62 protein-coding genes and 1 riboswitch (1 of these 63 cut by a window edge) are annotated in these 55,357 nt (G+C 58.9%); of the genes, 13 read left to right on the top strand and 49 right to left on the bottom strand.

The window, feature by feature from the left end:
• From N645_RS0116040 to N645_RS0116020, 5 genes are all read left to right on the top strand, one after another.
• Window positions 1–510: the 3' portion of a TolC family protein gene (locus N645_RS0116040; RefSeq protein WP_024462532.1), read on the top strand. Its footprint begins 699 nt before the window's first position; 510 of the gene's 1,209 nt are visible here — the last part of the coding sequence; its start codon lies beyond the left edge, outside the window; the stop codon is at window positions 508–510.
• On the top strand, window positions 507–815 hold the full coding sequence (locus N645_RS0116035) for a hypothetical protein (protein WP_024462531.1): 309 nt from the start codon (window positions 507–509) through the stop codon (window positions 813–815). Before N645_RS0116040 ends, N645_RS0116035 begins: the two co-directional genes overlap by 4 nt.
• Window positions 805–2,361, top strand: coding sequence for an efflux RND transporter periplasmic adaptor subunit (locus tag N645_RS0116030; protein ID WP_024462530.1), 1,557 nt, complete (start codon window positions 805–807; stop codon window positions 2,359–2,361). The genes N645_RS0116035 and N645_RS0116030 overlap by 11 nt, the downstream gene beginning before the upstream one ends.
• Before the next feature lie 15 nt (window positions 2,362–2,376).
• The gene (locus N645_RS0116025) at window positions 2,377–5,460 is read left to right on the top strand and encodes an efflux RND transporter permease subunit (RefSeq protein WP_024462529.1); all 3,084 of its coding nucleotides are present in this window, start codon (window positions 2,377–2,379) and stop codon (window positions 5,458–5,460) included.
• Between the two features lie 84 nt (window positions 5,461–5,544).
• Complete coding sequence (locus N645_RS0116020; RefSeq protein ID WP_024462528.1) at window positions 5,545–5,829, top strand: YebG family protein; 285 nt, start codon at window positions 5,545–5,547, stop codon at window positions 5,827–5,829.
• A gap of 43 nt (window positions 5,830–5,872) precedes the next feature.
• On the opposite strand, the gene N645_RS18130 is transcribed toward N645_RS0116020, so the two are convergent.
• Window positions 5,873–6,187: a hypothetical protein gene (locus tag N645_RS18130; protein WP_152521742.1), complete on the bottom strand. Its 315-nt coding sequence runs from the start codon at window positions 6,185–6,187 to the stop codon at window positions 5,873–5,875.
• Window positions 6,188–6,572: 385 nt separating this feature from the next.
• Between N645_RS18130 and N645_RS0116010 the strand changes: the two genes are divergently transcribed.
• Together N645_RS0116010 and N645_RS0116005 are read left to right on the top strand one after the other, a co-directional pair.
• Window positions 6,573–7,385, top strand: a complete 813-nt coding sequence (locus N645_RS0116010; RefSeq protein ID WP_024462527.1) for a formate/nitrite transporter family protein — start codon at window positions 6,573–6,575, stop codon at window positions 7,383–7,385.
• A gap of 45 nt (window positions 7,386–7,430) precedes the next feature.
• Entirely contained in the window at window positions 7,431–9,152 is a 1,722-nt protein-coding gene (locus N645_RS0116005; protein WP_024462526.1) for a bifunctional protein-serine/threonine kinase/phosphatase, read from the top strand.
• 78 nt (window positions 9,153–9,230) lie between these two features.
• Here N645_RS0116005 and N645_RS0116000 read toward each other — a convergent pair whose 3' ends face one another.
• From N645_RS0116000 to N645_RS0115955, 10 genes are all read right to left on the bottom strand, one after another.
• Window positions 9,231–9,695 (bottom strand): ion channel, encoded by a 465-nt coding sequence (locus tag N645_RS0116000; RefSeq protein WP_024462525.1) that lies wholly within the window; start codon window positions 9,693–9,695, stop codon window positions 9,231–9,233.
• A gap of 64 nt (window positions 9,696–9,759) precedes the next feature.
• On the bottom strand, window positions 9,760–11,763 hold the full coding sequence (locus N645_RS0115995) for a PhoX family phosphatase (protein ID WP_238559291.1): 2,004 nt from the start codon (window positions 11,761–11,763) through the stop codon (window positions 9,760–9,762).
• Window positions 11,764–11,898: 135 nt separating this feature from the next.
• Window positions 11,899–12,669, bottom strand: coding sequence for a phosphotransferase (locus N645_RS0115990; RefSeq protein ID WP_024462523.1), 771 nt, complete (start codon window positions 12,667–12,669; stop codon window positions 11,899–11,901).
• On the bottom strand, window positions 12,662–13,297 hold the full coding sequence (gene pnuC / locus N645_RS0115985; RefSeq protein ID WP_024462522.1) for a nicotinamide riboside transporter PnuC: 636 nt from the start codon (window positions 13,295–13,297) through the stop codon (window positions 12,662–12,664). Before pnuC ends, N645_RS0115990 begins: the two co-directional genes overlap by 8 nt.
• Window positions 13,298–13,313: 16 nt before the next feature.
• Window positions 13,314–13,565, bottom strand: a complete 252-nt coding sequence (locus tag N645_RS0115980) for a YkoF family thiamine/hydroxymethylpyrimidine-binding protein (protein ID WP_024462521.1) — start codon at window positions 13,563–13,565, stop codon at window positions 13,314–13,316.
• 173 nt (window positions 13,566–13,738) lie between these two features.
• Complete coding sequence (locus tag N645_RS0115975) at window positions 13,739–15,856, bottom strand: TonB-dependent receptor (RefSeq protein WP_024462520.1); 2,118 nt, start codon at window positions 15,854–15,856, stop codon at window positions 13,739–13,741.
• Between the two features lie 123 nt (window positions 15,857–15,979).
• A riboswitch (TPP riboswitch) is annotated at window positions 15,980–16,086 on the bottom strand.
• A 37-nt stretch (window positions 16,087–16,123) separates the two neighbouring features.
• The gene (locus N645_RS0115970; protein WP_024462519.1) at window positions 16,124–16,465 is read right to left on the bottom strand and encodes a DUF5056 domain-containing protein; all 342 of its coding nucleotides are present in this window, start codon (window positions 16,463–16,465) and stop codon (window positions 16,124–16,126) included.
• Window positions 16,462–17,040, bottom strand: a complete 579-nt coding sequence (locus N645_RS0115965; protein WP_036162089.1) for an RNA polymerase sigma factor — start codon at window positions 17,038–17,040, stop codon at window positions 16,462–16,464. Before N645_RS0115965 ends, N645_RS0115970 begins: the two co-directional genes overlap by 4 nt.
• Window positions 17,040–17,549, bottom strand: a complete 510-nt coding sequence (locus tag N645_RS0115960) for a DUF6249 domain-containing protein (RefSeq protein WP_024462517.1) — start codon at window positions 17,547–17,549, stop codon at window positions 17,040–17,042. Before N645_RS0115960 ends, N645_RS0115965 begins: the two co-directional genes overlap by 1 nt.
• Before the next feature lie 148 nt (window positions 17,550–17,697).
• Entirely contained in the window at window positions 17,698–19,323 is a 1,626-nt protein-coding gene (locus N645_RS0115955) for a methyl-accepting chemotaxis protein (RefSeq protein ID WP_024462516.1), read from the bottom strand.
• 291 nt (window positions 19,324–19,614) lie between these two features.
• Here N645_RS0115955 and N645_RS0115950 point away from each other — a divergent pair, with 291 nt between their 5' ends.
• The gene (locus tag N645_RS0115950) at window positions 19,615–20,607 is read left to right on the top strand and encodes a Gfo/Idh/MocA family protein (protein WP_024462515.1); all 993 of its coding nucleotides are present in this window, start codon (window positions 19,615–19,617) and stop codon (window positions 20,605–20,607) included.
• Window positions 20,608–20,620: 13 nt separating this feature from the next.
• Complete coding sequence (locus N645_RS0115945; RefSeq protein WP_024462514.1) at window positions 20,621–21,913, top strand: NAD(P)/FAD-dependent oxidoreductase; 1,293 nt, start codon at window positions 20,621–20,623, stop codon at window positions 21,911–21,913.
• 251 nt (window positions 21,914–22,164) lie between these two features.
• Here the strand turns inward: N645_RS0115945 and arsJ are convergent, their stop codons facing one another.
• The 7 genes from arsJ to N645_RS0115910 all read right to left on the bottom strand — a co-directional run bounded on the left by arsJ (window position 22,165) and on the right by N645_RS0115910 (window position 31,435).
• Window positions 22,165–23,385, bottom strand: coding sequence for an organoarsenical effux MFS transporter ArsJ (gene arsJ / locus N645_RS0115940; protein ID WP_024462513.1), 1,221 nt, complete (start codon window positions 23,383–23,385; stop codon window positions 22,165–22,167).
• 3 nt (window positions 23,386–23,388) lie between these two features.
• The gene (locus tag N645_RS0115935; RefSeq protein ID WP_024462512.1) at window positions 23,389–24,402 is read right to left on the bottom strand and encodes an ArsJ-associated glyceraldehyde-3-phosphate dehydrogenase; all 1,014 of its coding nucleotides are present in this window, start codon (window positions 24,400–24,402) and stop codon (window positions 23,389–23,391) included.
• 15 nt (window positions 24,403–24,417) lie between these two features.
• Window positions 24,418–25,437: an ACR3 family arsenite efflux transporter gene (arsB, locus tag N645_RS0115930; RefSeq protein ID WP_024462511.1), complete on the bottom strand. Its 1,020-nt coding sequence runs from the start codon at window positions 25,435–25,437 to the stop codon at window positions 24,418–24,420.
• 70 nt (window positions 25,438–25,507) lie between these two features.
• Window positions 25,508–25,852 carry a helix-turn-helix transcriptional regulator gene (locus tag N645_RS0115925; RefSeq protein WP_238559289.1) on the bottom strand — a complete coding sequence of 115 codons (345 nt, stop codon included), beginning with the start codon at window positions 25,850–25,852 and terminating at the stop codon, window positions 25,508–25,510.
• 112 nt (window positions 25,853–25,964) lie between these two features.
• Window positions 25,965–26,681: an energy transducer TonB gene (locus N645_RS0115920; RefSeq protein WP_051174503.1), complete on the bottom strand. Its 717-nt coding sequence runs from the start codon at window positions 26,679–26,681 to the stop codon at window positions 25,965–25,967.
• 204 nt (window positions 26,682–26,885) lie between these two features.
• Complete coding sequence (locus N645_RS0115915; RefSeq protein WP_024462508.1) at window positions 26,886–29,654, bottom strand: TonB-dependent receptor domain-containing protein; 2,769 nt, start codon at window positions 29,652–29,654, stop codon at window positions 26,886–26,888.
• Between the two features lie 107 nt (window positions 29,655–29,761).
• A complete protein-coding gene (locus N645_RS0115910) occupies window positions 29,762–31,435 on the bottom strand; it encodes a hypothetical protein (RefSeq protein ID WP_024462507.1) in 1,674 nt (557 codons plus the stop codon).
• 293 nt (window positions 31,436–31,728) lie between these two features.
• Here N645_RS0115910 and N645_RS0115905 point away from each other — a divergent pair, with 293 nt between their 5' ends.
• The 3 genes from N645_RS0115905 (at window position 31,729) to fabB (ending at window position 34,668) form a co-directional block, all read left to right on the top strand.
• Window positions 31,729–32,691, top strand: coding sequence for a polyprenyl synthetase family protein (locus tag N645_RS0115905; protein ID WP_024462506.1), 963 nt, complete (start codon window positions 31,729–31,731; stop codon window positions 32,689–32,691).
• A 100-nt stretch (window positions 32,692–32,791) separates the two neighbouring features.
• On the top strand, window positions 32,792–33,316 hold the full coding sequence (fabA, locus tag N645_RS0115900; protein WP_024462505.1) for a 3-hydroxyacyl-[acyl-carrier-protein] dehydratase FabA: 525 nt from the start codon (window positions 32,792–32,794) through the stop codon (window positions 33,314–33,316).
• 134 nt (window positions 33,317–33,450) lie between these two features.
• Window positions 33,451–34,668 (top strand): beta-ketoacyl-ACP synthase I, encoded by a 1,218-nt coding sequence (gene fabB, locus N645_RS0115895; protein WP_024462504.1) that lies wholly within the window; start codon window positions 33,451–33,453, stop codon window positions 34,666–34,668.
• A gap of 92 nt (window positions 34,669–34,760) precedes the next feature.
• Here fabB and N645_RS0115890 read toward each other — a convergent pair whose 3' ends face one another.
• From N645_RS0115890 to N645_RS0115880, 3 genes are all read right to left on the bottom strand, one after another.
• Entirely contained in the window at window positions 34,761–35,627 is an 867-nt protein-coding gene (locus N645_RS0115890) for a sugar nucleotide-binding protein (RefSeq protein ID WP_024462503.1), read from the bottom strand.
• A gap of 26 nt (window positions 35,628–35,653) precedes the next feature.
• The gene (gene ssb / locus N645_RS0115885; RefSeq protein WP_024462502.1) at window positions 35,654–36,202 is read right to left on the bottom strand and encodes a single-stranded DNA-binding protein; all 549 of its coding nucleotides are present in this window, start codon (window positions 36,200–36,202) and stop codon (window positions 35,654–35,656) included.
• 80 nt (window positions 36,203–36,282) lie between these two features.
• Window positions 36,283–37,653, bottom strand: coding sequence for an MFS transporter (locus N645_RS0115880; RefSeq protein ID WP_024462501.1), 1,371 nt, complete (start codon window positions 37,651–37,653; stop codon window positions 36,283–36,285).
• Window positions 37,654–38,256: 603 nt separating this feature from the next.
• Between N645_RS0115880 and uvrA the strand changes: the two genes are divergently transcribed.
• Window positions 38,257–41,124 carry an excinuclease ABC subunit UvrA gene (gene uvrA, locus N645_RS0115875; protein ID WP_024462500.1) on the top strand — a complete coding sequence of 956 codons (2,868 nt, stop codon included), beginning with the start codon at window positions 38,257–38,259 and terminating at the stop codon, window positions 41,122–41,124.
• 104 nt (window positions 41,125–41,228) lie between these two features.
• Here the strand turns inward: uvrA and rplQ are convergent, their stop codons facing one another.
• From rplQ to rpsJ, 28 genes are all read right to left on the bottom strand, one after another.
• Window positions 41,229–41,639, bottom strand: coding sequence for a 50S ribosomal protein L17 (rplQ, locus tag N645_RS0115870; protein WP_024462499.1), 411 nt, complete (start codon window positions 41,637–41,639; stop codon window positions 41,229–41,231).
• 83 nt (window positions 41,640–41,722) lie between these two features.
• Entirely contained in the window at window positions 41,723–42,712 is a 990-nt protein-coding gene (gene rpoA / locus N645_RS0115865; RefSeq protein WP_024462498.1) for a DNA-directed RNA polymerase subunit alpha, read from the bottom strand.
• 26 nt (window positions 42,713–42,738) lie between these two features.
• A complete protein-coding gene (gene rpsD, locus N645_RS0115860) occupies window positions 42,739–43,359 on the bottom strand; it encodes a 30S ribosomal protein S4 (protein ID WP_024462497.1) in 621 nt (206 codons plus the stop codon).
• Window positions 43,360–43,372: 13 nt separating this feature from the next.
• Window positions 43,373–43,768, bottom strand: coding sequence for a 30S ribosomal protein S11 (gene rpsK, locus N645_RS0115855; RefSeq protein ID WP_024462496.1), 396 nt, complete (start codon window positions 43,766–43,768; stop codon window positions 43,373–43,375).
• 54 nt (window positions 43,769–43,822) lie between these two features.
• Entirely contained in the window at window positions 43,823–44,179 is a 357-nt protein-coding gene (gene rpsM / locus N645_RS0115850; RefSeq protein WP_024462495.1) for a 30S ribosomal protein S13, read from the bottom strand.
• Window positions 44,180–44,366: 187 nt separating this feature from the next.
• Window positions 44,367–44,483, bottom strand: coding sequence for a 50S ribosomal protein L36 (rpmJ, locus tag N645_RS17905; protein WP_081666256.1), 117 nt, complete (start codon window positions 44,481–44,483; stop codon window positions 44,367–44,369).
• A gap of 22 nt (window positions 44,484–44,505) precedes the next feature.
• Window positions 44,506–45,843 (bottom strand): preprotein translocase subunit SecY, encoded by a 1,338-nt coding sequence (gene secY, locus N645_RS0115845; protein WP_024462494.1) that lies wholly within the window; start codon window positions 45,841–45,843, stop codon window positions 44,506–44,508.
• An 11-nt stretch (window positions 45,844–45,854) separates the two neighbouring features.
• Complete coding sequence (rplO, locus tag N645_RS0115840) at window positions 45,855–46,289, bottom strand: 50S ribosomal protein L15 (RefSeq protein WP_024462493.1); 435 nt, start codon at window positions 46,287–46,289, stop codon at window positions 45,855–45,857.
• Between the two features lies 1 nt (window position 46,290).
• A complete protein-coding gene (gene rpmD / locus N645_RS0115835) occupies window positions 46,291–46,476 on the bottom strand; it encodes a 50S ribosomal protein L30 (protein ID WP_024462492.1) in 186 nt (61 codons plus the stop codon).
• 36 nt (window positions 46,477–46,512) lie between these two features.
• On the bottom strand, window positions 46,513–47,022 hold the full coding sequence (gene rpsE, locus N645_RS0115830) for a 30S ribosomal protein S5 (protein ID WP_024462491.1): 510 nt from the start codon (window positions 47,020–47,022) through the stop codon (window positions 46,513–46,515).
• 10 nt (window positions 47,023–47,032) lie between these two features.
• The gene (gene rplR, locus N645_RS0115825) at window positions 47,033–47,383 is read right to left on the bottom strand and encodes a 50S ribosomal protein L18 (RefSeq protein WP_024462490.1); all 351 of its coding nucleotides are present in this window, start codon (window positions 47,381–47,383) and stop codon (window positions 47,033–47,035) included.
• Window positions 47,384–47,392: 9 nt separating this feature from the next.
• On the bottom strand, window positions 47,393–47,926 hold the full coding sequence (rplF, locus tag N645_RS0115820; RefSeq protein WP_024462489.1) for a 50S ribosomal protein L6: 534 nt from the start codon (window positions 47,924–47,926) through the stop codon (window positions 47,393–47,395).
• A 12-nt stretch (window positions 47,927–47,938) separates the two neighbouring features.
• A complete protein-coding gene (gene rpsH / locus N645_RS0115815) occupies window positions 47,939–48,331 on the bottom strand; it encodes a 30S ribosomal protein S8 (protein WP_024462488.1) in 393 nt (130 codons plus the stop codon).
• A gap of 31 nt (window positions 48,332–48,362) precedes the next feature.
• Complete coding sequence (rpsN, locus tag N645_RS0115810; RefSeq protein ID WP_024462487.1) at window positions 48,363–48,668, bottom strand: 30S ribosomal protein S14; 306 nt, start codon at window positions 48,666–48,668, stop codon at window positions 48,363–48,365.
• Between the two features lie 10 nt (window positions 48,669–48,678).
• Complete coding sequence (gene rplE, locus N645_RS0115805) at window positions 48,679–49,218, bottom strand: 50S ribosomal protein L5 (protein WP_024462486.1); 540 nt, start codon at window positions 49,216–49,218, stop codon at window positions 48,679–48,681.
• A 6-nt stretch (window positions 49,219–49,224) separates the two neighbouring features.
• Entirely contained in the window at window positions 49,225–49,542 is a 318-nt protein-coding gene (gene rplX, locus N645_RS0115800) for a 50S ribosomal protein L24 (RefSeq protein ID WP_024462485.1), read from the bottom strand.
• Window positions 49,543–49,577: 35 nt separating this feature from the next.
• A complete protein-coding gene (gene rplN / locus N645_RS0115795; RefSeq protein ID WP_024462484.1) occupies window positions 49,578–49,946 on the bottom strand; it encodes a 50S ribosomal protein L14 in 369 nt (122 codons plus the stop codon).
• Between the two features lie 36 nt (window positions 49,947–49,982).
• Entirely contained in the window at window positions 49,983–50,249 is a 267-nt protein-coding gene (gene rpsQ / locus N645_RS0115790) for a 30S ribosomal protein S17 (RefSeq protein WP_024462483.1), read from the bottom strand.
• A gap of 2 nt (window positions 50,250–50,251) precedes the next feature.
• Entirely contained in the window at window positions 50,252–50,443 is a 192-nt protein-coding gene (rpmC, locus tag N645_RS0115785) for a 50S ribosomal protein L29 (protein ID WP_024462482.1), read from the bottom strand.
• Entirely contained in the window at window positions 50,443–50,856 is a 414-nt protein-coding gene (rplP, locus tag N645_RS0115780) for a 50S ribosomal protein L16 (RefSeq protein ID WP_024462481.1), read from the bottom strand. The genes rpmC and rplP overlap by 1 nt, the downstream gene beginning before the upstream one ends.
• A gap of 12 nt (window positions 50,857–50,868) precedes the next feature.
• Window positions 50,869–51,549 (bottom strand): 30S ribosomal protein S3, encoded by a 681-nt coding sequence (rpsC, locus tag N645_RS0115775; protein ID WP_024462480.1) that lies wholly within the window; start codon window positions 51,547–51,549, stop codon window positions 50,869–50,871.
• A 13-nt stretch (window positions 51,550–51,562) separates the two neighbouring features.
• Complete coding sequence (gene rplV / locus N645_RS0115770) at window positions 51,563–51,895, bottom strand: 50S ribosomal protein L22 (RefSeq protein WP_024462479.1); 333 nt, start codon at window positions 51,893–51,895, stop codon at window positions 51,563–51,565.
• A gap of 28 nt (window positions 51,896–51,923) precedes the next feature.
• The gene (rpsS, locus tag N645_RS0115765; RefSeq protein ID WP_024462478.1) at window positions 51,924–52,202 is read right to left on the bottom strand and encodes a 30S ribosomal protein S19; all 279 of its coding nucleotides are present in this window, start codon (window positions 52,200–52,202) and stop codon (window positions 51,924–51,926) included.
• 33 nt (window positions 52,203–52,235) lie between these two features.
• On the bottom strand, window positions 52,236–53,063 hold the full coding sequence (gene rplB / locus N645_RS0115760; protein ID WP_024462477.1) for a 50S ribosomal protein L2: 828 nt from the start codon (window positions 53,061–53,063) through the stop codon (window positions 52,236–52,238).
• A gap of 13 nt (window positions 53,064–53,076) precedes the next feature.
• Window positions 53,077–53,373 (bottom strand): 50S ribosomal protein L23, encoded by a 297-nt coding sequence (gene rplW / locus N645_RS0115755; RefSeq protein WP_024462476.1) that lies wholly within the window; start codon window positions 53,371–53,373, stop codon window positions 53,077–53,079.
• On the bottom strand, window positions 53,370–53,984 hold the full coding sequence (gene rplD, locus N645_RS0115750; RefSeq protein ID WP_024462475.1) for a 50S ribosomal protein L4: 615 nt from the start codon (window positions 53,982–53,984) through the stop codon (window positions 53,370–53,372). The genes rplW and rplD overlap by 4 nt, the downstream gene beginning before the upstream one ends.
• A gap of 20 nt (window positions 53,985–54,004) precedes the next feature.
• Complete coding sequence (rplC, locus tag N645_RS0115745) at window positions 54,005–54,649, bottom strand: 50S ribosomal protein L3 (protein WP_024462474.1); 645 nt, start codon at window positions 54,647–54,649, stop codon at window positions 54,005–54,007.
• Window positions 54,650–54,750: 101 nt separating this feature from the next.
• Window positions 54,751–55,062: a 30S ribosomal protein S10 gene (rpsJ, locus tag N645_RS0115740; RefSeq protein WP_024462473.1), complete on the bottom strand. Its 312-nt coding sequence runs from the start codon at window positions 55,060–55,062 to the stop codon at window positions 54,751–54,753.
• Window positions 55,063–55,357: the final 295 nt, after the last annotated feature.

Raw genomic sequence — 55,357 nt, 5'->3', positions numbered from 1 at the left:
CGAGCGCTGTCGGCGGAAACCGAAAGCGCCGAAGTCCGCGCCGAGGCCGCCCAGCGCCAGCGCTGGCCGGAGCTGACCCTGGGAGTCGGTCGCAAGGAGGTGGTTGAGCCCGGCTTTCAGGCGGAAGGCAACGTCATCTCCATCGGTATTGAGATCCCCCTGTTCGACCGACGCTCTGGCCAGGCCCGAACCCAGCGAGGCCGCGCCCAACAACAACGGGCGGAGCTCGCGTTTGCCCGCACCGAGCTCCGCACCCGCTTGCGCGCTCTGCAGCGCGATTTGGCCGCTGAACAGGCGTCCGCCCTGGCGTTACGGGAAAGCATCAATGCGCCGACGGAGTCACTGTCTGACATCGCCGAGAGCAGCTACGCGGCCGGCGAGCTCAGCATTGCCGAGTTGATTGACGCCCATCGCTCGGAACTGAATACCCGCCGGGCGCTTATCCAGCGCGAGCTGGAAGCGCGCACCACCTTTATCCAACTGACACTACTGACTGGAGAGACACCATGAAGTCATTGAAGCCCCTGATCACTCTCAGCGCACTGGTTCTGGCCCTCACCGCCTGCAGCGATGCCGAGCACGCACACGACGGTGACACTGGGCATGGCGATGACCACGCCCATGAGCAGAACGATAGCCACCCGCACGACGATGGTCATTCCCACGAGGACGGCCACGACCACGGCGATCACGACCACACGGACACGGAAGCCTATTACGGCGACGATGCTGAGCAACCGGAGGCGAAGGCCACCGACACCCAGCCCCACCATGACGACCATGACCACGGCGAAGGCCACGACCATGCCCATTGATTCACGCCCCTGGGTCCTAGCCCTGGCGCTGCTGATCACCGCCTGCTCCGACACCCCCTCCGGCGGACACGGTCATGACCACGGCCCCGACGGAGACCACGCGGACCACGAGACGCATGATGCGCCAGTGCTGGTGTACACCGATTTCAGTGAACACACCGAGCTGTTTGTGGAGTTTCCCGCCCTGGTGGCTGGACAAAGCTCACGCTTTGCGGCCCACGTCACCCGATTGAGTGATTTTATGCCACTGACGGAGGGGCGACTGGATGTATTGCTGCAGCGCGACGGGCGTACCGTCGCCCGCTTCCGGGTGAACGAAACCACCAGTCGCGGCATCTTCCGGCCCAGCGTCACGCCCCGCGATAGCGGTGACTTCGACCTTGTGATTGAGGTCGCTGACGGGGATATGACCGCCCGGCACTCTCTGGGCGAGATCAGAGTGTTTGCGGACAATGAGGCGATTCAGGGTCTGCCCGATCATCCCGAAGGCGATATCGCGTATCTGAAAGAACAGCAGTGGGACAACCCGTTTGCGACGGTATCCGTTCAACCCCGACCATTGCGGCGCTCGGTTCCGGGCTTTGGCACCGTCACCGCTCCGGCGGATGGAGACGCCACCGTGCGGGCACCGGCCGACGGTTATATTGCCAGCACCCCATTGATTCAGCCGGGTCAGCGCGTTGCACAAGGGACCACACTGGGCGTGCTGATTCCCCGTCTGGGTGACCAGTCCGATATCGGCAGCCTGATGGTCGCGCTGGAACAGGCCCGCTCCCGGCGGGCGCTGGCGGAGAGGGACGTTGAACGACTGACCGGCCTATTGGCCCAGGGAGCCATTCCCGAACGGCGGCTGCTGGACGCCCGGGAGGCTCTTGATGTTGCGCGCGCCGAATTCCGCGCCGCCCGTGCCCGGGTGGAGCAGTATGAGTCCGGCAACGCCGAGGCGGGGCTCGCCCTGCGCGCGCCGGTGGCCGGAGCGGTGGTCACCACCAATGTCAGCCCCGGTGCCTTTATCAAAGCCGGTGATCCGCTGTTCCGGATTGCCGCGCCGGAGCGTCGTTGGCTCGCCATCCGGGTTCCGGAGCGCTTTGCCGAGGAGCTTGCCCACAGCAGCGGCGCTTGGCTTGATCGACCCGACGGCCCGCTGGTGTTGGATGCGCAGCAGGGCGCCCGCGTTGTGCGGCACGACAGCGCAGTGGACCCGCGCACCCGCACCGCAGGCGTTACCGTGGAGTACCCCACCGAGGTCGGCCCCGCGCTGCTCGGTGCCCGAGTAGCGGCCCATGTATTCACCGAATCTGCCGTGGAGCGGTTGGCGATTCCCCGCAGTGCGGTGATCGACGATGACGGCCGCTCCGTGGTCTACGTGCAAGTCAATGGTGAAAGCTTTGAGCGTCAACCGGTGGAATTGGGCCTGCGCGACAGTGCCTGGGTGGAAGTTCGCCAGGGCCTGAGCGCTGACGACCGGGTGGTCAGCGAAGGGGCCTACCTGGTGAAGCTGGCGTCGGCTGGCGGTACCGAAATCGGTCACGGCCACGCCCACTAACCCCCGGAGTTTTCCATGATTGATCGCATTATACGCGTGTCCCTGAACAACCGGTTGCTGGTTCTGGTCGCCGCGGGCCTACTGATGGTCTGGGGCGGCTGGTCGGCCCTGAAGGCTCCGGTGGATGTCTTTCCCGACCTGACCGCCCCTTCGGTCACCATCGTGACGGAAGCCCACGGCATGCCCCCCGAGGATGTTGAGCGGCTGGTGACCTTTCCCATCGAGACCGCCATGAACGGTGCCGGCGGCGTCCGCCGGGTCCGCTCCAGCACCGGGGTCGGCATCAGTGTGGTGACGGTGGAATTTGAGTGGGGCACGGATATTTATCGCGCCCGCCAACGCGTCGCCGAGCGGTTGCAGAATGTCTCGGCGGCCCTGCCCCAGAACCTGCCGCCACCGGTACTGGCACCGGTCACCTCCATCATGGGGGAGATTCTGTTTATCGCGCTCACCTCGGAGCAACACGATGAAATGGCCCTGAAAACCGCCGCCGACTGGCAGGTCCGGCGCCGGCTGCTGGCCGTACCGGGAGTGGCCGAAGTCATCCCCACCGGGGGTGAAACCCGCCAGTTTCAGGTCGTCGCCTCTCCGGAGCGTTTGTCCGCCTATGGGGTAACGCTGGACCAACTGCGCCAGGCGGTGGCCAACGCCACCCGCAACGCCTCCGCCGGTTTTCTGACCGAAAACCGGCAGGAATTCCTGATCCAGGGCATCGGCCGGGCCCGCACCATTGAGGATCTTGAGCAGGCGGTGGTCACCACCCGGGATGATGTGCCCGTGCTGGTGCGGGATCTGGCCATTGTTCAGACTGGCCCGGCACCGCGGCGCGGTACCGGCAGCTACAAAGGCGATGCGGGTGTGGTGCTGGGCATCCAGAAACAGCCGGGGGCAAACACCCTCGAACTGACCCGCCGACTGGATGGCGTCATTGATGAGCTGCAGGAGTCACTGCCCGAGGGCATGCGGATCGAAACCGACGCTTTCCGCCAGGCGGACTTCATTACCGTCTCCATCGACAACCTAAGCACTGCGCTGCGGGACGGCGCCATCCTGGTGGTGGCCATCATGTTCCTGTTTCTTTACAGCGTGCGGGCCACCGCTATCGCCCTGGTAGCCATTCCTCTGTCGTTGTTGGTGGCCGTACTGTCCATTCGCTGGTTCGGCGGCACGCTCAATACCATGACCCTCGGGGGCATGACCATTGCGCTCGGCGCGTTGGTGGACGACGCCATCATCGTGGTGGAAAACATTGTCCGCAGGCTCAGGGAAAATGCCGATCGTCCCGAGGCGCAACAGCGGTCGGCGCTGAGCGTTGTCTCGAACGCGACCCGGGAAATCGAGGGCTCCATCGTTTTCGCCACCCTGATCATCATTCTGGTGTTTCTCCCATTATTTTTCCTCAGTGGCGTCGAGGGTCGACTACTCGAACCCTTAGGGCTGGCCTACGTCGTTTCCCTGGCGGCCTCGCTGCTGGTGGCGATCACCGTCACTCCGGTGCTCTGTCTACTCGGGCTGCCGGGCAGCCGCACGGTAACCCAGGATCACGATACCCGCCTGATCGCCGCCCTGAAATCGGGGTACCGCCCCCTGCTGGCATGGTCTCTGAGCCGCTGGCGTATTTTGATCGGCGGCGCCCTGGCATTGCTGCTGGCGTCACTGCTGGGACTGTCACTCGCGGGCCGGGGGTTTTTGCCAGAATTCAACGAAGGCAGCCTGACCCTGAGCGTGGTGACTCTGCCCGGCACCTCCCTGGAAACCTCCGATGACATCGGCCAACGAGTAGAGAAGATTCTGTTGGAGCAGCCAGAAGTGGTCGCCACCGCCCGGCGCACCGGCCGGGCGGAGCTGGACCCTCACGCCCAACAGGTATTTGCTTCGGAAATCGATGTCTCGCTCGACATGCGGGAGCGGGACAAGGCGGAGCTGCTGGCGGCCCTCCGTCAGGAATTCGCCCTGCTGCCCGGGACCAACGTCATTATTGGTCAGCCCATTTCCCACCGCATTGACCATATGCTCTCGGGCACTCGAGCCAATATCGCCATCAAGCTCTTTGGCGATGACCTCTCGGAGCTACGCCGCCTGGGTGGGCAGATCGAGTCCATTGTGGGTGGCATTCCCGGGGCGGTGGATGTGGCCATGGACGAGCAGAGCCAGATCCCGTTTGTCACCGTCCGCTTTGACCGGGCGGCCCTGGCCAACTATGGCCTCAGTATGACCGACGCCGCCGAGGCTCTGGAAACCGCCTTCAATGGCACCACCGTCGGACGATTACTGGAGGGAGAAGCGAGTTTTGATCTGGTCGTACGCCTGCCGCAAAGCGCCAAAGAAAACCTGGACACCTTGCGGGAAACCCAACTCACACTCGCCTCCGGCGCCCAGGTGCCCTTCTCGGCGCTGGCCGACATCCGGCGCGAGCGGGGGCCCAACACCATCAGCCGGGAGAACGTCCAGCGCCACCTGGTGGTCATGGCCAACGTCGCCGAACGGGACCTCATCAGTGTGGTGGAAGACATTGAGGCTGCCATCGCCCGCAACGTCACGCTGCCCACCGGCTACCGGGTGGAGTATGGCGGCCAGTTCCAGAGCGCGGAGGCGGCGAGCACCCGCTTACTGCTGCTCGGCGCTTTGGTGATCGCGGGTATTTTCCTGCTGCTGGTCGCGGCGTTTGGCCGAACCCGGGATGCGGTGCTGGTGATGCTCAACCTGCCACTGGCTCTGATCGGCGGCGTGGCCGGCGTCTGGTTTGCCGGAGGGGTCATCACCGTCGCGGTGCTGATCGGGTTCATCACCCTGTTCGGCATTGCCACTCGCAACGGTGTGATTCTGGTCGACCACATCGGCCGCCTGATCCGCGACGGAGGCCTCACACCGGAACAGGCGGTACGCCAGGGGGCCGAAGAGCGCCTGGTGCCCATTCTGATGACCGCCCTGGCCACGGCCCTCGCGCTGGTGCCCCTGGCCCTCGCGGGCGGCGAACCCGGCAGTGAAATCCAGGCGCCCATGGCCATTGTGATTCTCTGGGGGCTGCTCAGCTCCACCGCACTGAATATGCTGGTGGTTCCGGCGATGTACTTGCGCTTTGGCGCCACCCGCACCTGATCCGCAATGAGCGAGATAAAAGTTGACAACAAGCCGCCCGACCAATACTGTATAAAAAAACAGTAATGACCCAGGAGGTAAACCATGGCTGTAGTCGCCGTTTGGAAATGTGATCGGGATGGCAAGATGTTTGACGATAAGAAAGCCGCGGAAGCGCACGACAAAATGCTGGAGCTGGCTGCCAATATCACCCAGTTGATCGAAAACTCGGTGGACGGCATCAGCGAGGCACACAGTGAGGCCATTGGCCTGTTGCTCGCCGAGCGCAGCGACCTGCTGGCCAAGGCCTGCAAGGGCAAGCCGGAAGTACTGTTGGAAGGAACGGAAGACCAGAGCGCGAATGTCACGCCTCTGGCCTCCAATCAATAACGCCCCTTGCGTCTCACTCGCTCAGGGACTGAGCGGTCACCCCTCAAAGTTCCAGGTAGATTCTCAGGCTGGAGCGCTCCTGATGATGATCGTGATGATCATGACTTCTTGAGCGATAACGATACGCGTCGTCCCGATAGTTTTCGTGGCGATGGTGATACGCGTCATGTCTGCGCTCCCGGCGCCACTTCCTCATTTCACGCTCTCTCTCCCGCTCCCATTTACGGGCTTCTCGCGCGCGCTCTTTATGGTGTTTTTTGTGCTCCCAAGCCGCCGCATGAGGCGGTGGAGCGGCATGTAGTGCCACCGGAGCCATCAATACCAGACCAGCCAGCGTAGCAGACAATAGGGTTTTCATACTCAACACCTCCAGATCGGTCATTCGAAACAGTGGGTTCAGTATGCCTTCGGGAGTCTGAACTCAGTCTGAACGGCGCGCACCCGACTCAACCGGCCCTGAGCCGCGTTCCGCATTGGTGCTTTTTGGCCCATCAACGCACAGCTTCCGTGCACATCACACTCTTTCTGATGAACCAGATCTGAGCACAGGATCACCAAAAACGCCCCCTCCTGGAGCAATCACCCCCAGAGAAGCCGAAATTCGGCCTTCATTGACCAAAATCCACCCCAGGGTCGGATGTTTTTCTCCTGTGGCACGACGGTTGCAATTCACCGGTTACTGACCAGCGAAGCACGTCTTTGCACCGCAAGCATCACCGCCTCAATTCAGGAGAAACAACTTCATGGCCTATATCGAACCGAGTGAATTCGTCACCAAGATGGTGGATTCCGGCGAACAGAAAGTCTTTATGTCCACCAAGGACACCTTGATCCGCGCCTTTATGGCGGGCGCGATTCTGGCGCTGGCCGCCATGTTTTCCATCACCGTCATGGTCAATACCGGCTCGCCTCTACTGGGCGCGGTACTTTTCCCGGTGGGCTTTATCATGCTCTATCTGATGAAGTTCGATCTGTTGACCGGTGTGTTTACTCTGGTGCCCCTAGCCTACCTGGATAGGCGCCCCGGTGTGACCCTCAATCAGGTGCTGCGCAACTGGGGCCTGGTCTTTCTCGGCAACTTTGCCGGTGCGCTGACCGTGGCCGTGGGCATGTCGTTCATTCTGACCTACGGTTACAGCATCGATGGTGGCGAGATTGCCGCCAAAGCCGCCCAGATTGGTGAGTCGCGCACCGTTGGTTACAAAGAACACGGCCTGTCCGGTTGGATGACTATTTTTATTCGCGGCATCCTGTGTAACTGGATGGTCTCCATGGGCGTGGTTGGCGCCATGATTTCCACCTCCGCTGGCAGCAAAATGGCCGCCATGTGGATGCCCATCATGTTGTTCTTCTACATGGGTTTTGAGCACTCCATCGTGAACATGTTTCTGTTCCCGTTTGGCCTGATCATGGGCGGTGATTTCTCCGTGGCCGACTACTTTCTCTGGAATGAACTGCCCACCGTTCTGGGCAACCTGATCGGCGGCTTTCTACTGGTGGGCCTGCCCCTGTATTACACGCACGTGCGCACCAGTCCCGCCCGTCGGCTGGCTTAAGCGCAGAGATTCGGGCCGTCGTTTCACCACGACGGCCCAACCTTTATGACTCAACCGCTACACATTCGCATCGGTCAGTACACCCACTCCGGCCTTAAATCCGTGAACCAGGATTTTGTCGGCGCCCGGTTACCGACCGGCGCCACGCTGGGACATAAAGGGGCGGTGCTGGCCATTGCCGATGGCATCAGCAGCAGCGACGTCAGCCAGATCGCCAGTGAAACCGCGGTCAGTGGTTTTATTGAAGATTATTACTGCACGCCGGAAGCCTGGTCGGTCAAGCAGTCGGCGGAGCGGGTGCTGCAGGCACTCAACGCCTGGTTGTTCGCGCAGACGCGCAACAGCCCATACCGGTTTGAACGGGACAGAGGTTACATCTGCACCTTCAGCACGCTGATTTTCAAAGCCCGTCACGCCCACCTGTTGCACGTGGGGGACACGCGCATTTACCGACTGGCGAATCAACAGCTGGAACCGTTGACGGAAGATCATCGCCACTGTGTGGATGCCGACACCCACTACCTGACCTCGGCGTTGGGAGTTCATCCTCATCTGCGTTTCGACTATCACCAACTCGACCTTGAGCCGGGAGATACCTTTATTCTTGCCAGCGATGGGGCCTACGAGTTTTTTGACGCCTCGGACATCAAGCAGGTAATCGACGCCCAGCGGGATGACCTAAACGGCGCAGCCAGAACCCTGGTGGAGCAGGCACTGGCCCGCGGCAGCCGGGATAACCTGAGCGTTCAGATTGCCCGGGTGGAAGCGCTGCCGGAGCTCACCGTGGGGGAGCTTTCCCGCCAGGCCTCGCTCCTGACGTTGCCCCCCGCTCTGGATGCGGGTACGGATTTTGACGGGTATCGGATTCTTCGCTCGCTCTATATCAGCAGCCGCAGTCATGTCTATCTCGCCCGGGACACCCTCAATAATGGCCCCGTGGTCATCAAAGTTCCGGCCATGGAAGGCAGAGACAACCCGCACTATCTCGAACGCTTTTTGATGGAGGACTGGATCGCGCGGCGGTTTAACCACACCCACCTGCTTAAAGCCGCTCGGCGGGACCAGGAACGCGGCTTTCTGTACGTTGCGTTGGAATATATTGACGGCCAGACCTTGAGTCAGTGGCTGAAAGATAATCCGAGTCCTGATTTGGCCAAGGTCCGGGATATCGTGCAGCAGGTGGCGAGCGGACTGCAGGCGTTGCATCGCCAGGCCATGGTGCACCGCGATCTTCGCCCGGACAACCTTATGATCGATGCTCAGGGAACGGTCAAAATTATTGATTTCGGCTCCGCCAGCGTCGCGGGCCTCAGTGAAGGACGAAGCCGCGACGGGGTGATCTACGGCGCGGCCCTGTACGCCGCCCCGGAATATTTTCTCGGCGAACCGGGAGACCCGCGCAGCGATCTCTATTCCCTGGCCGTGCTTGCCTATCAGATGCTGACCGGCAAGCACCCCTATGGTCCCAAGGTGGCCCGGACCCGGACCCGAGCGGAACAGCACAAACTCCGTTATCGCAGTGCTCAGGAACACCGGCCTTCGGTTCCCGACTGGGTGGATGAATGCTTGCGCAAGGCCACGCAGATCAGTCCGCACAAGCGCTACACCGAGCTATCCGAGTTTATTTATGATCTACACAACCCCAACCCCGCGTTCGTTCGAAAATCGCGACCGCCATTGATTGAGCGCAACCCGGTATTGTTTTGGCAGGGGGTGTCGTTGATTCTGTTGGTCGTGGCGGTCGCGCAGTTTGCGTATTTTAGGTGACGGCGGATGGGGTCTGGTTGGGTGACGGCGGATGCGCTACGATGTCGCATATCCGCCCTACGCGACCCAGCGTGTCCCCTAATCACTACCCCAGGCCCGATTCATTACCAGGTAACTGAACGACGCGGACCAGGTGATCATCATAAAACCCACCAGTGCCTCGGTACCGGCGAGAAACCGTATATCTCCGGCGGCCGACAAGTCGCCCCACCCCACTGTGGTGTAATTCGCGGCCGAAAAGTAAACGCAATCGAGCAGCGTCAACTCACTGTAGCCCTGAATCACGCCGTAGCCCTCCATGGACAACAGCAACCAGAACACAAAACCGAACATCCAGATTTCAACCACATGGGCGAACAGCAGAACAAACATGGTGAGCAGCACGACCGGGCGGGTCCGGTGGTTGCGACCATAGCGCCGGTGTCGGTCGATATGCCAGCGGTTGAGCCACTGGATCACTTCGTAATGAAACACCACCCCCAGGGCCACCACGACTGCCGTGGCCACTACGGTGATAACTGAAGAACTTGCGCCAAGGTTCATCAACAGTCTCTCTACTGACGGATCGCTGATCGTTTACGCCACATGACCTGCCAGCCTTGAACGGTCAAGTGCCGATCACGCCACCGTCGTTTTTGGTGATCAGTACCGTGGTGGAACGGGGCCGGGTTTTGCCATCGCTGGCCGGGTAGCTGATGCCCGGGTGCTGAACATTGATCCACATCGCGGTGCCATCCGGCGTCGCGGTAATACCGGTGATTTCGCAGCCGGACGGGCCGGTCAAAAAACGACGCACTTTCCGGGTGACCGGGTCGGCGCAGAGCATCTGGTTGGTGCCCATGGCGTCGTATACAGACTTACCGTCGCTGAAGTCGGTCTGGATCCAGAGGCGCCCCTCAGGATCAAACCATAGGCCATCGGGACTGGCAAAAATATCGCCGTCGATGGTGCCGTACTGGTGATCGGTTTTCCAGCTCTCACCGGCCGGGGGCTGTTCTCCAGCGAGCAGAAACAACTCCCAGCGAAAGGCGGTAGCCGCCGGGTGACGGTTTTCTTCCCGCCAGCGCAAAATCTGGCCGTGGTGATTCTCGGGACGCGGGTTGGCGGCATCCACCGGCTGATCTGGATCCACGCCCCGATCGGTATTGTTGGTCAGGGTCACATAACCATCGCGGGTGAAGGGGTTGACCGCGACCCACTCGGGTCGGTCCATCGGGGTCGCCCCCACCGCGTCGGCGGCACTGCGCAGGTTGATCAATACATCGGCCTGGTCCCGAAAGCCGTCCGCAGCCGTAAGCCCCGGCTCGCCCCAGACCAGCGGGCGCCATTCACCCGTGCCGTCGTCGTGATAGACCGCGACATACACCCTGCCCTTGTCCAACAGATCCCGATTGGCTTTGGGGTTCCGAGGATCGAAGCGGCCTTCCGGAACAAACTTGTAAACGTATTCGCCCCGGGTATCGTCACCGGAGTAAAACGCCAGGGTGCCATCCGAGTGCTGAACACAGGTGCAGCCTTCGCGCACGATACGGCCGAAGGCGGTACGCTTGACCGGTTTGGCGTCGGGGTCAAACGGATCCACTTCCACCACCCAGCCAAACCGATTGGGCTCATTCACGTAACCCCCATGCGGCTGATCGGCGCGCGGCGTGGCATCGAAGCGCGGATCGGCGGACTCCCAATAGTTGTAGTGGCTGTTGGCGCCAGCGGCAATGCCGTAGCGATGGTGTTCGCGCCGCTCGGCGTGGTCCGTGGTGTCGCGATTGACGAAATAGTTTTTCCAGTTTTCCTCGGCAATCAGGTAGGTGCCCCAGGGGGTCACCCCCATGGAGCAGTTGTTCAGAGTCCCCAACACGTCCCGCCCTTGCGGATCGTCGACGGTTTTCATCGCTTCCGCACCCGCGCAGGGGCCACTGAGGGTCATGGGCGTGTACGCGGTCAGGCGACGGTTATAGCGCGAGGGGTAAACGCGCTGCCAGTCGCCCCGGGGATCTTTGCGCAGCTCGATAATGCTCAGCCCATGGCCCGCCTGTTCTTTGCGGACTTCATCGAGCGGCCTTACCCGCCGGCCTTGTTCATCGTCGGTGACGGTGGGGCCATCGGGGTGAATCGTCGCGTTGATGTACTCGTGGTTGATCACCAGCAGGCCGCGCTCATTGGGCGCATCCGGAAAAGGGAAAAAATGCATACCGTCGTGGTTCTGACCGGACTGCAGGGCCTGCTCGGTCCAGGTGTTCTGCGCATCGGGACGCCATTCGGGCGCCCCGCTTTCCACTGGGTCCCCCCAGCTGAAAAAGGGCCGGGCCGTGTAGCCCTCGGGCACATCCACCCGGTCGTAACCCGGATCACTCGCCACCGGCACCGGCTTGAACCCGATGGCCGGGCGCGGACTGTCCCGAAAAGCGGCGGGCGCGCCTTCCCGGCTGGCACAGGCGCTGAGCAGGGTGGACGCCGCAAAGGGGCCGGCCAACAGGCCCAGGCCACCTTTCAGAACCCGGCGCCGGGCGTGGCTGACCTGATTGAGGTTTCGGTTATCGCTGGAGTTTACCGGCGTATCATCAACATCGCGGGCCTGGTCGGCGCGCTGGATCAGGATGGATTGGTTCGTCACTCTCATTCCCCTTACTCTCATTCACCTTTACTCTCATCCACCATTACGTGGACATAGGGCCGCAATCACCCGGCTACTCCGGGTATGCTGCACGCTTTCGCCCAAAAGTGCCAGATAAGCCCCGGAAGAATCGCGTCAGGTGACCGTCCGGTGCTCGGCAGCCAGGGTAACAATCCGCTCCCACAGCGCGTTGGTCCACCGGGCCAACTCGTGAATGAACGGCTCCCGCACCAGTGCGGGGTCGATACACCAGCGATCAATATCCGGATGCCCCACGGCGGCATACTCCCAATCGATCAGGTACAGACGATCGCCGGCCTCCAGGACATTCTCGGGAATCAGATCATGATGGGTCAGGACTGCTGGCCAATCCGACCGGTCGAACGCCACCAGGGTTTCCCGAAAGAGCCACCAGCTCGACGCCAGTGCTGCGTCAATCGCACCCGCGTTTTCCAATTGCTGCCAATAGTGGTCCAGGTAAGCGGTATAGGAACGACGGGGCGTACCCGGGGCCAGCACCTGCGCCGCTCCCAGGCACTCCATCAAGCGGCGCCGCTGTCGGGAGTCCTGAAAATCGGCGTCGCTCCAAGTGCGCCCGTCAATATGCGGAAAAACCGTAAAGTCTCGCTGCAGTGACCAATAACAGGCGCCCCGGGTCAATCCCGCCTCGGCGACGGTCTCAAGAATCGCCGCCTCCTGCGCCCGGTCAATCCCAAGGCGCGGGCCTCGGGGGTTGTTCAGGCGGAGCAGCAAGTCATCGCCGAGCCCCGGCGCTCGCAGGCGAAAGCTGCGATTGGTGCGCCCGCCCTCAATGGGACCGAGCACGCGGGGCGCATCGGTGAGCGGCAGCGGCCACTCCTGCCAGGTGGCGAGAGCGGCTTCGAGACGGGTAAACGCGTCAGGCACAGGCCGCTTCCTCGGCGCGGTCGTTGCTCTGGCCGCGATAATCCCGAATCCAGCTTAGCCAGCCAAAGACCGAGATGATCAGATACAGTGCCATCAACAGCGCGGTCAGGTACAAGCTGCGCTCCCAGAGGATGATCATTTGCAGGCTGTTGATCACCATCCAGTAAAGCCAGTTTTCCAGAACCTTTCGGGCCACCATATAGGTGGTCACCACGGCGGCCCAGGTGGTGAAGGAGTCCAGATAGGGCCAGGCGGCCTGGGTGAACATCGTCAGCCAGGTACCGGAGGCCAGGCTGACCAGCACAATGCCCCCGATCACCAGCAGGTGGGTTCGCCAGCGCCAGGTCTGCACCGGCAGCTCGGTATCTCCCCGACCACCGTGACGCCACTGCCACCAACCGTAAACGGCCATGGCCATGTAGTAAACGTTGAGCCCGGACTCCATCAGCAGGCTGACGTTCCAGTAGAGCGCGGTGTAGATGGCGGTGCTCAGAAAGCCCGCGTACCAGCACAGGGCGTTCTGACGCACGGCTAATACCAGGTAGGCCAGCGCAAGCGTTACCGCGACCAGCTCCCAGCCGAGCCACTGGGACCAGGTGTCGGCCAATTGTTGGGTGATGTCGTTCATCAACTCAGTGTTTCCATCAGTTCAGGGCTTCATAGTTGGGCAGAAATTTGGTGACGAATACGGCTTTGCCATACTGGTCATAGCTGTATTTGATGCCGTCGCGTAGGATGTCCATGACGCGGTCGTAGTCGCCGGTGATGATGGTGCAAGTGGGCACGGTCTGAATCAGAATGCCTTCCTGCTGGTTGAGCCAGTCGATAAACCCTTTGATGGGCGGAATGTAGTCGCCATTAAACGGGTACATACTGATTTCTACGGAGAGTTTCATGGTCTTGCCTCGTTCAGAGTGTCTTAGGAGGGTTGGGGTGACGGCGGATGCGGGCTTCGCCCTTATCCGCCCTACGCCACCCGTGGCAGGAGCCGCCGGCCCAAACCGGACGACCAACGACAACACGCGTAGGGCGGATAAGCGCAGCGCATCCGCCGTTACCCCAGCTTCAGTTAAAACCGCAAGGTCAAATCAACCCCCACAACGCGCGGTTCGCCAAACTGATAATAGGGCTTGGTTTCGTAACCATCCCGCGGGTCATTACCGAAGGCGCCGAAGCCCCGGGTTTTGACGTCCTCATCGGTCAGGTTTCGGCCCCAGAGCGCCACCTCCCAACCATCCGCACGATAACCGATCCGGCCATTCAACAACTCATACGCATCGGACTGCGCCTCGTGGCGGCTGGAGAAATAAAACTCATCTTTGCCCTCCAACTCCACGCGAGCATACCAGTGCTCCGTCAGGTTAAACAGCGCACCCACCGCGAACTGATAGCTCGGGGCATGAGGCAGATCGTGGCCGCTCAGATCCTCCGGCTCGCCGGTTTCTTCGTTTGCCCCGACGTGTGCGAAGCTCTGGAAGTCGTCAAACTCGCTGTCGAGCAGGCCCACGCTGGCAAACACCTCGGTCATACGGTTAAGCCGGGCATTGGCTTCAAACTCAAGGCCTCGGGCACTGCCTGCTGCGGCGTTGGTGGTGTAGTCGATAAAGCTGCAGGGACAGTTATCGCCCTCGTCCGGGACCACCCGGGACTGTTTGGTCTGCACATCGTCCCGGTCCTGATAAAACACCGCCACACGGGTCTGCAGGGCACCGTCGAGTGCTTCGCCTTTCCAGCCCGCTTCGTAATTCCACAGGGTTTCGGTGTCAAACTCCCGCTCATTCGCCGCCAAGGTCTGACTGCTGTTGAAGCCGCCGGCCTTGAAGCCGCGCGAGGCCAGGGCGTACCACAGGTTGTCCGATTCGTCGCGATACTCCAGGGCCAGCTTGCCGCCCCACATATCTTCCGAGGGGCTGAACACGGCGCCGTCGCTGTCAGCGTAGTCGGCATCGCGGGTTTCGTGGCGCAGGCCGGTTTTCAGGGTCAGGCGCTCGGCCAGGGGAATATCCAACTGACCGTAGAGCGCGGTGTTCTCGGTACTGAAGGCACTTCGGAAATCCTCTTCCAGGTAGGTGTACTCCCGGCGTAAGTCCTCACTCTGGTCCCGGTAGTAAGTACCGACCACCCAGCCCAGTTCATCCTCTGCATTGCGCGATACCAGGCGCAGGTCGACGCTGGTATTGTCGTTGTCCCGCAGGTAGTTATCAAAGGAGTTGTAGCCGTCGAAAACACACTCGAAGTCGACACAGATATCTTCGTAGGCCCAGTCTTCGTCGTAGCCATATTCGAGATCGGACTGGGCGTGACTGACCAGCGCCTCCACATCAAACGCCTCGGTAGCCTGCCACTGCAGGCGCACCGAACCGGCGGTGCTCTCCTGGCGGTCGTGGCCCGGCTGGTCCGACAGAGTGGTCCGGGTGTTGTCCAGGGAGAAGCCGTCGTAACCGTTGTCGACATCGACATAGAAGGCAGTCAGGTCGACCGTGAGGTCGGCGCGGGGCTGCCAACGCAGTTTGCCCCGCAGGGTCTGCTCATCGATATCGGCATTGTCGTCGGTGCCGAGATAGGCATTTTCCTGATAGCCATCACTGAGGGTGGTGCCCGCCGCCAGGCGATAGCTGAGCGTGTCCGATACCGGGCCGCTGATGACGCCGCTGGCAGTGTGGGTGTTGTACTCGGCCACCCCGAGGCTGGCCGTGCCTTCGAATGATTCAGTGGGCGTGCCCGAGACCATATTGATCAGGCCCGCCATGGCGTTGGCGCCGTAGAGCGTGCCCTGAGGCCCCCTCAGCACTTCGACCTGCTGGATATCCAGGGTGGTGGCGCCGGCGCCAATGCCGGTCATATCAATACCGTCGATGATCAGGCCAACCGACGGGTTGACCGGCTCGACGAACTGGCTGCGCTCACCGATACCGCGAATCTGGAAGAAACGCGCCCGGGAAGTGCCGGCGGAAAAATTGACGTTGGGCGCGGTGTTCAGCACCTGGGAGAGGTGGTCGGCGCCGCGTTGGCGGATGGTTTCGGCATCAATGACCGAGGCGCTGGCGGCCAGGTCAAGAAGGCCGGACTGGCGAAAATCGGCGGTGACCAGAATTTCTTCATCGATCTGGGCCACATCCTGTGCCTGAGTGCTGACCGTCAAAAGCGCGGCCGTCAAAGCGGAAAGCGAAAAGCGTGTCGGGTTCATGGGCAGAGTCTCCAAAACAACGTTTAAGTGGAGACCCGGTATGCGAGCGGGAGTGTGCTGGAACGCTATTTATTGTGGCGGGCCAAGGGGCTGGCCTGCGGCACCCTACGACTATTTCGAGGGCGCTGGTTCCTCTTCCTATCCCTACGCCGGCATTAACCGGATCAGGTTCAACGGGTCCGCTCTGTGGTCAGAGCGTCTCAGGTACATGACCTCCCCGAGGAGTGGCGCCAATTCTAACGCGAATGAGGGGCTATCGCCAAACGATCAATCCTCCTGCCAGACCCAGTAGCTGGCGCCGGCCACCAACACCGCCATTGCCAGTAGCCCTACCTGGATCAGGGCCGTCAACGGCGTTGCCAGCAGCGCCCCCGCCAGGGCATAGGCCCAGGTGGGGGCGGGAATCAGTACCAGCGCCAGCAGACCGGCCAGTCCCGCCATCAACAGCACCCACAGGACTCTGGACAAACGCCCCGCGCGGCGCACTGGCAGGCGGTGCATCACCGCATCGGTAAAACCGGCGTCGTCAATGTGGTCGCTGTTACGCTGCAGCGTCTGGCTCAGCCAGGCGTCCAGTTCGTGCTCGTCGTTGGGAATATCGGATTTCATTGTGCCGTCTCCTGCCAGGATGACAGATGGGTTCTCAGGGCCTTTTTACCACGGAGCAGGTGGGTTTTCACGGTGCCAAGGGGAATGCCCATCACCTCGGCCACCTCTTCCTGCGTGAGCTCTTCCTCCAGGCTCAGGCGCAGGGCCCACTGTTGGGGCTGGCTCAATCGGGCCATGGCCGCTTCCAGGTCACGCCGGGCGTCCAGGGAGCCGGCATGTCCCGCCTGCACCTGATGACCGTCCAGCTCCGGCGTGACGTCCTCCAGGTCTACCTTGGTCCAGCGCTCCCGCGCCAGCCGCTTCTGGCTGGCCGCCAGATTGAACGCAATGCGATACAGCCAGGTGGAAAAACGCGCTTCGCCCCGAAAGCTGTGCAGCGAACGATAGACCTTGATGAACACCTCCTGGGCCAGATCGTCGGCCGCGGCCTCGTCGCCATTGCACAGGCGCCGGGCCCAACGGCGTACCGGCGACTGATAGCGCAGGACCAACTGCCGGAAGGCGTGCTGGTCCTGCTGGGTCATGACGCGGGCAATCAGGCCCGCGTCAGACAGAGGCTCCGGATTCGGGATCATTACTGGGCCTGACGCTCAGCGAGCTTCCAGATCAGGATCTTGGCCAGGCCCATGCCCACCAGGATCAGCCCGATGCTGCCGATGGCGAAACCGGTCATCAGGGTCAGAAACACCGTCAGACCGATGCCCGCCCCCACCAGTACCAACCCCTGATTCAGGTTACGGACCGGGCTGGGCAAGGCGTCCTCCATCAGGTTCTCGGGCACCGGCTGACCGGCCTCCAGAAATTTCTGGATGCGCTCATTGAGCAGTTGCTGGCGCCGCTCCCGGTGACGGAAGACGAACAGGGCAATCAGAATCACCGCCAGCGCCGGAGCACCAAACACCATCAGGATGGCGACAACCGGGATGATCAGGGCCGCCGCATCGCCCCCGGGGATATGCTCGGGCATATGTTGCTGCCAATTGGCGGTTTCCGCCAGAGCGGGCACAGCCCCACTGATCAAGCCAAAGGCGAGCAGCGATAGGGCCGCAATGCGCAACAGGTTATTCAGCGTCAGATGTTTCATGGTCCATTTCCTCGTATCAGTCATTCTAGCGCGTCCAGCAGGGCGCTGGGTTACCGATCAAGACGAGGGCAATGGCGGGTTTGGATTCAAAGGCGGGCAAAAAAATCGGGGACGAATGCGGTGGGCCCGAAGGCCCACCGGAACACGCTTACAGCTGGAAGCGGCTGACCAGTGTATTGAGCTCCACCGCCAGCTTGGACAGCTCTTCGGCCGACGCGCTGGTCTGATTCGCGCCCGCCGCCGACTGGGTGGCAATATCGCTGATCTTGACCAGGTTGCGGTCCACTTCCCGGGCCACGCTGGCCTGCTCTTCCGAGGCGCTGGCAATGACCTGGTTGCGCTCGTTGATATCGTCGATGCCTTCGGCAATTCGCTCCAGCGCCTCGCCGGCGGCCTTGGCCACCGCCAGGGTCTCGGTGGCGCGGGTGCTGCTCAGCTCCATGGAAGATACCGCATCCTTGGTGCCCGTCTGGATATTGTTGATAATGGTCTCGATTTCCTTGGTGGAGGTCTGGGTACGGTGCGCCAGAGCGCGTACTTCGTCCGCCACCACCGCAAAACCCCGACCGGCTTCCCCGGCCCGGGCCGCCTCAATGGCGGCATTCAGGGCCAGCAGGTTGGTCTGCTCGGCAATGGCCAGAATCACATCCATCACTTTGCCGATGTCATTGGCCTGTTCGGCCAGGCCATTGACCGACTCCGAGGTCTTGTCGATCTCATCGGTCATAAACTGGATGGATTTGCGGGTCTCACGCACTTTGGCCAACCCATCTTTGGCCGCACTGGCCGACTCACCGGACGACTCCGAGGTTTCCGTGGCATTGCGAGCCACTTCCTCTACCGCGGCGGTCATCTCGGTGACCGCACTCGCCGCCTGCTGAATCTCGTCGGTCTGCTCCTGCAGACTGCGCGAGGAGTCTTCTGCCACAGAGCTGAGCTCTTCGGTCGCCGACGCCAACTGGGTCGAGGAGTTGGAGATCTGGCTGATGGCACTGCGCAGGTTCTCCCGCATGACCGCCAGCGAATTGAGAAGGCGGGCGGGTTCATCGTTGCCTTTCACCTCAATGGCTTGGCTGAGGTCACCCCCGGCGATCGTCTCCGCATTATCCAGTGCCTGGGCCAACGGTTGAACGATACTGCGGGCGAGGAATACCGCCAGCCCGATACCGAGCAATACCGCCAAGGCAATCGCCCCGATCACCGCCATTTTCGCTTCGGCAAATACTGCGGCACCTCGTTCATCCGCCTGCCGAGAGCCTTCCTGATTGATATCCGACAACTCCAGCAACGCCTCAGCCATTCGATCCGCCGGCGCGCCGAGCGCGATGGTGACAATCCCCATCGCCGAGGCGAAGTCGCCGTCTTGCACATAATCAACGAGAATGTCGGCATTCTCGAAGTATTCGGACTGAGCCTCAACAAACCGGTCATAAACCGCCTGCTCCTCCGGCGTATTGATCACCTGTTCGTAGCGCTCCTGATTGGTTCGGACATCCGCCTTAACGGCTTCCATACGCTCGATATTCTGCTCAACCATCACCGGATCTTCGTCGGCGGCGGCCCGCAAGGTAAACACCCGGTAACGCATCATGCTGGTCCCCAGATCGCCCACCGCACGCACACCGGGCAACCAGTCCTCATTGATCTCCGTGGAGATCTCGTCCATCCGGGCCATTTCATACAAAGCGAAGAGCCCGAGGCCAATCAACAGCAGAAGCACCGCCCCAAAACCTGCGGCCAGACGAGGGCCGATATTTAACGCGCGTAAAAACATAGTCTAATCCCAAGATTCCGGGCTGTTGTTATTCCTTTTCACTCGCCCCAAATTTTCTGGTATGAAAACCAACACCCCTGGCCGGGGATATTCCCGCAGTTTTCAAAGTCATTGTCTGGTTCGTCATGGGCACCACGGCCCCTCTTGGACTCTAGCACAGGACTTCAGGTACCACCGTGCCGGCCCTGATAAGGGTGTCGGCGGGGAGCCAGCAAAGTTGAGGCCTTTTTTGCCCCCTGGTGTACACTATCGCCCTATTGATCCTGTCCCCATAACGCTAGGGAGCTTGCCATGAACAAGATTCGCTGGGGGGTGCTCAGCACCGCCAATATTGGTCGCAAGAAAGTCATTCCCGCCATTCAGGCCTCCGAGCGGGGTGAAGTGGTCGCCGTGGGCTCGCGCTCCGAAGACAGTGCCCGCGCCTTTGCCGACGAGCTGGGCATTCCCGTGGCCCACGGCAGCTACGAAGCCCTGCTGGCGGACCCAAATATCGACGCCATCTACAACCCCCTGCCCAACCACTTGCATGTGCCGCTGTCGATTCAGGCGCTGGAAGCGGGCAAGCACGTGCTGTGTGAAAAGCCCATCAGCCTGGACGTCAAAGACCTGCAGGCGCTCAAGGCGGCCGCCAAAGCCCACCCCAAGCAGAGGCTGATGGAAGCCTTCATGTACCGTTTCCACCCCCAGTGGCAGCATGTGCGCGAATGGCTCGAGCGCGGCGATCTGGGGCAAGTAAGGACTTACACCGCCTTCTTTGCCTACAACAACCGGGACGATGAGAACATCCGCAACCTGCCGGATATCGGCGGTGGCGGGCTGATGGACATTGGCTGCTACGGCATCTCCTCCGCCCGGTATGTCTACGGCGCAGAGCCGGTGCGCGTGGTCGGCAGTGTGCAGCCACTGGCCGGCTACGAGGTGGACTGCCTGACCTCGGCCATCATGGAGTTCCCCGACGGCACCGCCACCTTTACCGTCACCACCAAAACCGAGGCCACGCAGTGGGCGGAAATCCACGGTGAGAAAGGCATGATCCGCCTGGAAAAGCCGTTCAACCCCGAACCCGGCGATGAGAACCGGGTTACCCTGGTTATCAAAGGGGAAAAGCAGACCTTCAGCTTTCCAGAACCCAATCAGTATCAGCTTATGGTGGACGCCTTCAGCCAGAGCATCCAGGAGGACACGCCGGCCCCCACCCCGCTGTGGGATGCGGAAGCCAATATGCGCATTATTGATGCGCTTTTCACCAGCTCGGACGAAAGCCGCTGGGTCAACCTGGACTGAGGAGAGGCATTTCATGGAGAAAATTGTTGTGGTCGGCGGTGGCGCCGGCGGACTGGAACTCGCCACCAAGCTCGGTCGCAAGCTGGGCCGAAAGAAGAAAGCCCATATTACCCTGGTGGACCGCAATACCACGCACTTGTGGAAACCGCTGCTGCATGAAATAGCGGTGGGCACCATGGATGAAGGCAACGATGCGGTCAGCTACCGCGCCCAGGCATACGCCAAAGGCTTTCACTTTCGCATCGGCACCCTGACCGACATCGATCGCGAGCAGCGCCAGGTTGTGCTGGCGCCGGTTCTGGACGAGGAAGGTGTGGAGTACATTCCCGCCACCCGCATTGATTACGATTACCTGGTGATGGCTCTGGGGTCGGTATCCAATGATTTCGGCACCCCGGGCGTGAAAGAGCATTGCATCTTTCTCGACAGCGCCAAGCAGGCGCATCGGTTTCGCAACAAGTTGCTCAATCGGTTCTTGCGAATTCAGCGCGTTCCCGACGAACCGGATGAAGTACGCATTGCCATTGTGGGCGCCGGCGCAACCGGCGTGGAGCTCTCCGCGGAGCTGCATCATGCCGTCAAAGAGTTTCACCACTATGGCTTTGATGCCATCACCAATGAGCACCTGCACGTGACGCTGCTGGAGGCCGGCGAACGGATCCTGCCCGCGCTGCCCGAACGCATTTCCACCGCGGCCACCCGCGAGCTGACCAACATCGGGGTCAAGGTGCGCACTCAGACGATGGTCACCTCAGCCGAGCATAACGGCCTGCACACCAAAGACGGTGATTTCATTGAAGCGGACCTGATGGTCTGGGCCGCCGGCATCAAGGTACCGGAGTTTATGGCCAACATCGGCGGTCTGGAAACCAACCGGATCAATCAGTTGACCGTCAATCCGCATTTGCAGGCCACGCGGGACGAACGGATTTTCGCCATTGGTGATTGCGCCGAGTTCATTCAGGAAGATGGCAAGCGAGTGCCGCCACGAGCGCAGTCGGCCCATCAGATGGCGGATACCTGCTACGACAACCTGCTCGCCTGTCTGCACAACAAGCCGCTGAAAACCTACCACTACAAAGACCACGGCTCGCTGATTTCTCTGGCGAACTACTCGACCGTAGGCAGCCTGATGGGCAACCTCACTCGGGGCAGTCTGTTTATTGAGGGTCGTATGGCTCGGGTGGTGTATATCTCGCTGTACCGGATGCATCAGGTGGCGGTGCACGGTTTGATCAAGACCGGTTTGCTGATGCTGGCGGGTAAAATCAACCGGTGGTTACGACCGCGGTTGAAGTTGCATTGATGGCGCTGCTTAACTATTGACGGTACTTCGCTTAGAGTGCTGCGGGAGGGTATACCCTCCCTCCGCAGTGCCAACGTAACGTTCCGGGAACTAGCACGCTTTCGTTCCGCCCCCCGTGTAACGGCGGATGCGCTTCGCTTATCCGCCCTACGGCCGAGCGCAGCAGTAGAACTCCGCGTAGGGCGGATAAGCCGAAGGCGCATCCGCCGTTACCCAAACCAAGTACTACTCTCGAAGTACCGAATAAATCGCTACGCACTCTCATCGACCAACCTACGCGGCAACCAGAGGGCAATTATCGCCGCAAGAGCCAGAAAGGCGGCCGAGATCCACAGGCAGGCAATCAGCCCCGCGACCTGATACACCCAACCGGAGAGCACCGTGCCCACGAGACGACCCATCGCATTGGCCATATAGTAAAAACCGACATCCAACGAGACCCCGTCCTCCTTGGCATAGCTGACAATCAGATAACTGTGCAGGGAAGAGTTCACCGCAAACAGCACACCAAAAATCAGCAACCCCACCACCAGACTCACACCTGGCGCAATACCCTGCCACAACGCCAGCGCAATCAACACCGGAATGACCGTCAGAACCGCCGCCCAACCAAATGCGGTACGTCCATCCGGCAAACCCCGCCCGGAGCGCCCCGTGATTTTCGGAGCGACGGACTGCACCGCGCCATAGCCAATCACCCAAAGCGCCAGAAAGCCCCCCACCTGCCAGTGGTCCCAGTCGAACTGGCTGGCCAGAAACACCGGCAACGCCACCACGAACCAGACATCCCGGGCGCCAAATAAAAACAGGCGGGCGGCGGACAGCACATTGACCGCGCGGCTTTTGGAAAACACTTCGGAGAACTTGGGCTTGCTCTTGGCCCGGCCCAGATCCTTCTTCAGAAAAATCAGGCTGATGATCCAGACCACAAAAAGCGCGGCGGCCATGGCGCCGACGGCGCCGGCAAACCCCATGACCATCAACAGCGCGCCACCCAAAAAGAAGCCCGCACCTTTCAGCGCATTTTTTGAGCCGGTCAGCACTGCGATCCATTTATAGAGGGCGCCACCCTGCCCGTCCGGCACCAGCAATTTGATGGAGCTCTTGGCGCTCATTTTATTCAGGTCTTTGGCCACACCCGAAAGCGCCTGCGCCGCCATCACCCAGGGCACAGCAAGCATGGCGGCCGGCACCAACAGCATGGACAGCGCAACGACCTGCAACACCAGCCCCAGATTCATGGTCCGGTTCAGGCCCAGGCGGGCACCGAGCCAGCCGCCCACGAGATTGGTGATCACCCCGAAAATCTCATAGAACAGGAACAGCATGGCGATGGCCAGAGGGCTGTAACCGAGCTGGTGAAAATGCAGTACCACCAACATTCGCAGGGCGCCATCGGTCAGGGTGAAGGCCCAATAATTGGCGGTAATCAGCAGGTACTGACGAATGGCCGAGGACAGGTGTGCCAGCATGGATTAACTCGCCTGGTCGCTCTGGCCAACCTTACGCGCCAGTTCCGCCGTACGGTTGGCATAGCCCCATTCGTTGTCGTACCACGCATAGATTTTTACCTGGGTGCCGTCGATTACCAGTGTCGACAGGGCATCGATGATGCTGGAGCGCGGGTCGGTTTTGTAGTCCACCGACACCAGCGGTCGCTCCTCATAGCCCAGAATGCCCGGCATTTCCTCCTCGGCCGCACGCTTCAGCAGCTGATTGACCTGAGCTGCATCGGTGGCCTTTTCCACCTCAAAAACACAGTCGGTCAGCGACGCATTGGCCAGGGGAACGCGCACGGCGTGGCCATTGAGCCGCCCTTTCAGTTCCGGGAAAATCTCCGTAATCGCCTTGGCCGATCCGGTGGTGGTGGGAATCAGGCTCATGCTGCTGGCCCGGGCACGACGAAGATCCTTGTGAGGCTGATCGAGAATGCTCTGGGTGTTGGTGATATCGTGCAGCGTGGTCATGGAGCCGTGCTTGATGCCCAGCGCCCGATGAATCACTTTGACCACCGGTGCCAGACAGTTGGTGGTACAGGACGCCGCAGTGACAATGCGATGGCGGTCCGCGTCGTACTGATCGTCATTCACGCCCATCACCACATTGAGGATGTCATCGGCTTTCACCGGCGCGGTGACCACCACGCGCTTCACCCCCTGATCCAGATAGGCCTGGAGCAGCTCCCGATCCCGCATTTTGCCCGAGGCTTCAATGACCACATCGCAACCGGACCATTCAGTGTCGCCAATGGCCCGGTTATGAGTGACTGCCACCCGCTGCTCACCAATGGCAATGGCTTGTCCGTCCACCCGCGCTTCGTGAGTCCAGCGACCGTGTACCGAATCAAAGTTCAACAGGTGTGCCAGTATTTCCGCGTCTCCTGCCGGGTCGTTAATCTGGACAAACTCGACCTCCGGCCAGTCCCAACCGGCCCGCAACGCCAGGCGCCCCATACGGCCAAAGCCATTAATGCCAATTTTAATCGTCATAACACGCTCCTATTATCAAACCTTGAACCAGTGACGGGTCCGATTCGCAAATGCCACCAGAGACAACATGACCGGCACCTCCACCAGAACACCGACGACGGTGGCCAATGCCGCACCGGATTGCATTCCAAACAGGGAGATGGCCACGGCCACCGCCAACTCAAAAAAGTTCGAGGTCCCGATCATGCAGGCCGGGGCGGCCACATCGTGGGGCAAGCGCAGCCTGTGCGCCATCCAATAGGCCAACATGAAAATGCCGTACGACTGAATCAGTAACGGTATGGCAATCAGAACAATCGCCAGAGGGTTATCGATGATTTCCGGCGCCTGCAGACCGAACAGCAGGACCACTGTCGCCAGCAGCCCGAGAATGGACGCCGGTTTGACCCTGTGCAGAAATTCATTGAGAGCTGGCTCGCCGCCGCGGGCCAATAGCCAACGACGAGTGACCGCACCGGCGATCAACGGCAGCACCACGTAAAGAACAACAGACAATACCAGTGTCTGCCAGGGCACAGTGATATCGGTCATGCCCAGCAAAAACGCGGCCAGCGGCGCAAACGCAAACACCAGTACCAGATCGTTGATGGAGACCTGCACCAGCGTGTAGTTGGGATCACCCTTGGTCAGCTGACTCCAGACAAACACCATGGCGGTGCATGGCGCCACCCCCAGCAGGATCATCCCCGCGATGTATTCCGTGGCGGTCTGCGGGTCAACCCAACCGGCAAAAAACACGCGAAAAAATAACCAGCCCAGCGCCGCCATGGTAAAGGGTTTGATCAACCAGTTGACCACCAGGGTCAGAAACAGGCCCCGGGGGCGCTTACCCACATCTTTGATGGAGGTTAAGTCCACCTGCACCATCATCGGGTAGATCATCAACCAGATGAAAACCGCCACGACCAGGTTGACCTGGGCATACTGCCAACCGGACAGCATTTGGAACGCTGCCGGGAACACCAGACCCAGCGCAACACCGACCCCGATGGCCAGAGCAACCCAAACCGATAAATACCGCTCAAACAATCCCACTAGTCTGCTCCACTGTAATCATCAAACCTGATTGGATAAGGGCCTCTGGTAAGCCCGATGCCCCTGCTGCTCAGCAAGTCCCATTTGGTCTAACGGCTGTCGGCACACAGACTTCCGGGTGACCCGCGCAGCAATCCCGGACCAGGAACTGAATGACGTCGTTCATATGCTGGATATTGGCGCGATAGATAATGGACCGGCTATGTCGCTCAGAAACAACCCAGCCCGCCCGGGCCAATGTGGCAAGGTGTGTGGACATGGTGTTGTGAGGTACCCCCAACTGACGGGCGATCTCACCAGCGGCCAGTCCCTCGGGTTCGTGGCGGACCAGCAGACGATACGCCGCCAGACGGGTTTCCTGAGAAAGGGCGGCAAAGCTCGGAATAGCGTCTTTAATTTCCATATGTCGAAACATATCGACACATTAGCAAAAGGTCAACCTCTTTATCAGATTGACTCAGCCAGACACAAAAAACCGACTGGCCTCTCGGCCAGCCGGTGGATCGGCGCGTTCTTCTGGAATCGGCTTAGTTCGGGTAGTGCAGCACCGCCACGTAACGCATTTTTTCCGGTTTGCCACTGACCATGCCGGGCAGGAAGCGAGAAGCCTCAAGGGCTTTCTCCACCGCCCGGGCATCGCGCCGGTGCTCACTATGGCTCTCCAGGCTGCGCGCCGAAATCACCCGACCGCTGTCGTTCACCCAGGCCAATACCCGGGTCAACTCGCCTTCATCGCTGAAGAAGGGCTGGCCCTGGCTCCAGTCGTTTTTACGGTACAGGGAGTACCAGTTGCGGTCATCCAGCCGCTCCTGTGGGGCGCTGTACTGATAGCCGAAATCTCCCTGCATATGCCCCAGGTTGGGCAGCAACATGACCGGAGGCTGGCCTTCCAGATCGGCATAGACCGCCCGGAACACCATCCGTACCGGCACTGGCTCACCATCGACCGTGGCGGCGGAGAAGCGCCGGGTCGCCATGGCCTCTTCCACCTGATCCCGCAGGTCGGTGAAACCGTCACGCTCATAGCAGGACACATTGCGGGTCAGACCATCGGTACCCACATCCGCCTGACAGTAGACGGACGCCACCGGTGTATTGGCGGTCAAGGCTGGAGGCGCCACAGCGGCCTCCAGGTAGCGGAGTGTATCTTCACCAAAGCCCGCAGGCTGATATTGTTCGGCCGCGACACTGCCCACTGAACCCAGGCCCAGCGCGACCAGGGCGCTGACTACGACTTTTTTCATGCTCTTATCCTCTTTCATTGGCACTGAGGGGGTTTGTTGGATGACGGACGGCGCAAATCCGGCTATAAAACCTTTATCCCATGCCCAAAGAGTAGCATTGCGCTTAGCAGAGTTATGTTAATTTATTATGACAGTTTCGGCTTTTTATAGAAAAAAGCCGCTCAAAAGAGCGGCTCAAGCAGCAGAAAAGTATCCGGAACACCGTCAGAAGCGGTACTGGACACTCAGACTGAGATCCTGACCCCGTTCCTGGTTGTAGATCTCCACATCCTGCGAACTGCCGTCGGAGGCAGTATTGGTCCGCTCGATCACCAGGTTCTCGTCCAGCAGGTTCTTCACTTTCAGCTTCACTGTGAAGTTGTCACTGGGATAGAAAGAGTAGGTGAAATCCAGCGAGTGGAACGGTTGCTCGAAGCTGTCCGGCGCCCCGTTGCGACCTGCAAAGAACAGGCGCTCGCTGAAGGAGTTGTAGGACAGCGTGGCCGAGTGCATGCCATCGGATGAGTCGTAACCCAGAATCAGGTTGCTGACCACATCGGAGGCGCCCTGGAGCGGACGAATCGGGTTAGTGGGTGCGTCGGCGTTGTTGCCGGCCACCAGCTCCTGATCCATGAAGGTGAAGTTACCCTGCACAAAGAAGGGATCCAGCACCGCCGCCATATCGCCCAGGCTCTTCAGGAACTCGACTTCCAGCCCGTACAGTTCCGCGCTGTCGCCGTTGTGGATCTCGGCGCGAATATTGTCGTCCGTGGCGGCCCCTTCAAACTGCTCGATCGGGTTCACAATGTCCTTGTAGAACATGGACAGGGTGAAGTTGTCACCGCCCGAGAAGAACCACTCGGCGCGCAGATCGAAGTTATCGATCTGGGAAGGCACCACATCCGGATTGCCGTTGACCACAATGTCAGTGATCGGATCAAAGTAGCTGGAACCGGAGATTTCCCGCAGATCCGGACGCACGGTGGTTTCACCGAAGCTGGCCCGCAGCTGGAAGTCTTCCGCCCAGAAGTCCTGGGTCATCCAGGTCAGTGCCACCGAGTTATACACATCGTCCTCGGTGTAGGTCACTTCCTGGAAGTAGTCGGCCACGACCTGCGGGTCGGAGCTTTCCATGCCTGGGAACTGACTGCCGTCATAGTTGACCGGATTCCACGGCAGGGTCACCTGCTGATAGTCTTCCCAGCGGCTACCAATCACCAGGCGCCAGGTGTAATCCCAGGTCATATCCAGTTGACCGAAGGCCGCGTTCACCTTATTGGCCGCCACATAGCTGTTGGCATTACCGGAGTTGTTGGTGATCTGGAAGCCATTGGCCGGATCGAGCAGGTTGTCGTCCGCCAGGATGCTGCTCAGATCCTGAGCGAACAATGGGTCATTGTTGCCAAGCGCGGTACTGCCCAGATAGAACTCATACTGCTCGTAGGTGCGGGACTTCTGCCAGTAATCCATCCCCCCGGACAGGGCAAACTCCCAGTTACCCAGGGTGGCCGGCATGGTCAGGGTGAAGCCATTGCTGTCGACGTAATCACGCAGGTCCGAATAGCGATAACTCGCAGCGGTGTTGTTGGCACCGCTGAACGCTGACGATTGAACCTCGCCGGTCTGCGGGTCGGTTTCCGTCAGGCTCAACGCATTGACTTCGTTCGGCAGGTCGGTGGACGCTTCACTGTCCGAAATGTACCAGTCGAAGCTCAGGCCGCGCAGGAAGTCCAGGCTGTCACTGAGGCCCAGCGCATCCAGCGTATCCCAACCCAGCTCGTGCTCCCCGTGAACCTGATGCACTTCCAGTTCACGCTGCTCGTAGCGCAGCTCGGTGTTCCGGAAACCCTGCCCATCGGACAGCAGACGGTTGGCGTTAAAGTAATCCCGCACCGACACTTCGTCGTCGGTGTTGCGCAACCAGATACTGGTGGTTTCAATGGAGTTCTCCGCGTTCAGCCGAAGCCCAAAGCTCAGGTTACCGGAAATATCCACCGAGTGAACGGTCTCGTCCTCGAAGACTACCTGCTCCTGAGGGTTCTGAAAGCGGCGCTGGATCACTTCGCGATTGCGCCAGCTGCTGTCATAGGCGGCACCGGCCAGGAAGCCGAACTCCATGTCATTGGGCAGGTAATAATTGTTACCCAGGTTGATCTCGGCATCGATATCCGGCTCGCCGGAGGTTTCCCGAGGACTGATGTCCCGGTTGAGGCCGGCGGCCAATTGACGGTTGATCGCCGCAGCGTCCTCAATAGAATCCAACTGAGCAATTCTGTTGATATTGTTGATGGATACATCACCGCGGTACTGATCCAGCGCTGCGCTCAATTGAGGCGACAGCGCCCGGGCGCCATCATCGGAACCCCAGCGGTCGTCTTCGCCACCGGTGTAGGTCAGAAAATCCGAGGAGGCGGTGTTGGTGCCGGTGCCCAGCTCAATGTTGAACAGAATATCGTCCGGAATACTGGTGGTGCGGATGTCGACACTACCACCGCCGAAGGCGGCGGGCTTATCCGCTGACGGCACTTTCTGAATCGCCAGAGAATCCACAATGGAAGTCGGAATGATGTCCAACGGCAGCACGTTGCGTGACAGGTCCGGGGACGGCACCATGGCGCCGTTGAGCGTGGTGTTGGAGTAGCGCTCACCCAGCCCGCGCACAAAGACAAACTTGCCATCCACCAGGGTGACACCCGGAACGCGCGTCAACGCCAGCGCGACGGTGGAGTCGCCAATCCGGCTGATCTGATCCGCGCCAAGCAGGTCGGTCGCCACCGCCGCTTCCTGGCGCTCCACGGCCAGGCTTTCCGCGCCGCTCATCAGGCGACCGCCGGTCACCAGCAACTCCTCCATCACCGGCGGTGCCATCACCGGCGGCTGGGTCGGAGCGCTGTCATCGTCCTGGGCCACGGCCGAGGCACTGACCAAAGCGCTGAGCAGACTGACGCTGAAGCCGGCACGAACGAGTTGAGTTGAAAATTGTTTGCTGTTCATCTGAACTGCCCTATCTAGTGAAGCTGTAGAGAGCCGCCTAGTAGAAAGGGCGCCGTAAGGCGCCCTTTCGTTACGGCAATCGTGTGTTGACTCGTTGCAGTCGGGGCTTATTCAGCCGCTTCAAACCACAGCGGCTGGGCACGATTGTCCGGGTGCAGGCCGTAAGTCCATCCAGCGGTCCAGTCGTTGTCAGCAGTCACGCCACCGACAAAGTCTGCATCTACCGGAGTCACCTGAGTGGCGTTACCGTTGACCACCATGTCGCCCAGCGGCAGAGAGTAGAAACCGTCCAGGATCGCCAGGTTGACATCGACGTCGTCAGCGGTCGGGTCTTCACCGTCAGCCGCGGTCTGCATCACGTCATTGCTGGCTTCGAGGAAGGCACGAGTGGTGGTGCTATCCGGCAGCGGGCCGCCGTTGGTCAGGGTGGCACAGGCGATGATGGATTCTTCAATCACCAGGTCACCGTCCTGAGCCGCCTGCAGGCTTTCGTCAGATTCAATGCGAACACAGTAGTTATCGTCCGCCTGGTCACCCATGTAAGCGGTGGTCAGGATGGAGTTGCGGATGGTCGGGAAGTGCGCTTCCCGGATGCGCCAGCCGTGACCGTCAGCGTGGGTGCCCGCTGCGTTCGGAGAGACGATACAAGTCAGGTTGTTGATGTTGGCGCGAGTGTTCAGACCGCGAGCCACGAAATCGTCGATAGTCGCGCTGTCCAGGCCATCGTAACTGCCAATACCGTCAGACTCGATGCAGTGATCACCATCGGTCTCACCCTGAATCACCAGTGCATTGTTGATGGTGCCGACATAAGCTTCGTCGATATCGATGGAGTCATCGCGGACATACAGACCCACGTAGTTGTTGATATCAACCGCGCCACCGAAGAACTCGATACCGTCGTCGTAGGTTGAGTAAACCTGCAGGAAGTTCACCTCGGTACCGGAGCCGACCGCGTTGAAAGAAATGCCGTTCAGGTCGTTACCCGGAGCAACTTGAGCACCGGTGTGCTTGACCATGAAGTACTCCAGAGAGCCGGAGTTGTCTTCATTGTTGTCACCACCGTAGTAAGTCTGACCAGCGCCGGCCTTACCTTCAGCGGCGATATGGCAGTCGGAAGTGGCCAGGTCGCCATCCATCATGGTGCCGGTGTAGGCACACTTGTTGGTGATACCGAAACCATTGATGATCATGCCGCCCCACTGCTGGACATCTTCAGCGCCTACAGTACCTTCGATGTCTGAGGTAGAAGTCACCACAACCGGCTCTTCCATGGTGCCTTCGGCAAAGATCTGGGAACCGCGGTTGACCACGAAGTAATCATCACTGGAACGGAAGGCCAGAATGGTGCCCGCTTCCAGGCGCAATACGGAACCGTCACCACCCTGGGCGATGCCAGCCGCTTCCATGTCAGCGTCGTTGTCATAGCCCTGACCAATCATCAGGCTGTCGTTGAAGATGTGGGCGCCGTCGTTGGACAGGTCGCCAAAAACCAGCTCTTCAGAACCGGTGTAGGGCTTGCTCAGGCTGACAAAATCGGTGCCGTACACGCAGTTGGGGGCATCATAGGAACCCTGAAAGGTTTCACCATCTTGCTCGTAGGAGGCACAGGGATTGTTTTCCTCGGGCTGCTGAGTACCGCCACCACCGACAACAGCGCCTTCACCAATCGAGTTGTCGACACTGGACTGGTTGCGGGCATCGATTTCAATATCGCCGCCACCACAGGCCGCCAGCACTGCAGTCAAAGCGGTTACGCTAACAAGGGTCGTGATTTTCATAGGTTGAGCACTCCTGATGGATCGCTTTTTTTGAAAACGGGGACTACCGGCCTCGGCCAATAGTCCATGTCTGGTCCGAGAGAACCTCGCAAGCAACTCGGCTCATCTCGTCGTGTGGCGCCTATGTTCAACAAGTTTTATGAATCTTGGGCGACAGTTTTGTGAAGGTTTTGTGACGAGCACCGGAGGGGAGGTACCGATGGGCCGGTTGACGGCAGGCGCCGGAATTCTTGACAGCCACCCCCGCCCTGCCTAGGATGCCTTTCCTTTATCAGCAACAGAGCCCAAGCCCCATGCTGCCTTTCCACCAGGTTGTTGCGGACGATTTCGAAGCCGTAAACCAGCGCATCATCGAACAGCTCCATTCCGATGTAGAGCTGGTCGAGAATATTGGTCACTACCTTATTGAGGCCGGGGGCAAGCGATTGCGCCCGCTGATGGTGCTGCTCACCTGCCGGGCACTGGACTATAGAGGACGGGACAACCTGGACCTGGCGGCGATCATTGAGTTCATCCACACCGCCACCCTGCTCCACGACGATGTGGTCGACACGTCGGAGCGCCGGCGGGGGCGCATTACCGCCAACGCCCAGTGGGGTAACGCACCGGCGGTGCTGGTGGGGGATTTCCTGTATTCCCGGGCGTTTCAGATGATGGTGGCCATTCGCAGCATGGACATCATGTCGGTGCTGTCGGAGACCACCAACCGTATCGCCGAGGGCGAGGTCCAGCAGTTGGTCAACGCCAAGGACCCCGCCGTCACCGAGGACAACTACTTTTCGGTGATCGACAAAAAGACGGCCATCCTGTTTGCCTCAGCCTGCGACGTGGCAGCGGTTCTCAGCGAGGCAACCCCCGACCAGCGCCTGGCGCTGAGGGCCTACGGCCACCACGTCGGTATGGCCTTTCAGCTGGTAGACGATGCGCTCGACTATCAGGGAGACGCCGAGGCCCTGGGCAAGAACGTCGGTGACGACCTGGCGGAGGGTAAACCCACCCTGCCCCTGATTTATGCCATGCAGACGGGAACACCGGACCAGAAGGCGCTGGTGGCAAGTGCGATCCGGGCGGGAGACACCACAAAGCTGCCGGAGATCCTGCGCATCGTCGAGGAAACTGGCGCCATGGAATACACGCTCGAGCGCGCTCGCGCCCAGGTCGCCAGCGCCAGGGCACAGCTGGCGGCCCTGCCAGAGAACGCCTACACCCAGGCCATGGCCGAGGTGGCGGAGTTCGCCCTGGCCCGGACTCACTAGACAAGCTCCCCACAGTCGGTAGAATGGCGACCTTTGCCGCCCTGAATCCACCCGCAACGGTGACCGATGGGCCGATATAGACTGTAACAGAGCCCCTATTATGAACGCCTTTGCCCAAAAGAACGCCTACAGCCGTGACGAACTGCTCGAGTGTGGCCACGGCCGCCTGTTTGGCCCCGGCAACGCCCAGTTGCCCGTGCCCAATATGCTGATGCTCGACCGGATCGCCCATATCAGCGAAACGGGCGGGGAATTCAGCAAAGGCGAAATCATCGCCGAGCTCGATATTTCTCCCGACCTGTGGTTCTTTGACTGCCACTTCCCCGGCGACCCGGTTATGCCCGGCTGTCTGGGCCTGGACGCCATGTGGCAACTGGTGGGTTTTTTCCTGGGCTGGAAGGGCAACCCCGGTAAGGGACGGGCCCTGGGCTGTGGTGAAGTGAAATTCACCGGGCAGATTCTGCCCACCGCCAAAAAAATCACCTACCACATCAATCTGAAGCGGGTCATTGAGCGCAAGCTGATCATGGGCATCGCCGACGGCCGGGTATCCGTCGATGGCAAAGACATCTACTTTGCCAAGGATTTGCGCGTCGGTCTGTTTCAGAACACTGATTCCTTCTAAATCGGGCAGCCGGGCCAGCCCGTGGCGCTGAACTCAGCTTCTGTCGAGCGGTCCAATCCCCGCCCCGACAGAGCGGTTTGTATGGCATAATGGCGCCCACTGCTTCCGCTACAAACAGAGATAAGAGGTAGCCTATGAAACGCGTTGTAGTTACCGGCATGGGCATTGTGTCCTGCTTAGGTAATGATATTGCCACCGTACTCGAGGCATTACGCGCAGGCCGTTCCGGCATCAAATTTCAGGACAGCTATGCCGAGATGGGTTTCCGCAGCCAAGTGGCGGGCTCCATCGACATTGACCTGAAAGAGCGCATTGATCGCAAAGTGCTTCGCTTCATGGGCGATGCGGCGGCCTTTGCCTATATTTCCATGGATCAGGCCATTGCTGACGCCGGCCTCGATGAGTCGCTGGTGTCGAACGAGCGCACCGGCATCATCATGGGCTCTGGCGGCGCCTCCTCCAAGAACCTGGTGGAAGCGGCCGACGTACTGCGGGAGAAAGGCCTGAAGCGGGTCGGTCCCTACCGGGTCACCCAGACCATGGGCAGCACCACCTCGGCCTGTCTGGCCACTCCGTTCAAGATCAAGGGGCTGAACTACTCCATTTCCTCCGCCTGCGCCACCAGTGCCCATTGTATTGGCAGCGCTATGGAGCAGATCCAGTTGGGCAAACAGGACATCGTGTTTGCCGGTGGCGGCGAAGAAGAGCACTGGTCGTTGACCTGCCTGTTCGACGCCATGGGTGCCCTGTCCACCAAGTACAACGACAACCCTGAACAAGCATCGCGCGCCTATGATGCGGAGCGCGACGGTTTTGTCATTGCCGGTGGTGGTGGCTGCCTGGTACTGGAAGAATATGAGCACGCCAAGGCTCGCGGCGCCAAAATCTACGCCGAACTGGTTGGCTACGGCGCCAACTCTGACGGTTATGACATGGTGGCCCCTTCCGGTGAAGGCGCCATTCGCTGCATGAAGCAGGCCCTGGCGACCACCGACGGGGATATTGATTACATCAACTCCCACGGTACCAGTACACCGGTGGGCGACCTGGCTGAGCTGAAGGCCATTCGCGCCACCTTTACCGACAAGGTGCCGACCATCAGCTCCACCAAATCCCTCACCGGGCATTCTCTGGGTGCCACCGGCGTACAGGAGGCCATCTACAGCCTCCTCATGATGAAGCACGACTTCATCTGCGCCTCGGCGAACATCACCCAGCTGGACCCCGAAGCGGAAGGGCTGCCGATCGCGACCAAGCGTCAGGATGGGGTGACTCTGGAGCGAGTCATGTCCAACAGCTTCGGTTTTGGCGGCACCAATGCCTGCCTGGTGTTCCAGCGCATGGCCGACTGAACCGCCAGATCCCGTTCAGATGGACATAAAAAACGCGGCATCGGCCGCGTTTTTTATGTCCACCACGTTTTTATGTCCTGACTTCCGACTGATCAACTCTGACGCTGGTGCAGCCACTGTTTGACCATGGGTACCAAGTAGGGCTCCCAAGCCCTTGCCTGTACGCCAAAGCCATCCCGCAGGCGCCGCCCACCCAACACCGCGCTGATGGGCTCATCCGGAGGCAAGGACTCCAGCCTCGTCAGCTCGACCCCCTCCGGCATGCTGTCAAGCTGGCCCAGTACGGCAATCACCTTTTCCGCAAAATCCGCTTCGCTGCAGGGCTCGCGACTGGCGTAATGCATGACTCCCCAGTTCTCCGCCCCACAGCTGATCTGCTTGACCACGCCCACGATCACTCGGGCCGCATCGGACAGCGCCGTGGGGGAACCTTTCAGTCGGACATGGACCGGCACCTCCCCCTGACCACTGAAAATCGCGCCAAGAAGGCGGGTCAGGCGGTTGTCACCATAGCTGCCAATCATCCAGCTCAGGCGGAGAATCAACCGCTTCGACAGCGCCCCGGTCACCGCCTGCTCGGCCGCCAACCAGGCGCGCCCGGCGTCACTTTGGGGCATGGGCTCGTCTTTTTCCGCATGACTACTTTTGTTATCCCCGCCAAAGACCTGATAGCTGGACAACTGGATCATGGGCAGGCGCTGCTCCTCGCAAACCTGAGCCAGGATGGCGGCGGCCCGGGGGATCAGGGAGCAGTGAGCGCTATCGGGCCGATCGGCCCACCCCAGGGTATTGATCACCAGTCTGGGGCGCTGATGCTCAATCCAGGCGCGAACCTCCCCGATATCGGTCCAGTTCAGCCGGGCCGACTCGGGCATGATCAGCGCAAAGGGTTCGCGCTCAAGCTCGTGCTCGAGCGCTTTGCCCAGGGCATGGGAGGCGTCAGTCAACAGCAGTTTCAAACGCGGTAACTCACCTGGACGTGGCTTTAGAACGGAATGTCATCATCAAAGCTGTCAAAGCCGCCGGCTGGCTGCTGAGGCTGGCCGCCGCCCCGTGGCGCGTTCTGCTGCCCACCCTGAGCGGGCGCATTCTGGGGGCCGCCGTAATTGCCGCCACCTTGTGGCGCGGAGTAATCGTCCGACGGGCCGGACTGATTGCCATAACCGCCACCGCCGCCATAGTTGCTGTTGTCACCACCACGGCCGTCGAGCATCTGCATCTCGTTGGCGACGATTTCAGTGGTATAGCGGTCCTGACCGTCCTGCCCCTGCCACTTGCGGGTACGCAAGGAGCCTTCGATGTAGACTTTGCTGCCCTTTTTCAGATACTCGCCCGCAATCTCGGCCAGGCGGTTGAAAAAGACCACCCGGTGCCACTCGGTGCGCTCCTGTGGCTGGCCGGTCTGCTTGTCTTTCCACTGGTCACTGGTGGCCAGATTGACGTTGGTCACCGCCCCACCGGAGGGCATGTAGCGGGTTTCCGGGTCGGCACCCAGGTTCCCGATCAGAATGACTTTGTTGATTCCCCGAGCCATGATGTTCTCCTGTTCGTAAACTGTCTTAAATGGCCGTCAGGATACACCAGCGGCCCTTGGCTGTCAGTCGGTGAATGGGTTCACCGGGCCAACACACACTGTTCGGCGATGGCGGACAGCCGCTTGCGGTCCACCACCCGGGGGTCCACCTTGAGGTAAGCGGTCCCCTCACTCTCCACGACCACTACTTCGGCCACGCCGGGAACGGCGTATAGCTCTTCGCTGAACCGGTCACTGACCTTGCCCTTGAGCGGAATCAGAACGCTGGCCAGGTAACGGGGCGGGCGCATGCCCAGCGCGGCCAGCCACCAGAGCAACACCAGCCCTACGGCAACCGCCGATACCGCCGGCAACCCGCCCACCTGAAACACCCAGCCGCCCAAGGCGCCGCCGGCAAAGGCGCCGAAAAATTGGCAGCTGGCATAAATACTGGTGGCGGTGCCCTTGCCCCCCGCTGGTGCAATCTTGCTCACCAGTGAGGGAAGGCTGGCTTCCAGCAGGTTGAACGCCATAAAGAACACAAACAGAATGGCCAACACGGCGAATAACGAGCTGACCCAGGGCTGTGCCGCCAGCGCGAGGCCCAACAGGGCAATGGCGCCGAGAAACACCGGCTTCATCTGCCGACGCTTCTCGGCGATGATGATGAACGGCAGCATGGCCGCGAAGGCGCCCGCCAGCAGCGGTAGGTAGACATACCAGTGATCCCCCCGGGCAATACCGAGGTCAGCCTCCAGACGCTGGGGCATGACCAGAAACAGGGCCATCAGCACAAAGTGCAGCACGAAGATGCCCAGGTTCAGGCGCAGCAGCTCGCGATTGGCCAATACCTGTCGAATCAGCTCCGGAACGGCGCCCACTTCGCGCCGCCGGCGCGGCGGTCTCTGAACCGTCGGCACCAGCTGCCAGACGATCCACAGCCCGACCAGCCCCAGTGCGGCAGTCAACCAGAACACCGCCGCGAGGCCGCCCCAGTTGGCCAGCAAGGGGCCAATCACCAGCGCCAATGAGAAGGAGACACCAATCGCACCACCAATGGTCGCCATGGCCTTGGTGCGGTTCTCTTCGGCCGTAAGGTCCGCCAACAAGGCCATCACCGCGCCAGCGATGGCACCACCCCCCTGAAGCAGACGCCCGAGCACCAGCTCATAAACCGAGTCGGCCTGCGCGGCCACCACGCTGCCGAGAGTGAACACTAACAAACCAACCGTTATGACGGGCTTGCGGCCGATGCGGTCGGAGAGGATACCGAAAGGAATCTGGAGCAGTGCCTGACTGAAGCCGTAGGCACCCAGGGCCAGGCCCAGTAGCAGGGGGGTGGCGTGGCGGTAGTTGTCGCCATAGAGGGTGAGCACCGGCAGGACCATGAACAGCCCGAGCATGCGGAAGGCGTACAGCAGTGCCAGGGAGACCACCGTGCGGCGCTCGAAGGGGGCCTGAACAATCGGCAAGGACAGCTCCTGATTCACATGGGTAAATGGGAGGCGGATTCTAACACACTGGCCGGGGGGTGCTTATTGCTTGGCACTCCATCTAGCCCGGCCCGGAGGAGGGTAGGCCCTTCGGAGACCCGCCGTGAACCCATCCCTGGGGGCTTCTCATCGGCATCCTTGCCTCAGAGAGTCTCCGAAGGGCCTACCCTCCTCCGCGCCTCGGTGCCATCTTTCAAGATCCCAGCTCCTGGGGTGGTCCGCTGCTGGCAAAGAGTCGCGTAGGGCTGGTAAGGCCGAAGGCCGCACCTGCCGCAACCCAACTCAGACTTCACCGGTATCGGGCCCGGCAACGGCAGGTGCGCGCTTCGCGCTTACCAGCCCTACGCCCACCTTCAGCGATACTGGCACCGAGGTTTGGAGCGGGGCATACCCTTTGGAGACTCTCTGAGGCAAGGATGCCGATGAGAAGCCTACAGGGATGTATTCACGGCGGGTCTCCAAAGGGTATGCCCCGCTCCAAACCGGGCGTGACTATTACTCACTACAATCCTTTACAACCCGGGTGACCGCCCCTCGGTGGGAATGCGTATAATGGGGGATTTGGTCGTTTCGGGAGACATGATGGATACCATTCTGGTTCGGGGGGCGCGCACCCATAACCTCAAGAATATCGACCTCGACATACCGCGGGACAAACTCGTCGTGATTACCGGCCTGTCCGGCTCGGGTAAGTCCTCACTCGCCTTCGACACCCTATACGCCGAGGGCCAGCGGCGCTACGTCGAATCACTCTCCACCTACGCCCGGCAATTCCTCTCCATGATGGAAAAGCCCGACGTCGACCACGTGGAAGGGTTGAGCCCGGCCATCTCCATCGAACAGAAATCCACCTCCCACAACCCGCGCTCCACCGTGGGCACCATTACCGAGATTTATGACTATCTGCGCCTGTTGTTCGCACGGGTGGGGGAACCCCGCTGCCCGGTGCACGGTGAGCCATTATCAGCCCAGACAGTCAGCGAAATGGTCGACACGGTGCTCGCCCTACCCGAGGGCACCAAGCTCATGCTTCTGGCCCCGGTCATCCGGGACCGCAAGGGTGAGCACTTACATATCTTCGAGCAACTGAAGCGCGAAGGTTTTATCCGTGCCCGGGTGGACAGCATTCTGGTGGATCTGGATGACCTGCCCAAGCTGGACAAGAAGAAAAAGCACACCATCGAAGTGGTGGTAGACCGGTTCAAAGTCCGGCCCGATCTGCAGACCCGGCTTGCCGAGTCCTTCGAGACCGCTTTGAACCTGACCGAAGGGTTGGCCGGCATCAGCTTTATGGATGGCGAACAGGGCGACCAACTGTTCTCCGCCAAGCATGCCTGCCCGGTCTGTGATTACAGCCTGAGTGAACTGGAGCCGCGCCTGTTCTCGTTCAACAATCCCGCTGGCGCCTGCCCGACCTGCGACGGCCTGGGTGTGAAGCAGTTCTTTGATGAATCCCGGGTGATCCAGAACCCCGAGGCGTCCTTGGCCGAGGGCGCCATTCGCGGCTGGGATCGGCGCAATATTTATTACTACCACATGCTCGACTCCCTGGCAGAGCACTACGGTTTCGATATCGATACGCCCTGGAAGAAGCTCAAAGCCAAAGACCGGCGGGTGGTACTCTACGGCTCGGAAGACGAAGAAATTGACTTCAGTTACATTAATGAGCGCGGCGACCTCTACCAGCGTCGGCACCGGTTTGAGGGTGTGTTGCCCAATATGGAGCGGCGCTATCGGGACACCGAATCCTCGTCGGTTCGCGAGGAGCTGGCCAAGTACATGTCCTCGCAATCCTGCCCCAGTTGCGGCGGTGCGCGTCTGCGAGAGGAGGCGCGCAATGTGTTCATCGACGAGCACACCCTGCCCCAGATGACCGAGCTGCCGGTCGGGGAGGCCTACGACTACTTCAGCGCCCTCAACTTTCACGGCAGCAAGGCGAGCATTGCGGAGAAAATACTCAAGGAGCTGCGTGACCGGTTTCGTTTTCTGGTTGATGTGGGTCTGAATTACCTGTCCCTGAACCGCAGCGCGGACAGCCTGTCCGGGGGCGAGGCGCAGCGAATCCGCCTCGCGAGTCAGATCGGTGCCGGCCTGGTGGGCGTCATGTACATCCTGGACGAGCCCTCGATCGGGCTGCACCAGCGCGACAATGAGCGCTTACTCCGTACACTGACCCACCTGCGCAATATCGGCAATACGGTGATTGTGGTCGAACACGATGAAGATGCCATACGCCAGGCCGACCATGTGATCGATATCGGCCCTGGCGCCGGCGTCCATGGCGGTCAGGTGATCGCCCAGGGCGACGTCAACGCCATCATGGCCACCGACGGCTCGATTACCGGGGAGTACCTCAGCGGCAAGCGGGAAATCGCTGTGCCAGCGGAGCGTCATCCTGTAGAACCCGACCGGATGTTCCGGATCACCGGCGCCCGGGGTAACAACCTGAAAAACGTCACCCTAGAGCTCCCGGTGGGCCTGATGACCTGCGTGACCGGCGTCTCGGGATCCGGTAAGTCCACACTGATCAATGCCACCCTTCACCCGCTGGCGGCGACGGAACTCAATGGTGCCACCACGCTCAAAGCGGCGCCCTATGAAACCGTCGAAGGCATGGATCACTTCGATAAATGCGTCGATATTGATCAGAGCCCGATCGGCCGCACCCCACGCTCCAACCCGGCAACCTATACCGGCATTTTTACCCCCATCAGAGAGCTGTTTGCCGGAACCCAGGAAGCCCGCTCACGCGGTTACAAACCGGGACGATTCAGTTTCAACGTCCGCGGTGGCCGCTGCGAAGCCTGCCAGGGCGACGGGGTCACCAAGGTGGAGATGCACTTTCTGCCGGACGTCTATGTGCCCTGCGACGTATGTAAAGGCAAGCGCTATAACCGCGAAACACTGGAGGTGAAATACAAGGGAAAAAGCATTCACGAAGTGCTGGAGCTGACTGTCGAAGAAGCCAGAACCTTCTTCGACCCGGTCCCTGCGATTGCCAATCGGCTGCAGACGCTCATGGACGTGGGACTTTCCTACATTCGGCTGGGCCAGGCGGCGACGACCTTGTCTGGCGGGGAAGCGCAGCGGGTCAAGCTCTCCCGCGAGCTCTCAAAACGGGACACCGGCCAGACTCTCTACATTCTCGATGAACCGACGACCGGGCTGCACTTTTACGATATCGAGCAACTTCTGGCGGTTCTGCACCGGTTACGGGATCACGGCAATACAGTGGTGGTGATTGAGCACAACCTCGACGTGATCAAAACCGCTGACTGGCTTATCGACCTGGGGCCGGAAGGCGGCTCGGGTGGGGGCGAGATTATCGCCACCGGCACGCCGGAGGCGGTGGCTGAGCAGCCACAATCCCACACCGGTCGTTTCCTCAAACCGATGCTGAAGGTGGCCGCAAAGCGCAAAAAAGGGAAAAAGAAAGCCGAGAAAGCCTGACTAAAAGCATTTCTCGCAGATACAAAAAAGCCAGGCATCAGCCTGGCTTTTTTGTATCTGCTTCAATGATGTCCACGAAAGACATCATCAGCGCGGCGCCGATATTACTCGGCGGTATCCGCTGCCGCTTCTACCGGCTCTTCACCCGCTTCAATCTGGGGGCGGTCCACCAGCTCAACATAGGCCATGGGGGCCTTGTCGCCGGCACGGAAGCCACACTTCATGATACGGATATAGCCACCGGGGCGGGACTCATAACGAGGACCCAGCTCCGCGAACAGTTTACCTACCGCTTCTTTATCACGCAGGCGACTGAACGCCAGACGACGGTTGGCAACACTGTCCTTCTTGGCCAAAGTAATCAGCGGCTCGGCTACGCGACGCAGTTCTTTGGCCTTGGGCAAGGTGGTTTTAATCAGCTCGTGCTCAACCAGAGACGCGGTCATATTGCGAAACATGGCTTTGCGATGAGAGCTGTTACGATTCAGTTGACGGCCACTATGACGATGACGCATGACGCTAAACCCTTCACTAACGATCGCTTCACAGCGATCTCGTTAACCGCCGGCCAAACGACCGGCGACGAAACAATGTATTATCAGTCTTCGTTCTTCAAGCTGGCCGGGGGCCAGTTTTCCAAACGCATACCGAGTGACAAACCGCGCGAGGCGAGTACATCTTTGATCTCTGTCAGAGACTTCTTACCCAGGTTCGGGGTCTTCAACAGCTCAACTTCTGTGCGCTGAATCAGATCACCGATATAGTAGATATTCTCTGCCTTCAGGCAGTTCGCAGAGCGAACTGTCAATTCGAGATCATCAACCGGACGCAGAAGAACAGGATCAATTGCTTCCTCTTTCTCTTCCGGCGTGGACTGCTTCTCAGCCTCCAGGTCGACGAACACGGCCAGCTGCTGTTGCAGGATGGTCGCTGCACGACGAATCGCTTCTTCCGGATCGATGGTACCGTTGGTCTCCAGATCCAGAATCAACTTGTCCAGGTCAGTACGCTGCTCTACACGGGCACTCTCGACCGTATAGGCAAGACGACGGACCGGGCTGTAAGTCGCATCCAGCTGCAGGCGACCAATCGCGCGACTTTCGTCCTCGTCGTGACGACGGGCATCAGCCGGCTCGTAGCCGCGACCACGAGCCACGGTCAGGCGCATGTTCAGTTCGGTATCACCGGTGATATGGGCAATCACGTGATCGGGGTTCTTCACCTCGATATCGTGATCAACCTGGATATCTCCTGCGGTAACGACACCCGGGCCCTTCTTCTTCAGAGTCAGAACCGCGCGATCCTTACCGTGCATCACAACCGCAACGTTCTTGAGGTTGAGCAGGATTTCAATAACGTCTTCCCGCACACCTTCAATCGCGCTGTACTCGTGCAGCACACCGTCAATCTCGGTTTCAGTAATGGCACAGCCCGCCATGGAGGAGAGCAGAATACGCCGTAGGGCATTGCCCAGAGTGTGACCGAAACCGCGCTCAAGCGGCTCCAACACCACGCGAGCGTGGGTCGGACTGTTTTCGGTCACATCGATATGACGCGGAGTCAAAAATTCGTTTACTGCAGTCTGCATAGCCACACCTGTTAGCGGTTAGTCCCTTACTTGGAGTAAAGCTCGACAATAAGGTTCTCGTTGATTTCAGCGGGCAATTCACTGCGATCGGGAACTCGGGTGAAAACACCTTCTTTCTTGTCCGCGTTCACATCGATCCACTCAACATTGCTGCGCTGGCCGGCAAGGGTCAGGGCGTTCTGGATACGCAACTGATTCTTGGCCTTCTCGCGAACGGCAACCACATCACCTTCCTGCACCTGATAGGACGGAATGTTCAGGGTTTTGCCGTTGACGCTGATCGCCTTATGGGTCACCAGCTGACGCGCTTCTGCACGGGTAGAGCCAAAGCCCATCCGGTACACAACGTTATCAAGGCGGCCTTCGAGCAGCTTCAACAGGTTCTCACCGGTGGCACCCTTACGGCGAGCGGCTTCTTTGTAGTAGCTGCGGAACTGCTTTTCCATCATGCCATAGGTGCGACGTACCTTCTGCTTTTCACGCAGCTGCACACCATAGTCAGACAGACGACCACGACGCTGACCATGCTGGCCAGGAACGCTTTCCAGTTTACACTTCGAATCCAGCGCACGAGCACCACTCTTCAGAAAGAGGTCGGTGCCTTCACGACGGGACAGTTTACATGTAGGTCCAATATAACGAGCCATTATCTAGTTCCCCTTACACTCGACGTTTCTTGGGAGGACGGCAGCCGTTGTGCGGAATCGGCGTAACGTCGACAATGTTGGTGATCTTGTAACCAACATTATTAAGTGCGCGAACTGCGGATTCGCGGCCAGGGCCAGGGCCCTTCACTTCTACGTCGAGGTTCTTAAGACCGTATTCTTTCGCTGCCTCACCGGCGCGCTCCGCAGCTACCTGGGCAGCAAACGGGGTGCTTTTGCGCGAACCGCGGAAGCCAGAACCACCAGAGGTAGCCCAGCTCAGGGTATTACCCTGACGGTCGGTGATAGTGACAATGGTGTTATTGAAGGACGCGTGGATGTGGGCAACCCCATCGACCACCGTCTTCTTGACTTTCTTTTTCGTTGCGGTTTTATTACCTGGCTTCGCCATAGCAATCTCTTCCTAACCTGTAGTTACCGTATTTGAATGACTGGCGCAGATCGATTAACGCTTAATCGGCTTGCGCGGGCCCTTACGTGTGCGAGCGTTGGTCTTGGTACGCTGACCATTGACCGGCAAGCTGCGACGGTGACGCAGACCGCGATAGCAGCCCAGGTCCATCAGACGCTTGATGTTCATCGACACAACACGGCGCAAGTCACCCTCTACGGTATGCTTGCCAAGCTCGTTACGGATCGCGTCGAGCTGTTCCTCGGAAAGACTACCCATTTTGGCGTCTTCGGCGATGCCAGTAGCGGCACAGATCTGTTGCGCAGTAGTACGGCCGATCCCATAGACGTAAGTCAGGGAGACAACCGCGTGCTTGTGATCTGGTATGTTTACACCAGCAATACGGGCCATTCAAATTACTCCAGTAACACTAAAATTGCAGCGTTGACGGCAACTTACGCCACCCAACACCCTAAAAGGCGCGCAAGGATAGCGGTAAAATCACCAAAAATCAATAGCCCGGGGATTTCTCCCCGGACGACAGTCAACGCCCCCTCATGTACGCCCCGCCCCTGGAGGGGGGCCGGGCGTCCAACTCTTAACCCTGCCGCTGCTTGTGGCGAGGCTCAGCGTGGCAAATTACTCGCAGTACGCCGTTGCGCTTAACCATCTTGCAGTTGCGGCAGATCTTTTTAACAGAAGCACGAACTTTCATGATCCTACCCTAGTAATGGGGATTAGCGAGCGTTGCCGCTGCCATATCCCTTCAAGTTAGACTTCTTCATCAGTGACTCGTACTGATGAGACATCAAGTGCGCCTGAACCTGGGACATAAAGTCCATGACCACCACTACCACGATCAGCAACGACGTGCCCCCCAAGTAGAAGGGAACATTGGCCGCCACCACCAGGAACTGGGGCATCAGGCACACAGCCGACATATAAACAGCACCCACTACCGTCAGACGGGTCAGGACACTGTCGATATAGCGGGCCGATTGCTCACCCGGGCGAATCCCCGGGATGTAGGCACCGGACTTCTTCAGGTTATCCGCGACTTCTTTAGGGTTGAACATCAACGCCGTGTAGAAGAAGCAGAAGAACGAGATCAGCGCCGCGAACAGCAGAATGTTCAGAGGCTGACCCGGACCAATCGCCAGAGCGAGATCCTGAAGGAAGTCGCTGGCGAAGCCATCGCCGCCCTCGCCAAACCATTGGGCAATGGACGCCGGGAACAGCAGAATACTGCTGGCAAAGATCGCCGGAATCACGCCGGCCATATTGATCTTCAGCGGCAGGTGACTGGTCTGAGCGGCATAGGCATTACGTCCCTGCTGACGCTTCGCGTAGTTTACCGTAATCCGACGCTGTCCGCGTTCTACCCGGACCACACCCCAGATTACCGCCAACGCGATGACCGCAATCACCAGCAACAGTAGCAGGTGCAGATCGCCCTGACGGGCACTCTCAAACGCCTGACCGACCGCGCTCGGCAAACCCGCCACAATACCGGCGAAAATGAGCATTGAAATGCCGTTGCCGATACCTTTTTCAGTGACCTGCTCGCCCAACCACATCATGAAGACGGCGCCGGTAACCAGAGAGGTGACCGCAATGAAGTGAAACGCAAAATCCGCTTCGCCACCATAGGCAAACCCGGAAAAGCTCACTGACATTGCCATCGCCTGAACCGTAGCCAGCACCACCGTACCGTAACGGGTGTACTGGTTGATCTTGCGACGACCCGCATCACCTTCTTTCTTAAGCTGCTCCAGCGAGGGAGTCACGGCGGTCATCAACTGCATGATAATAGATGCAGAGATGTACGGCATGATACCCAACGCCAGAATACTCATGCGCTCCAGGGCACCCCCGGAGAACATGTTGAACATACCCAGAATGGTACCCTGATTCTGGTTAAACAGGTTGGCAATCCGCTCGGGATCCAAACCGGGAACCGGAATATGAGTACCAATTCGGTAGACTACGATCGCCAGGAACAAAAAACGCAGGCGAGCCCAAAGCTCGCCCAGACCTTTCTGATTCCCCAACGAAGGATTACCGGGAGTTGCCATGTTGGCGCCCCTTACTCTTCGACTTTCCCGCCGGCTGCTTCAATCGCAGCCTTGGCACCTTTGGTGACCGCAATACCGCGTACGGTAACCGCTTTGCTGAGCTCGCCAGATGCGAAGATCTTGGCGCGCTTCATGTTAGCACCAATGACATCGGCCTGCTTCAGAGTTTCGATATCGATGGTATCGCCCTCCACCTTGTTCAGCTCTGAGAGACGAACTTCGGCAGTGACACGACCAATGCGAGAACTGAAACCATACTTCGGCAGACGCTTCTGCAGCGGCATCTGACCGCCTTCAAAGCCCGGAGCAACGCTACCACCGGAACGGGACTTCAAACCTTTGTGACCGCGACCGGCGGTCTTGCCCAGGCCACTACCGATACCGCGACCCACGCGCTTCTTGCTATGGGTGCTACCGGGGGCGGGACTCAGCTCGTTAAGACGCATCTTATTCTCCCTCTACCTGTACCAGATAGTTTACAGAGTTAATCATCCCACGCACGGAGGGAGTGTCTTCCACCTCAACGGTGTGGCCGATACGGCGCAGACCCAAACCGGCAACGCTAGCCTGATGCTTCTTCAGGCGACCCGCGGTACTACGGACTTGAGTCACTTTGATCATTTTCTTAGCCATGGTCGTATTCCGCAATCAGTTAACTGGCAACGCCAATTAATTCAGGATCTCTTCGACACTTTTGCCACGCTTGGCCGCTACAGAGTCCGGAGACGCCATAGACTTCAGCGCGTTAAAAGTGGCACGAACAACGTTTACCGGGTTGGTAGAACCGTAGCACTTGGCCAGTACGTTCTGAACACCGGCAATTTCCAGCACAGAGCGCATGGCACCGCCAGCAATAACACCGGTACCCTGGGAGGCCGGCTGCATGAACACCTTGGAGGCGCCATGACGACCTTTGGTCGGGTACTGGATAGTATCACCGTTCAGTTCAACGTCGATCATGTTACGGCGAGCGGCTTCCATTGCTTTCTGGATAGCAACCGGCACTTCACGTGCTTTACCGCGGCCAAAGCCGACCTTACCGTTACCGTCACCAACCACGGTCAGTGCGGTGAAGGCAAAGATACGACCACCTTTAACAGTCTTGGCAACACGATTGACCTGTACCAGCTTTTCCTGGAAGCCTTCGTTGTTGCCTTCTTCTTTCTTCGCGTATGCCATATCTTAACCCTTAGAATTCCAGTCCAGCTTCACGCGCAGCGTCAGCCAGGGCTTTTACGCGACCGTGGAACTTGAACCCACTACGGTCGAACGCCACCCGGGAGACACCGGCAGCTTTAGCGCGCTCTGCAATCAGAGCGCCGACAGCTTTCGCCGCCTCGCTGTTACCCGTTTTGCCTTGACGCAGATCTTTGTCCAACGTCGAGGCACTGGCCAATACGCGGCCGCCATCTTCTGCAATAACCTGCGCGTAAATATGACGCGGGGTACGATGAACAGACAGACGGTTAACACTCAGTTCACGAATCTTGGCACGGGCACGACGCGCACGGCGAAGACGAGATTGCTTCTTATCGCTCATATCCTGGCCCTACTTCTTCTTGGCTTCTTTACGGCGAACCTGTTCGCTTGCATAGCGGATGCCTTTACCCTTGTAGGGTTCGGGCTCACGCAATGCGCGAATCTCGGATGCCACCTGACCGAGCAGCTGCTTGTCAGCGCTCTTCAGCACAATTTCTGTCTGGGCCGGACATTCCGCCGTTACACCTTCCGGTAAGGTGTAATCGATCGGCTGAGAATAACCGACAGACAGGTTTACAGTTTTACCCGACGCCTTGGCACGATAACCAACGCCGACCAGTTGCAGCTTCTCTTCGAAGCCCTGATCTACGCCTTTTACCATGCTGCCGACCAGCGCACGCATGGTGCCTGCCAGCGCGCGGGACTGCTTGGCCCCATCACGAGCGGTGAACTTCAGCAGGTTTTCTTCCTGCTGGATTTCAACGCTGTCGTGAATTTCCAGAGCCAATGTACCTTTTCCGCCTTTAACGCTAAGGCTCTGACCCTGAAGGGTGACCTTAACAGCGGACGGTACTTCAACCGGACTATTTGCAACTCGTGACATGACGACTTCCCGTTAAAATACTGTGCAGAGGACTTCACCACCGACGCCAGCGGCGCGAGCGGCACGATCAGTCATAACACCTTTACTGGTAGAAACGATGGCAACGCCCAGACCACCGCGCACGGTCGGAATGGACGACTTACCAGCATAACTGCGCAAGCCGGGGCGACTGACCCGATCCAGCTCAGCAATAACCGGCTTACCTTCAAAATATTTCAGCTCAATGGTCAGCTCGGGCTTGGCACCCTCGCTCACTGAGAAACTATCAACGTAGCCTTCTTCTGCCAGAACTTTTGCCACAGAGGCCTTCAGTTTGGAAGAGGGCATGGTGACATTCGACTTTCCCACCTGCTGGGCGTTTCGAATGCGAGTCAGCATATCGGCCAACGGATCTTGCATGCTCATCTGATTCTGCTCCTAATGTTAAGCCCTGGGCTTACCAGCTGGACTTGACCAAACCGGGAACGTCGCCCCGCATGGCAGCTTCACGCAGCTTGTGGCGGCACAAGCCGAACTTGCGATACACACCGTGCGGACGGCCAGTTACGCGACAGCGACGACGCCCGCGGCTCGGGCTCGCATCGCGAGGCAGCTGCTGCAGTTTGATCTGCGCTTCCCAGACTTGCTCTTCGGAAGAAGCAGGGCTGGCAATAATCGCTTTCAGTTCCGCGCGCTTAGCGGCGTATTTGGCGACTGTGCGGGCACGTTTTACTTCGCGTGCAACCATTGATTTCTTAGCCATGACGCTACCCTTAACCTTTGAACGGGAAGTTGAACGCTTTCAACAGCGCGCGACCTTCCTCGTCGTTCCGTGCTGTCGTTGTGATACAAATATCCAGACCGCGGAGCTTATCGACCTTATCGTAGTCAATTTCCGGGAAGATAATCTGCTCGCCTACGCCCATGGAGAAGTTACCGCGGCCGTCAAATTGCTTCGGGCTGATACCCCGGAAGTCGCGAATGCGCGGAATAGCGATGCTGACCAGGCGATCCAGAAACTCATACATACGATCTTTACGCAGAGTTACTTTGCAGCCAATCGGCCAGCCATCACGGATTTTGAAACCCGCGATTGACTTACGTGCCTTGGTAATCACGACCTTCTGGCCGGCGATTTTTTCCAAGTCACCGATCGCATTCTCAAGCACTTTCTTGTCGCCCACAGCCTCACCGACACCCATGTTAATGGTGATCTTGGTGATGCGCGGAACTTCCATCACGTTCGCGAGACCCAGCTCATCTTTCAGCTTGGGCGCGAGCTCTTTGCTGTACAGTTCTTTTAGCCTAGCCATGTCTACTTACGCCTCTACGGCTTCGCCATTGGATTTGAAAACGCGGACCTTGTCGCCGTTTTCAAGGATCTTGAAGCCAACACGATCCGCCTTCTGAGTCGCCGGATTGTAAATGGCAACGTTGGAGGCCTGGATCGAGGCTTCCTTCTCTACGATTCCGCCGGGCACGCCCATTTGCGGATTCGGTTTCTGGTGCTTCTTGATCATGTTAATACCAGACACGATCAGGCGGCCATCAGCCAACACACGGGTAACCTTCCCGCGCTTACCTTTGTCGCGACCAGCGATAACAATCACTTCGTCATCACGTTTAATCTTTCGCATTTGTCTGCCCTCAGCTCTCTGCCCGTACCAAGTGCTTACAGCACTTCCGGTGCGAGAGAAATGATTTTCATGAACTTCTCGCCACGCAACTCGCGAGTCACCGGCCCAAAGATACGAGTACCCACCGGAGCATCCTGGTTGTTCAGCAGCACAGCAGCGTTGTCGTCGAACTTGATCAACGAACCATCCTGGCGGCGAACACCTTTCTTGGTGCGCACTACCACCGCTTTCATCACCTGGCCTTTCTTCACCTTACCGCGAGGAATCGCTTCCTTCACAGTAACTTTGATGATGTCACCCACAGCGGCATAGCGCCGATGGGAGCCGCCAAGAACCTTGATGCACTGAACCCGACGAGCGCCGCTATTATCAGCTACATCTAAGTAGGTTTCTGTTTGAATCATCGTCCGTCTCCGAAACTATTAAGTCGCCTGAATCACTTAGATTTCAGTAGCGCGCTCTTCAATGTTCACTAAAGCCCATGATTTGGTCTTTGACAGCGGACGAGATTCAGCGATAGTCACCGTATCACCGATCTTGCAGTCATTGTTTTCATCATGCGCTTTCAGCTTTGATGACTTGCTCACATACTTGCCGTAAAGCGGATGCTTTACGCGACGCTCGATCAGCACTGTGATGGTTTTATCCATCTTGTCGCTAACAACCTTGCCGGTCAGTGTACGAGCCAGATTATCTGCCTGAGTCATCGTTAATTACCTGCCTTCTGTTTAAGCACCGTTTTAATTCGAGCAATATCGCGGCGAGTTTGCTTGAGCAGGTGAGTCTGACCCAGCTGGCCAGTAGCAGCCTGCATACGCAGCTTGAACTGCTCTTTCAATTGAGTCAGCAGTTCGCCGTTCAGCTCTTCAACGGATTTTTCCCGGAGTTCTGAAGCTTTCATCACATCACCGAACGTTTTACGAAAGTTGTTGTAATAGGCAACTTGGCTGCGGCCAACGCAAAGGCCTCTCGAGCCAGATCTTCACTGACGCCATCCATCTCATACAGGACTTTACCAGGACGGATCTGCGCGACCCAATATTCCACGTTACCCTTACCTTTACCCTGACGTACTTCCAGGGGCTTCTCGGTAATTGGTTTATCTGGAAACACACGAATCCAGATTTTACCGCCACGTTTAATGTGACGAGTCATCGCACGACGGGCCGCCTCAATTTGGCGAGCTGTAATGCGACCGCGACCAGTAGCTTTCAAGCCAAAATCACCAAAGCTTACTTTGGCGCCCCGATGGGCCAAGCCGCGGTTGCGGCCCTTCATTTGCTTGCGAAACTTCGTACGCTTTGGTTGCAGCATCTTGCGTACCCCTTACTTGGACTTAGAGCCTTTTTTCTTAGGTGCAGCTTCAGCTTCGTCGATATCGCCGATGACCTCACCCTTGAAAATCCAAACTTTCACACCGATGATGCCGTAGGTGGTTGACGCTTCGGCGGTTGCGTAGTCGATGTTTGCACGCAATGTGTGCAACGGTACGCGGCCTTCACGATACCACTCACTACGAGCGATCTCGGCACCCCCCAGGCGGCCTCCCACCTGGATCTTGATACCTTCCGCACCCTGACGCATGGCGTTTTGCACGGCACGCTTCATGGCACGGCGGAACATCACGCGGCGCTCCAGCTGCTGAGCGACATTCTGGGCAACCAGTGAAGCATCCAGATCAGGCTTACGGATCTCTTCAATGTTGATGTGCACTGGCACACCCATGCGCTCGCTCACTTCTGCACGCAGACGATCCACGTCTTCGCCTTTCTTACCAATCACGATGCCCGGACGGGCAGTGTGGATGGTAATACGTGCGGTATTGGCGGGACGCTCAATGTCCACGCGGCTTACAGACGCGCTGGACAATTTGCCCTGAATGTAAGAACGCACTGCCAAATCATTGTTGAGTTTGTCTGCGTACTGATCGCTGCCGGCATACCACACTGAGGTATGCTTCTTGACGATACCCAGACGAATACCTGTCGGATTTACTTTCTGACCCATAACGCCTGCTCTCTTACTGGTCGGCTACTTTAACGGTGATATGACAAGTGCGCTTAAGAATGCGATCAGCACGACCTTTAGCGCGAGGCTTGATACGTTTCATGCTCAAACCTTCATCCACAAAAATCGTGGACACTTTCAGTTCATCGACGTCGGCGCCTTCGTTGTGTTCGGCATTCGCAATTGCGGACTCGAGCACCTTCTTGATAATCGCGGCGCCCTTTTTGGGGCTGAATGCCAGAAGGTCCAACGCCTCCTCTACACCTTTTCCGCGAATCTGATCGGCTACCAAGCGCGCTTTTTGCGCCGACAGACGAGCACCGCTGAGTTTTGCTGCTACTTCCATCGTGTTACCTCGTAGGCACTATTAGCGCTTAGCGCTTTTTCGCTTTTTTGTCTGCGACATGACCGCGATAGGTGCGGGTAGCCGCAAACTCGCCAAGTTTGTGTCCAACCATTTCTTCATTCACCAGGACGGGCACGTGCTGACGACCATTGTGTACTGCCAGCGTCAGACCAACCATTTCTGGCATGATCATTGAGCGCCGCGACCAGGTTTTGATTGGACGACGATCATTTTTTTCGATCGCTGTTTCGACCTTCTTAATGAGGTGAAGATCGATAAAAGGACCTTTCTTCAGTGAACGTGGCACTGTTGCTTCCTCTTTTCCGCTGTTGATTTGCCGTTAGCGCTTAGAGCGACTACGGACAATCATCTTGGTGGTGCGCTTGTTTTTGCGCGTCTTGTAACCCTTGGTCGGAACACCCCAAGGCGATACCGGATGACGGCCACCAGAAGTACGACCTTCACCACCACCGTGCGGGTGATCTACCGGGTTCATGGCGACACCGCGCACCGTAGGACGAACACCGCGCCACCGTTTGGCACCAGCCTTACCGAGTGACCGCAAGCTGTGCTCGCTGTTGGACACTTCGCCCAAGGTCGCCCGGCAGTTAACCAGTACACGGCGGGTTTCACCGCTACGCAAACGCAAGGTCGCGTAAGTACCGTCGCGAGACACCAATTGGCACGACGCACCAGCAGAACGAGCCAGCTGGGCACCTTTCTCGGGCTTCAACTCGACGCAGTGAACTGTGCTACCGAGGGGGATATTCCGCAGCGGCAACGCATTACCCACTTTAATCGCCGCCGCATCACCTGACTCGATCTTGTCACCAGCCTTGAGGCTCTTGGGTGCGATAATGTAACGGCGCTCACCGTCGGCATAACAAACCAGCGCGATGTAGGCTGTGCGGTTCGGATCATACTCCAGGCGCTCTACTGTGGCCGGTATACCGTCTTTATTACGACGGAAATCGATCACACGGTAGTGCTGCTTGTGGCCGCCGCCTACGTGACGGGTTGTGATACGACCAGCGTTGTTACGTCCACCGCTTTTGGATTTCTTCTCCAGCAGCGGCGCGTAAGGAGCACCCTTGTGCAAATCCGGATTGACGACACTTACTACAAAGCGGCGACCGGGCGAGGTTGGTTTACGTTTTACAATAGGCATTGCAACAATCCTCTTACTCAGCTACCGCAAAGTCGATATCCTGACCTTGCTCAAGACGAACGTAGGCCTTCTTCCAGTCACTGCGCTTACCGATACCAAAGCGAGTGCGACGGGTCTTGCCCTTCACGTTAAGCACGCGAACACTTTCAACTTTGACATCAAACAGCGCCTGTACGGCCGCTTTGATTTCGAGCTTGCTGGCATCAGTGGCTACTTTGAAAACAACCTGGTTGCCGTTCTCGCCCGCCATGGCGGACTTCTCGGACACTACCGGACCCAACAAGATTTTATAGATGCGTTCTTGGTTCATCCCAGGATCTCCTCGAACTTTTTCAGAGCCGGAACGGTGACCACAACCTTTTCGAAGCCGATCAAGGCAACCGGATCAACACCCTGAACGTCGCGAACATCAACCTTATGCAGGTTGCGAGACGCCAGGTAAAGATTTTCGTTCACATCCTCAGTCACAATCAGCGCTTCTGACAGATCGTACTGAGCCAGCTTTTGTACCAGGCTTTTGGTCTTGGGTGCGTCGACGGAAAATTCTTCCACCACCACCAGACGCTCCTGGCGATTCAGCTCAGACAGAATGCAGCGCAGTGCTGCACGGTACATCTTTTTGTTGAGCTTCTGCTCGAAGTTGCGGGGCTTGGCAGCAAATGCCTTACCACCGGAGCGCCAGATCGGACTGCGGATGGTACCCGCACGCGCACGACCGGTGCCCTTCTGACGCCACGGCTTCTTACCGCCGCCAGATACTTCAGAGCGAGTTTTCTGAGCCTTGGTGCCCTGACGGCCGCCCGCCAGGTAGGCGACTACCGCCTGATGCACCAGGTCTTGATTAAATTCTTTGCCAAACGCCACCTCAGATACGTTGAGCGTATCTTTGGCACCATCGGGCTTTACAATATTCAATTCCATGGTCGTTTCCCCTCGGACAATTAACCGTTACTGCGCGCTTTAACTGCGGGACGAACAATGACGTCACCACCGGGAGCTCCCGGAATGGCGCCTTTGACCAACAGCAGATTACGCTCAGCGTCGACGCGGACCACTTCCAGGTTCTGAACAGTTACCTGTTCGGCACCCATGTGACCTGACATCTTCTTGCCCTTAAAGACGCGACCCGGTGTCTGACATTGTCCGATGGAACCGGGGGCACGGTGAGAAAGGGAGTTACCGTGGGTAGCGTCCTGCGTGGCGAAATTCCAACGCTTGACGGTACCGGCAAAGCCCTTACCTTTGGAAGAACCGGTGACATCGATCTTCTGGCCAGCCTCAAAGGCGTCAACCGTAATCTCTGCACCAACTTCGAAGGATTCTTGAGTATCGTTACGCAATTCCCACAACCCACGTCCAGCTTCGGCATTCGCCTTGGCATAGTGGCCCGCTGCGGGCTTGGTAACACGTGAGGCGCGACGAGACCCTACGGTAACCTGCACTGCAGAGTATCCGTCGGTTTCTACATTCTTCACCTGGGTGACGCGATTGGGAGCAACCTCAATCACGGAAACAGGAATGGAAACACCATCATCGGTAAATATGCGAGTCATGCCGCTCTTGCGGCCGACAATACCAATCGTCATGTTGCTAACCTCTCAGTGTACGGGGCTTTTACCCGCTATGGCCGCCCATTTCAGAGCGTTACACAAACCCGGCCGAAACCGGGATTAACATTTACTTTGTATTAGTTAAGACTGATCTGAACCTCTACACCTGCAGCCAAATCCAGCTTCATCAGGGCATCAACGGTTTTTTCAGTGGGCTCAACAATGTCCAGCAAACGCTTGTGTGTACGAATCTCGTACTGATCACGCGCGTCCTTGTTGACGTGCGGGGAGATCAATACAGTGAAGCGCTCTTTGCGAGTCGGCAGCGGAATCGGGCCACGGACTTGTGCGCCTGTGCGCTTTGCTGTCTCAACAATTTCCTGGGTAGAGGCATCGATGAGCTTATGATCAAAGGCCTTCAGGCGAATCCGAATGCGTTGATTCTGCATGTGAACCAAACTCCAGTAATAAACTTTAAAGAACTATCCAAATTGGCGATGGCGTCCGAGCTGAGCTCGTTGACACCCTGCAAAATGGAGGCGCAATTCTAATGGCGGGACAGCCCCCTGTCAAGGGATATGCCAGGATATTCCCGGAATTCCGGAAAACGCACCATTATTTTTTAAAATCAAAGACTTATATCTCCAACAGAACATCTAAAATCGCTCAGGAGACAAAAAAAGGCCCCCGCAGGGGCCTTTTTCAGAGCCTGTATCGCTTACTCGATGATCTTAGCGACCACGC

This window comes from Marinimicrobium sp. LS-A18, from assembly GCF_000463525.1.
Classification (GTDB): domain Bacteria; phylum Pseudomonadota; class Gammaproteobacteria; order Pseudomonadales; family Cellvibrionaceae; genus Marinimicrobium; species Marinimicrobium koreense.
The sequence above is the reverse complement of the archived record's forward strand: the minus strand, read 5'-3'. Positions and strand labels throughout refer to the sequence as shown.

What these genes read in the sequence shown, in the direction of transcription:
- N645_RS0116020 (WP_024462528.1), top strand. Translation starts at nt 5,545, where the DNA reads ATGGCTGTAGTCGCCGTTTGGAAATGTGATCGGGATGGCAAGATGTTT.
- N645_RS0115980 (WP_024462521.1), bottom strand. Translation starts at nt 13,565, where the DNA reads ATGAAACTCTCCGTAGAAATCAGTATGTACCCGTTTAATGGCGACTAC.
- rpmJ (WP_081666256.1), bottom strand. Translation starts at nt 44,483, where the DNA reads ATGAAAGTTCGTGCTTCTGTTAAAAAGATCTGCCGCAACTGCAAGATG.
- N645_RS0115910 (WP_024462507.1), bottom strand. Translation starts at nt 31,435, where the DNA reads ATGAAAATCACGACCCTTGTTAGCGTAACCGCTTTGACTGCAGTGCTG.
- N645_RS0115920 (WP_051174503.1), bottom strand. Translation starts at nt 26,681, where the DNA reads ATGAAAAAAGTCGTAGTCAGCGCCCTGGTCGCGCTGGGCCTGGGTTCA.
- rpoA (WP_024462498.1), bottom strand. Translation starts at nt 42,712, where the DNA reads ATGCAGACTGCAGTAAACGAATTTTTGACTCCGCGTCATATCGATGTG.
- rpsN (WP_024462487.1), bottom strand. Translation starts at nt 48,668, where the DNA reads ATGGCTAAGAAATCAATGGTTGCACGCGAAGTAAAACGTGCCCGCACA.
- fabB (WP_024462504.1), top strand. Translation starts at nt 33,451, where the DNA reads ATGAAACGCGTTGTAGTTACCGGCATGGGCATTGTGTCCTGCTTAGGT.
- secY (WP_024462494.1), bottom strand. Translation starts at nt 45,843, where the DNA reads ATGGCAACTCCCGGTAATCCTTCGTTGGGGAATCAGAAAGGTCTGGGC.
- rplC (WP_024462474.1), bottom strand. Translation starts at nt 54,649, where the DNA reads ATGACGATTGGTATTGTCGGCCGCAAGAGCGGCATGACTCGCATATTT.
- rplQ (WP_024462499.1), bottom strand. Translation starts at nt 41,639, where the DNA reads ATGCGTCATCGTCATAGTGGCCGTCAACTGAATCGTAACAGCTCTCAT.
- N645_RS0115935 (WP_024462512.1), bottom strand. Translation starts at nt 24,402, where the DNA reads ATGACGATTAAAATTGGCATTAATGGCTTTGGCCGTATGGGGCGCCTG.
- N645_RS0116005 (WP_024462526.1), top strand. Translation starts at nt 7,431, where the DNA reads ATGACTCAACCGCTACACATTCGCATCGGTCAGTACACCCACTCCGGC.
- rplE (WP_024462486.1), bottom strand. Translation starts at nt 49,218, where the DNA reads ATGGCTAGGCTAAAAGAACTGTACAGCAAAGAGCTCGCGCCCAAGCTG.
- N645_RS0115925 (WP_238559289.1), bottom strand. Translation starts at nt 25,852, where the DNA reads ATGTTTCGACATATGGAAATTAAAGACGCTATTCCGAGCTTTGCCGCC.
- rpmC (WP_024462482.1), bottom strand. Translation starts at nt 50,443, where the DNA reads ATGAAAGCTTCAGAACTCCGGGAAAAATCCGTTGAAGAGCTGAACGGC.
- N645_RS0115960 (WP_024462517.1), bottom strand. Translation starts at nt 17,549, where the DNA reads ATGAAACATCTGACGCTGAATAACCTGTTGCGCATTGCGGCCCTATCG.
- rplN (WP_024462484.1), bottom strand. Translation starts at nt 49,946, where the DNA reads ATGATTCAAACAGAAACCTACTTAGATGTAGCTGATAATAGCGGCGCT.
- rpsH (WP_024462488.1), bottom strand. Translation starts at nt 48,331, where the DNA reads ATGAGCATGCAAGATCCGTTGGCCGATATGCTGACTCGCATTCGAAAC.
- rplF (WP_024462489.1), bottom strand. Translation starts at nt 47,926, where the DNA reads ATGTCACGAGTTGCAAATAGTCCGGTTGAAGTACCGTCCGCTGTTAAG.
- rpsJ (WP_024462473.1), bottom strand. Translation starts at nt 55,062, where the DNA reads ATGCAGAATCAACGCATTCGGATTCGCCTGAAGGCCTTTGATCATAAG.
- rplO (WP_024462493.1), bottom strand. Translation starts at nt 46,289, where the DNA reads ATGCGTCTTAACGAGCTGAGTCCCGCCCCCGGTAGCACCCATAGCAAG.
- arsJ (WP_024462513.1), bottom strand. Translation starts at nt 23,385, where the DNA reads ATGCTGGCACACCTGTCCTCGGCCATTCGTCAGTACCTGCTGATTACC.
- rplP (WP_024462481.1), bottom strand. Translation starts at nt 50,856, where the DNA reads ATGCTGCAACCAAAGCGTACGAAGTTTCGCAAGCAAATGAAGGGCCGC.
- pnuC (WP_024462522.1), bottom strand. Translation starts at nt 13,297, where the DNA reads ATGAACGACATCACCCAACAATTGGCCGACACCTGGTCCCAGTGGCTC.
- N645_RS0116000 (WP_024462525.1), bottom strand. Translation starts at nt 9,695, where the DNA reads ATGAACCTTGGCGCAAGTTCTTCAGTTATCACCGTAGTGGCCACGGCA.
- rpsD (WP_024462497.1), bottom strand. Translation starts at nt 43,359, where the DNA reads ATGGCTCGTTATATTGGACCTACATGTAAACTGTCCCGTCGTGAAGGC.
- N645_RS0115975 (WP_024462520.1), bottom strand. Translation starts at nt 15,856, where the DNA reads ATGAACCCGACACGCTTTTCGCTTTCCGCTTTGACGGCCGCGCTTTTG.
- N645_RS0116030 (WP_024462530.1), top strand. Translation starts at nt 805, where the DNA reads ATGCCCATTGATTCACGCCCCTGGGTCCTAGCCCTGGCGCTGCTGATC.
- ssb (WP_024462502.1), bottom strand. Translation starts at nt 36,202, where the DNA reads ATGGCTCGGGGAATCAACAAAGTCATTCTGATCGGGAACCTGGGTGCC.
- N645_RS0116010 (WP_024462527.1), top strand. Translation starts at nt 6,573, where the DNA reads ATGGCCTATATCGAACCGAGTGAATTCGTCACCAAGATGGTGGATTCC.
- N645_RS0115905 (WP_024462506.1), top strand. Translation starts at nt 31,729, where the DNA reads ATGCTGCCTTTCCACCAGGTTGTTGCGGACGATTTCGAAGCCGTAAAC.
- rplW (WP_024462476.1), bottom strand. Translation starts at nt 53,373, where the DNA reads ATGAACCAAGAACGCATCTATAAAATCTTGTTGGGTCCGGTAGTGTCC.
- N645_RS0115945 (WP_024462514.1), top strand. Translation starts at nt 20,621, where the DNA reads ATGGAGAAAATTGTTGTGGTCGGCGGTGGCGCCGGCGGACTGGAACTC.
- rpsM (WP_024462495.1), bottom strand. Translation starts at nt 44,179, where the DNA reads ATGGCCCGTATTGCTGGTGTAAACATACCAGATCACAAGCACGCGGTT.
- rplD (WP_024462475.1), bottom strand. Translation starts at nt 53,984, where the DNA reads ATGGAATTGAATATTGTAAAGCCCGATGGTGCCAAAGATACGCTCAAC.
- N645_RS0116035 (WP_024462531.1), top strand. Translation starts at nt 507, where the DNA reads ATGAAGTCATTGAAGCCCCTGATCACTCTCAGCGCACTGGTTCTGGCC.
- rplX (WP_024462485.1), bottom strand. Translation starts at nt 49,542, where the DNA reads ATGCGAAAGATTAAACGTGATGACGAAGTGATTGTTATCGCTGGTCGC.
- rplB (WP_024462477.1), bottom strand. Translation starts at nt 53,063, where the DNA reads ATGCCTATTGTAAAACGTAAACCAACCTCGCCCGGTCGCCGCTTTGTA.
- N645_RS0116025 (WP_024462529.1), top strand. Translation starts at nt 2,377, where the DNA reads ATGATTGATCGCATTATACGCGTGTCCCTGAACAACCGGTTGCTGGTT.
- fabA (WP_024462505.1), top strand. Translation starts at nt 32,792, where the DNA reads ATGAACGCCTTTGCCCAAAAGAACGCCTACAGCCGTGACGAACTGCTC.
- N645_RS0115970 (WP_024462519.1), bottom strand. Translation starts at nt 16,465, where the DNA reads ATGAAATCCGATATTCCCAACGACGAGCACGAACTGGACGCCTGGCTG.
- N645_RS18130 (WP_152521742.1), bottom strand. Translation starts at nt 6,187, where the DNA reads ATGAAAACCCTATTGTCTGCTACGCTGGCTGGTCTGGTATTGATGGCT.
- rplR (WP_024462490.1), bottom strand. Translation starts at nt 47,383, where the DNA reads ATGAGCGATAAGAAGCAATCTCGTCTTCGCCGTGCGCGTCGTGCCCGT.
- N645_RS0115915 (WP_024462508.1), bottom strand. Translation starts at nt 29,654, where the DNA reads ATGAACAGCAAACAATTTTCAACTCAACTCGTTCGTGCCGGCTTCAGC.
- rpsE (WP_024462491.1), bottom strand. Translation starts at nt 47,022, where the DNA reads ATGGCATACGCGAAGAAAGAAGAAGGCAACAACGAAGGCTTCCAGGAA.
- rplV (WP_024462479.1), bottom strand. Translation starts at nt 51,895, where the DNA reads ATGGAAGTAGCAGCAAAACTCAGCGGTGCTCGTCTGTCGGCGCAAAAA.
- rpsQ (WP_024462483.1), bottom strand. Translation starts at nt 50,249, where the DNA reads ATGACTCAGGCAGATAATCTGGCTCGTACACTGACCGGCAAGGTTGTT.
- uvrA (WP_024462500.1), top strand. Translation starts at nt 38,257, where the DNA reads ATGGATACCATTCTGGTTCGGGGGGCGCGCACCCATAACCTCAAGAAT.
- rpsK (WP_024462496.1), bottom strand. Translation starts at nt 43,768, where the DNA reads ATGGCGAAGCCAGGTAATAAAACCGCAACGAAAAAGAAAGTCAAGAAG.
- N645_RS0115955 (WP_024462516.1), bottom strand. Translation starts at nt 19,323, where the DNA reads ATGTTTTTACGCGCGTTAAATATCGGCCCTCGTCTGGCCGCAGGTTTT.
- rpmD (WP_024462492.1), bottom strand. Translation starts at nt 46,476, where the DNA reads ATGGCTAAGAAAATGATCAAAGTGACTCAAGTCCGTAGTACCGCGGGT.
- rpsC (WP_024462480.1), bottom strand. Translation starts at nt 51,549, where the DNA reads ATGGGTCAGAAAGTAAATCCGACAGGTATTCGTCTGGGTATCGTCAAG.
- N645_RS0115950 (WP_024462515.1), top strand. Translation starts at nt 19,615, where the DNA reads ATGAACAAGATTCGCTGGGGGGTGCTCAGCACCGCCAATATTGGTCGC.
- N645_RS0115965 (WP_036162089.1), bottom strand. Translation starts at nt 17,040, where the DNA reads ATGATCCCGAATCCGGAGCCTCTGTCTGACGCGGGCCTGATTGCCCGC.